We start from the raw sequence: 57,175 nt of genomic DNA on the forward strand, positions 1-57,175 counted from the left end.
GTGGTGAGCGGCCTGCTCGGCGGAGCCGGTGGCGGCGCGGGTGCAGGAACGGTCCTCGCGCCGGTCACCGGCGCGGTCGGAGGCCTGCTGACGGGTGCTGGCGGAAGTAACGCGGCAGGGACCGTCCTGGCTCCGGTGACGGGTATCGTCGGCGGGCTGCTGGGCGGAACAACTGGTGGTTCGTCCGGCACTGGTTCGCTGCTCTCGCCCCTGACCGGCCTGTTGGGGGGCAGAGCGGGCAACTGATCGAGGTCGGCGTGTCCGCCGCCCTGTTGCCCTCCCCCAGGTCGGACACGCTGTAGCCCGACCTCGGAAGACGAGGCGGGAGGAGGGGGTGGCCCTGCCGTGGGCCACTCCCTCTACGCCTCTCGAAATGCGGGGATGGCATTTCCCGAGGGAATGAAAAAGGAGAATACCATGTCGACTGAAGCCTCACGCCAAGCCCGCGACCTTCTGCGCATGTCGCTCGATCTGCTCGACGACGAAGAATCGCTGACCGCAGTAGCCATGATCTCCGGCGCGCTCGACCTGCTGGAGCGCCGCGCCGAACCTGCGGCCCTGCGGCCGGCCATGGGTTGGCAGCATCTGGCGCAGCGTCTGCCAGCAGGCGGCGGCTGCCGCAGCTGTGCCTGATCTGCAACGTTTTTTGCAATACGCAAAAGCTTTGTGGAAATAACGGTAGATCGTTATGGATTTGGAAACAAAAAAGAACCTAAGTGATGTTAACTAGCACCGCACAGAATGAAGGCGGTGCGGTGGGAGATATTAGAGAAGGCGGGCGCATGCAGAGCAAACAGGCTCTCATATTGCTGATCGACGATGTCAGGGAAATCGTCGAAGAGCTGCTGACGTTCATGGACATGCACGGCATTCCCGCAGTCGGAGTGTCCGATCTCGACGAGGCGATGGTTGCGCTCGAGGCGAACCCCGCTATTCGCGTGCTTGCGTGCGATGTTCGGTTGGGCCGGGAATCCGGGCTTACAATCGTATCGCGCATTCGCGATCATGCCGTGCTTTGCCAGCGCCCTTTCAACTATCTTTTCATCACCGGTGACCCGTTACTTCAGGATTCGACGCAGCAAATGCCCGATCACATGGTTCTGACCAAACCCGTCCAGCCGCAGGTCCTGATCGGCGTCTTGCGCGATATGCTGGGCGAGCTTGAAAATTCGCCGCAGCAGGGAGTCGGTTGCTGATGAAACCGAACGAGATCACCCAGCGCGACATCGAGAACTGGACGCGGTGCACACCCATGAAACAGAAGTGCCGTCCGGTGGAGGACGCTGCGGCACAGGCTGTATGTGGCGGCATAGACATCAGCGACGCGCGCCAGATGTTCGAAACGATCGCTGCAAAGTCCCGCCTTGCCGACCTTGGGGAACAGTCTTCCGCATTGGCGCATGAACTGCGCCAGCCATTGTTCTCGATCTCGGTCGCGAACGAGAACCTGCGCATGATGCTGGGCCGCTGCGACATCACGAAATCGCAGTTGGACAAGGCGATCGCGCGCATAGCGCAGCAGGTTGAACGGGCACAGACCATAATCGACCGCACCTTGGCCTATGCCTCAGGCAACAGCCGGGGCGCGGTGAGTGCCGACATCGGCCTCGCCGTCAGCAACGCCGTGGAATTCCTGCGGCCCCTGTTCGAAACTGCCGACATCGAGATCGACGACCGCGGTGCGCATGCTCACGCAATCGTGGGCCTTTGCCAGGTCGAGGCCGAGCAGGTCTTTGTAAACATCCTGCGCAACGCCGCCGAGAGCATCGAAGGACGGCGAGAGGAAGGCTGGCAGGGCAGCGGGCACATTGCGATCCGCATCGCACTGCAAGGTGGGGCGGTGCGCTGCGTCGTTTCCGATAACGGGGCGGGCCTTTCGGGCGATACGGCGCAGGCGGTGTTTCAACCGTTCTTCACTACCAAGCCGCGCGTCGGCACCGGCCTCGGTCTGCACATCTGCCGGCAGGTGTTGGAGAAGGCCGGCGGCTCCGTCAGTCTGATGCCTGGCGAAATCGAAGGCGCCCGCGTCGAGATCGAACTGCCGCTGGGCGGCTGAACATATCTCTGGGCCGACGAGGACGAGGCGGCAGGTTACCGCCAGTACCCCGCTTCAGCTTCAGATATCGTCGCGTCCCAACCGGATGATGAATTGCACCGGCTGACGATTGCGCACCAGACAGCGGAAATCGCTCGCTGCGTCGCGCGCGACCTGCTCCACCAGCCAAAGCGTGGCTTCATCGATCCGATGGCTGGGTAAGGGCTTGCCGTCGCTGTCCGTGCCTTCCACTGTCACCACGACATGAGCCGGGGACATCGACGCGTGTAGCAGTACGTCGCCGCGAAGCTTCTTGCCATTGCAATCCACGAAGCTCGCGAAGGCGCTGAGCAGCGCCGCTACCGCCATCATCTCCAGCGCGCCATGCTGCGCGGGCACCAGGTGGTCCAGCGCGTTGCCGCGCAGGTGGATCGACACACCATGATGGCGCATGCTGGACTTCGTGGCGGCAACGGCTCGTTCCAGTGCGCTGCGCACCGTAAGCTCGCCGTCGCCGTCATGCCCGTCGCGGCCGAACCAGCGGAACAGGCTGAGGATGGCGGCCGCCCCTTCGGTATGCGCGGCGATCCGCTTGACCCGCTCCTGCAACTGCTGGCGATTCTCGTCGTCGATATCGAGGCGGCCGATGATGTAATCCATGTTGGCATTGGCCATCGAGATGACGTTCAGCGGCTGGGCAAGGTCGTGCAGCATGCCGCTGGTGATGCGGCCCAGCAACAGGTCGCGGGTTACTTCCACGAGGCCGCCGTCGCCCCACGCCAGCAGGCGCGCGTCCACCACGGCAAGATGGCGGGCGATCCCTGCGCCTACCAAGGCCGCGCATAGCGAGGCGAAGACCACCGCGATGTCAGCGGCGATGCCGGACAGGATGAAATGCAGGGACAGTCCAATGCAGCCGAACGCCATGGCGAGCAGCCAGGCCCAGCGTGAAGCCTGCAGGAACGCGGGGGCCAGCCGGCGGGGAAAGACTGCCGCCGTGGCTGCCAGCAGGACGTCAGCCCAATAGGAGGCCGAATGCATCGCGCCGGGTACGAAGAACAGGCCGGCGGTAAGCATTGCTGTCACCCCCAGAGCCAGCGCGGTCCGGTGCAGTACGAAAAGGCCGCCCGCAGCAGCCGCGCTCAATACGCCGGCACCAGGGCCTTGGGCTGCGGTAAGGCCAAGGATCAGCGCACAGAGCGCAATCGCGGCTGGGTACATCCGCGTGCCGTCCTCCCAGACGCGAACCGGCCGGGTGCGTTGCGAGTAAGGAATTATGAGCTTGCACTCCTGCGTGCAGCAATCGGTGTGGGGTAGTCAGGCCTATATTGGTCCGCTGATTTGATCATTCCCGCGCTTCCTCTTTCTCGGCACACCAATTGCGCCAGTCGTGCGACAAGCCACGAACGGTCGATTGGCTCCCGATGACGATGCGCAAAACTGGGTCGAGTCGAGGAAAAGACGCTGCGAATCCACGGAAAACGAGGTCCGATCCCACGAGCCCTGTTTTCAGACGACGGCATTGCACAGGCCGTACTTCTTATTGCCTTGGTACTTGAGGCAAGTCACGAAAAGAACCGAAACGAAGGTGACTGGCAAGCCGCTCAAGTGCCTGTGGGCCTGAGTTCGCGCGGGGGTTGCATGGGGGGCATGCAACCGGCGGGTGTGGCCGAATACTGCGTATAAACCCGTTGTCCCACGGATGCCTTCGCATCGGCTTCTTCTCAATGACCACGAGAATCCGAGGCGCGCTATCATTCATACATCAAGACGAACCTGTCCCGGCAAGGAACGGTTCGGCGAAATTTCGGGGCGCAGGGGCAGCGTTTCCGGTTTGCGTAAGCGCAATGGCAAAGGGGAATTGCATGCGCCTGGGTTCGAGAGCGAAACTCACGATGGGAGTCGGACTTGTGGCAGCCGCCACGTTCGGTTTCCTCGGTGTTCGCGAACTTGGCAGATCATCGGCTACGAAGGCCAGCCCGGTGAGCGTGCTCGCCGGCAAGCCCGTTGAAGCTACCGGTATCGTTCTGGCGACGACTACCCGCGCCGTGAAGATCGGCGAGACGATCACGGCCGACATGATCCGCAACACTGCTTTCGATCCGGTGAAGTTCCCGGCGGCGGCGACGCCCGCCGAGGTTATCGGCCGGGTCGCGACGCGCGACATCGCAGCCAACACCCTGATCCCGCGCGAGGCGCTGCAGCAGGAAAGCAAGCTGGCGATCCGCGTGCCGGTGGGAATGCGGGCGATCAGCATCGACACGACGGCGGAAATCGCCGTCGCCGGCATGGTCCGCCCTGGCGACAAGGTGGACGTGCAGGTGGTCTATCCCGGCGAGGATGCGATCAGCGGCGCGCGGGGCAATGGCCGCAGCCGTGCCAGGACCCTGCTTCAGCTGGTGTCGGTCCTGGCGGTGGGCGACCTGGTGCTGGGCACTCCGGTGAAGGAAGGGGTGGTCGACACGGTTTCCGCGACGACGCCCGCGCCGGCACGTACGGTCACGCTGGCGCTGTCTCCCCAGCAGGTTTCCGAGCTGTCGCTCGCGAAGAGCACCGGCGCACTCTACCTTTCTCTGCGCAATCCCGAGGATGCGCAGGAGGTAGACTCCGCACAGATCGCAAGTTCGCCTGAACCCACGCCGCGCGCCGCGGTTGCCGCGCCTGCGCCCGCCATGATGGCAGCGCAACGTCTGGCAGCGCCTCCCGCCGCGCCGGCCCCGCGCCGTGCTCGTGGCCCGCATGCGATCGAACTGGTCGTGGGCGGCAATCGCGAAGTCATCTATTCCGGGAGTGGTTCGCAATGAAGGTCTTGATGGCAAAAGGCCCTATCGTTGCGGGGCTCCTCGCGCTGACAGTGCCTGCCGTGCTGGCGCCAAGCGTCGCGGCCGCGCAGGAACAGCGCGCGCTGCAAGTTGATGAAGCCCGCACGCTGTCCTTCTCTCGCTCGATCGGGCGCGTCGAGGTTAGCCGTGAGAATGTGATCTCGGTTTCCGCGCCGTCAACCCGTTCGCTTCGTATCACCGGCCTCGGCGCCGGGCAGGCGACGCTCAGCGTCTATGCGCCGGATGGGTCGTTGATCGAGGAAGGCCAGATCCAGGTCGACCCGGCGCCTCCCTCCTTCTCCAATGGCTCGGGCCCACTGCGGGCGGGCGAGAAGGTGGTCGCGGTGGACCTCCAGTTCGCTGCGGTGTCGTCCTCCACGCTCAAGGCGCTTGGTTTCAGCTTTTCCAAGCTGTCCGGCGATTTGCAGGGCGCGGTGGTTTCGCCCAGCAGCCTGAAATCGTACAGCTTCGGCGGCGGCGGATCGGGCCTGTCCGTAGACGCCTCGGCGCCGATCCAGAGCGCCTTCAACCTGTTCCTCTCGGCCCCGAACCGGGGCATCGGCGCCGTTCTGAGCGCGCTGTCGACCAACGGGCTATCGCAGCTTCTTGCCCAGCCCACGCTGCTGGTACGGTCTGGAGCGCAGGCTGAGTTTCTGGCTGGCGGCGAGGTTCCGGTTCCGATTCCGCAGTCCAATGGCGGCACGGGCAATTCGATTTCGATCGAGTACAAGAAGTTCGGCGTAAGCCTGAAGGTCAGGCCCTTCGTTCTCTCCGAGAACAATATCGTCCTTGAGATCGAGCCCGAGGTCAGCGAGCTGGATTACAACAATGGTGTACAGCTTCAGGGTTACGTGGTGCCGGGCTTCCGCAATCGCTCGGCCAAGACGACGGTCGAACTGGGTAGCGGGCAGAGCTTCGTGATCGCCGGGCTCAACTACGCCAATTCCTCGGTCACCAAGGACAAGGTGCCGTTCCTGGGCGACATTCCGGTGCTGGGGGCCTTCTTCAAGCGCCAGCAGAACCAGAAGGAACGGCAGGAGCTGATCATAGTCGCCACGCCGCGTCTGGTGGAGCCGGAAGCCGTGCGCCCGATACTGGCGGATACCATGAAGACGCTCGATCCGGGCGTTGGGCAGATGATCGTGGGCAACGACGGCGTGGAACAGGCCGTGAAGTCCTTTGGCGTGGTGAGGCGCTGACATGGTTCGTATCCATCTTCTCTCGATCGACCGCGCGCTGGCCCAGCGCATCACCGACGCGATGGGCGCGCATGTCACGGTCGACATGGCGCAGTCGCTCGACGATGCGACGTTCGACGGCCCCGGCATTGTCGTCATCGACCATGCCTCGATCCCCGCCGAACGCTCGATGGCGTCGGTTATCGGCGAGGTCGCACAGGCCGCTCCCGGCCGCGCCGTGGTGCTCGCCACCGAGGACATGTACGCGGTGCACGTCCTTCAGGCGATCCGTTCCGGCGCAACGGACGTGATGCCGCGCGGGGCTGTCGCCGCCGAAGTGAGCGAAATCCTTTCGCGCGTGCTCAACTCCGCGCTCGCCAGCCAGGGCCGCCTTGGCCGGTTGACGCTGGTGCTCGGCACCGACCGCGACGCGACCGCCATGCTCGCCACCGACATGGCGCTGGCGCACAGCCTCGACGGTCCGCCGACCCTGCTGATCGACTGCACCCTGCCGTCCAGCACGGCGGAAGCCTATCTCGACCTCAAGGTGGACTACGGCCTCGCCTCCGCCATCACCGATATCGATCGCATGGACGCCAGCCTGCTGGGTGACGCTCTGGCGCGTCATGAACGCAGCGGGTTGACCGTGCTGACGCTCGACGGCGGCACCGGCGCAGAGCCGGTGGGCATCGGCCCGTCCGACATCGTCGGGCTGGTGCAATTGCTGCGGGCCAGCTGCGCGCATGTCGTGCTCTGCGGCGGGTCGCTGCGCAACGGCGGCCTGTTGCGCGAACTCGCCTCGCAGGCACAGAGCATCGAGGTGGTTTGCAGCCAGTCGATCCGCGAGCTGGACTCCTGCCGCCGCCTGCTGGACCGCGTCGCGATCGACACCGCCAGCGCGCAGCGCCTGCGGCTGCTGGTATGGGATTACGATCCGCGCATCCTGCTTGACGGCCGGCGCATGGCCGATGCGCTGGATATCGACACGATGCTGGGCGTGCCCACTGACCGGGTCCGCATGCGCAATGCCCTTAACGCCGGGCGACCGATGATGATCGAGCGCGACGGCGGTCCTTATGCGCAGGCTATCCGCCGCGCCTGCGGCATCTCCGCGCCGACGAAGAGCAACAACTTCGGCATCGACAAGATGCGCAAGGCTATCCTGCGGTCGGTGGAGCGCACCGCATGAGTCTGCTGACCAACGAATTCGAGCCCGAGGGTCGCAACCCGGGAGACGCCGACGCCAAGCGCAAGGGGCCTATCGCTCAGCCGTCAGCTCAAAGAATGAGCGACAGCTACCAGGCGGTGAAGGCGCAGACCTGCCGTCAGGTGATCGAGCAGCTCGAAGCGCAGGGCGCTACTGCCGAGGCGCTCGACAAGCGCACCCTGCGCGCCGAGATCGAACAGGTCATCAACAGCCGCAGCCGGCGCGGCCAGCTTGCGCTCAACAGCGCCGAGCGGTTGCTGCTGGTCGAGGATGTCGAGGACGAGGTGGTCGGCCTCGGCCCGCTGGCACCGCTGCTGCGCGATGCCAGCGTCGACGACATCATCGTCAACGGTGCCAATACGATCTACGCCGAACGCGCCGGGGTCCTGCAGCGCGTCGAAACACGTTTTCGCGACGATGCGCACCTGATGAACATCATCCAGCGTATCGTTGGGCCGATCGGCCGCCGCGTGGATGAGGCGACGCCTTATGTCGACGCGCGCCTGCCGGATGGTTCCCGGGTCAACATCGTCATCCCCCCGATCGCGCTCGACGGGCCGCTGGTGTCGATCCGCAAGTTTCGTCTCCAGGCGCTGAGCGTCGAGGACTGCGTGAATAGCGGGTCGATGAGTCAGGCGATGGCGGCGTTCCTCACGGCTGCCGTGCGATCGCGCCTGAACATCCTGATCTGCGGCGGCACCGGCGCCGGCAAGTCCACCCTGCTCAACGTCCTGTCGAGCTGCATCAGCAACTCCGAACGCCTCGTCACCATCGAGGATGCGGCGGAACTCCAGCTGCGGCAGGACCATGTTGTGCGGCTTGAAACACGCCCGCCCAATGTCGACGGCAGCCGCGAAGTCAGTGCCCGCGACCTCGTGCGTAACGCCCTGCGTATGCGCCCCGACCGGATCATTCTGGGCGAAGTCCGCGGCGTCGAGGCGGTGGAAATGCTGCAGGCGATGTCGACCGGCCATGATGGTTCGATGGCCACGCTGCACGCTAATACCCCCCGCGATGCGCTTTCGCGCATCGAGATGCTGCTGGGCTTTGCCGGTGCGCAGAACGACGTGCGCGCGGTGCGCCGCTTCGTCGCCAATTCCATCCACGTCATCGTCAACATCCAGCGCCTGTCGAACGGTTCGCGCCGCATCACCTCGATCGCGGAGGTTACCGGCGTCGAGGGCGAGGCCTATACCCTCAACGAACTGTTCCACTTCGAAGAGCATCCGCCGCTGTCCGGCGAGGGTCTGTTCCGCACGCTGTCGCCCCGCCCCTATCACGCCGGCCGTCTGCGCGATTACGCCCCGCCTGCAGCGAGCGCTGCCGGCAATGGGAAGGACGGCGCTGCATGGTGAAGGGCGTCGCCTATCTGTTGCTGGCGTTCCTGCTGCTGGGCGTTATGGCCTATAGCTGGTTCTCCGAGCGCGCGCGGGGCCGCGTGACGCTCGACCGGCGGCTGGAGGCCATCTCTTCGCCGGGGACTGCGCCGGTGCGCCAGATCATGGCCGTCACCGTGCCCGAACGGATCGCACCGCTGCTGGCGCAGGCGCAGATCGAGCTGACCGTTCCCGCCCTGCAGATGATTATCGGGGTAGGGCTGTTTCTGGCGCTGATCCTGCTGCTGGTCGCCGGCCCGGCGCTTGCCCTGGCGGCTCTGGTGGGGCTCCCGATGATGGCGCTGTCCTGGCTGCAGGGCCGCGCGCGCAAGCGGGTCGAAGCGCTGACGGATGCGATGCCGCTTTACCTCGACGGCGTGCGCCAGCTGCAGTCGGTGGGCAATTCGCTGTCGCAGGCGCTGGAACGCGCGCTTGCGGATTCGCCCGATGCAATCAGAAGCTATTTCGCGCAGACGACGCGAAAGCTGGCGATGGGCGCACCGGTCGCCGAGAGCCTGCAGCAGTTGGCCGATCGCCTGCAAGTGCCTGAAGTTTCGATGCTCGCGGCCGCGATCCGCACAAACTTGCGGTATGGCGGCTCGATCGCGACGGTTTTCAACAACCTCGCGAATATCCTGCGCGAGCGTATCCGCATTCGCCGCGAACTTTCCGCTGCCACGTCGGAAGCCAGGGTCAGCGCAAAAGTGCTGATCGGCATGCCGCTGCTTTGCATAGTGATGCTGGTGGCGATGAACCGCAACTACATCCAGTTCTTCATCCACGATCCGCGCGGTCACACGATGTCGATGGTGGCGATCGTTCTGGAAGTGTCGGGCATCCTCATCATTCGCCGCATGCTGAGGCTCTCCTTCTGATGCAGGGGTTACTCGCCTTTTTCCTGTTCGCAGTGGCCGTGGGCGGCCTCGTGCTCGCGGTGGCGGGTTTGCGCTGGCTGCAGGTCGATGCCCGCCTGGGTGCCCGGATCGATGGACAAGCGGAGCGCGCGGGAAGCGCTGTCGGACGGAGCCGTTCGGCGCCGCGCCTGCCGCAGATTTTCAGCGCACGAGGCCGCGATCGGAGCGAGATCGAACAGAAGCTGCGCAGCGCCGGATACTTCGAACCGAGTGCGCTCGATGCTTTCGTGTGGCTGCGTCTCGCTGCTGCGGTGGCCGTTGCTGTAACAACCATGCTGACGTGCTGGGCGATCACCGGCAGCTTTGCGAAAGGCATGTTTCCGACGTTCGCACTGACGGGTCTTACCTATATCGGTGCGAAATACGTGCTCTACATGCGCGCCAATGGCCGCGAACAGGTCTTGACCTCCGAGTTCCCCTTCCTCCTCGACCTCATGATGATGATGCTGGAAAGCGGCGTATCGCTTGACCAGTGCTTTCGAGGGATCGCCCGCGACGAGCGGGTGGCAGTTCCCAATCATTCGCGGCTGGTGGCGATGCTGGTCGAGGATCTGGATCGCGGGCAGGACTATCAGGTCGCTTTCGACCGCTGGGCCACGCGCGTGGGAGTGCAGGGGTCGCGCGAACTGGCGGCGCTGTTCCGGCAGTCGCTGTTCCAGGGCATGGAACTGGTTCCGGCCTTGCGCGAATTCATCCGCGAATTCTCGCAGCGACGGGTCGCCCGTGCGCGCGAGCAGATCGGCAAGATCACCGTGCGCATGGTGGTGCTGATGCTAGTCTTCTTCATGCCGGCGCTGTTCATCGTCCTGGCCGGACCGCCGGTTGCCGCCATTCTCGACACCTTGCGGAGTACCGGGCGATGAAGCGCTTTGCCTTGCTTACAATGGCCATGTCCCTGCCGATGGCGGGCGCTGCTCCTGCGATGGCGGCGGAGGCATCGGCGCAGGGGACCCAGGAAGGATCGACGCGGAGCCTCTACATCTCGCTCATCCGGCAGGCCCGGACCGATGGCCGCCCCCGCGCCGCGATTGCTTACCTCGACGATTTCGACCGCCAGCATCCCGACGACCGCGAGGCGCAATTGCTGCGCGTCAACTGCCTGCTCGATCTGGGCCAGGTTGCGGCGGCGCGCACTGCCTTGTCGCGTATTCCGTCCAGCGACCGTAGCGGTTCGGCGCAGGCGATGCGGGGTCACGTCTTTGCCGCTGAGGGCAACTGGAAGCAGGCGGCGTTGCAATATGCTGCAGCCTTGCAGGTCAGTCCTACGGATGCCTTCATCGCCAATGCGCTAGGCTATGCCTGGCTTCGCGCCGGCCAGTCGGCGCAGGCGGTGGAGACCCTGCGGGGCGCTCACGACCTTGCGCCCGACGATGCCGTTGTGCGCAACAATCTGATGCTGGCCCTGACCGTCACCGGCAGGCTGGCCGAGGCCGATGGTCTGCTTTCGCAGGTTGCTGACACCCGGGAAAAGGCGCGGCTGCGCCAGCAGATCGCGGGTGAGGCGGCACGCCTTGCGGTGGCAGGCAGCGGCAGCCTGTCGCTGGGGTCATGACCGAGGGGTTCCCCCGGAAGCGGCGCCTGCGCCCACTGCGCGAACTCGGGCGCGACGACAGCGGTGTTGTCGGACCGATGATCGCGGTGCTGGGCGTTTCGCTGCTGGCGGCAGCGGGCCTGGCGCTCGATGTTGCGCTTTACTATTCGGGCAACCGCGACTTGCGTTCCGCCACCGAGGCGGCCGCGCTTGCCGCCGCCATGGACCCTACGCAGGCTCAGTCCCGTGCGGTCGATTACCTGACGCGCAATGGCTACGACGCTTCCGTTCTGAAGAAGGTCGAGGTCGGCTATTATTGCGCCAATATCAGCCGCGCCTCAGGCTCGCGCTTCGTCGCTGCGGGGTCGGCGGACGTCGCCAACTGCCCCGGCAGCTCGGTCAACAATGCGGTACGCCTGACCACCGGCAAAGCGAGCCGGCAGTTTCTTTCAGGTACATTGGGCGGGGCCAGCCCGATCCCCCAACTTGGTGCGACGGCTAGTGCCGCACGCGTCGACGAGGCCGGGATTGCCGTTACCTCGGGCCTGCTGACCGTCACCAATACGCTGGTCAATTCGGTCAACGACCTGCTGGGTGCTCTGCTGGGTATCAAGCTGCGGCTGTCCACCGCCGATATCGAGGCGCTGATGGGCGGCAATGTCGACGCCGGCCGTTTCTTCGACGCGCTCGCGAAGCGCGCAGGCCAGAGCGGGACGTACCAGCAGCTTACCCAGGGCACCTACGGCATTCAGGACATCGCCTATGCCGCGGCCGATGCGACTTATGCCGGCAATACCGTCACCGCTGCGGCCACTGCCACTGCCCTGCGCACGTTCGGCGCAGCGGCGGGCAATGGATACCGTGTGCCTCTTGCCGGACTGTTCGGGTTGGGCGTGTGGAAGAACATGCCGGTCGGCGGGACCGAAGTGCGGCCGGGCCTGCGCGCCGGGCTCAATGCCTATCAGCTGATCTCCTATGCCGTGCAGGGCGGCCCCGGCGCGATCGATGCATCGGACCTTGTCAGCCTCGTCGTGCCCAACAGCACGGTGGCGATCAGGGCGGTCGGCACCGGACTGGCGGACCGCCCGCGCTTTGCCTTCGGACCTGCCGGAGAAACGACGGTCGGTACTTCCATGCTGCGACTCCAGGTGGATGTGCAGGTGGTGAACCTGAATTTGCTGAATGTCGTGGGTGCGAAAGCGGAGGTGCCGCTGGTCATTGACGTGGATGCGGCGCAGGCAACCATCTCCAAAATTGATTGTGCGGGTAAAACTGAACAGAACAAGCAAACTACAGTCACTTTGGCTGCAAATTCCGGCCTTGTGAATGTTTATCTTGGCAGGCTCGTTAACGCAAATGCAATGACTAAACCTGTACCAATACTCAAGAGTTCAGACTTCGCGTATACGGATATACTTGGAACGAGTCTTCTGGGAATTGGACTGGTTTCGGTCCAAGGCAAAGCCATAGTGCAGCCTGTAATTGGTGCGAGCAATAACAACGTTTCATTCGTGCCTGCGCCGAACCAGACCTTCGATCCTGCCAAGCCGATCTCTTTCGGGGGCGGAGTGGTTGTAGGCAACAAGTTGCAGGTCGGAGCGACCGTGCAGGGTTTGACGAGAGATTTGCAGCTCAGGACCTGCGTCACGCCGCTGATCTGTCTCGGCACGGATACGCAGGCCGTTTCGAATGTCCTGAGCGTGGTGAACACGGTCGGCGGCGTGCTTGGCGGCACCGTCGACCCCTTGCTGGACAACATCCTGGCCGCGCTTGGTGTCGAACTGGGCCACGCCACGGTCTGGGTAAGCGGCGCGCGGTGCGGTGTGCCGGTGCTGATCTAAAGTTTCAATGGCACCATCGGGCTTCCCTCCTGCCTGGTGATGGCCTCTCTCGAAATGGAGGACGTGGGGAGTGAATACTATGATGACTTCGATTCAGAAGCTTATGACCCGTCTCCGCAGCGACGAGCGCGGTCTGACGGCAGTCGAATACGCGGTTCTTGGTGCGATCATCGTCGGAGCTATTGGAGCAGTGGGCATATCATTCCGCGCATCGCTCGTCACAGCCTTCGCCGGTATTTTTACAGCCACTTGAAAGGGAGGGCTGATGATGCGCAAGTCAGCAAGGAATATGTTCCGACTGCTGAAATGCGAGCAGGGTATCGCAGCGCTGGAGTTCGCCGTTCTGGCTCCGGCGCTGCTAGCCCTGGTGTTCGGCATCATCGTCTATTCGATCTACTTCACCGCCGTGATCGGCGTGCGTCAGGCTGCCGCCGAAGGGGCGCGGGCTGCCGTCGCGGGGCTTTCCAGCACCGAGCGCGCCTCGCTTGCTCAGGCGCGCGCGCTCGAGGTGATAACCAGTTACGGCGCAATGCTGGGCGGCGGGCGCCAGCCTGTGATTACCGCCGGGGCGGGTTCGACCACCGGCACGTTCCGGGTACAGGTGAGCTATGACATGAGCGGCAGTCCGATCATGCGCTATGGAAACTTCATCCCGCTGCCATCAAGCAACGTACAGGCCAGTGTCGTGGTCACTAACGGAGGCTACTGACATGGATGCCGCAGGATATTTTTATTTGGCCCTGCTGGTCCTGGTCCTGATACCTGTCGTGATACTGCCATGGGAAGGGCATACCGCCCCGGACTGGCTTTACATCGTGCTGGCGGCCTGCGGGCTGGCCGGTGCGACGCTGCTGGGCGGGCTTCCCGCGCTGGTGCTCTCGTGTACTGCGGGACTGGGATGCCTTGTCGTGGCGAGCGGCGCGGTTACCTTGTTGCGGGCGCGGACCCGGCTGCGGATATTGACCGGCGGGCAAATAAAGCTGCTCTCTGCGGGTTCTACGTGGCTGGGGGTTAATGGGGCCTTGGCAATGGTCGTAGTAGCGCTATTCACGCTGTTCCTGATCGCCGCATTTCAGCGGGCAGGCGCCGTCAGGCGCCGTCCCGATGCTTCGGCGATTGTGGCCGTGGCAATTGTTTCGGTTGCCATGCAACAACATCTGCCTGGAATGTGATATAGGTATTCGCAAACATAATATGGCGGGATTATGCGATGCCTAAGAACTGGCGAACCCGGCTGGGGTCGATTCTTGGACCCAATGCCTCGGAAGATAATGATTTCAGGTCGGAATACCCGGCCGAGCGTTCAGGCTTGGCGGAATTACCCAAGGCGATGGAAGCAGGGGCATTCCAGTCCATTGAGCCCGTACTCATCGTCGACGACGATGCCGACTGGGGCAAGGAATGCGCTTTCAGCCTGCGCCAGATGGGCTACGAGCCTTTTGTGGCGACCAGCGCCGACGAGGCGCTGGCCCTGTTTGTCGACCACGACATCTCGATCGCCATCGTCGACTATAACCTGCCCGGGCTCGACGGCATCACCCTGATTCAGGAAATGGCGCAGCAGGCCGAGGTCGAAGGGCGCCAACTGCGCTTCATCATGGCCACCGGTTATGCCACCAAGGACGTCGCGATCGACGCGATGCGGGCCTCCGCGATCGACTTCCTCGAAAAGCCGATCAGCCAGTCGGACCTGCGCCGCGCGTTGCAGCGCATCCGCGGGCTGACGCCGGCACCCGGTGCGCGCAAGGTCCTGATGGACAAGATTTCCAATCTCAGCACCGAACTGCAACGCCTTGCCCACTTGATGGACGAGCCGGGCCGCCCCGCAGCGGCGGCCCCTGCGCCGGCGGCGGCACTGCCGGCAGCCGCTTCCCCGCCGTTGCCCGGCGATCCCGTGTCGCCCGAGCGGCTGACCGTCTTCATCCGCGACCAGCTCCGCCGAGAGGCCAAGCGGCGTGAGATCGGCGGCGGCGAACTGTTTGGCGATCCGGCCTGGGCGATGCTGCTGGACCTGCTGCTGGCAAAGATCGAAAAACGCCAGGTGTCTGTATCCAGCGCCTGCATTGCCTCGGGGGCTCCGATGAGCACTGCGCTGCGGCTGGTGCGCCGGCTCGTCGACGAGGACGTGCTGTGCCGTCTGCCCGACGAGCACGATCGGCGCCGCCACTTCCTGGCGATCAACGCCAAGTTCGAGCAGCCGCTGGTGGACTATCTCACGGAGCAGGTGCGCCACAGGGGCTGACGCCTGCGCCCCGCCCGGCTTCTTAGGCGGTGAGGGCTTCCGCGCGGGCGTCGAGCGTCACGCGGTTGCGGCCGTCGCGCTTGGAGCGGTAGAGCGCTGCATCGGCCGCCTTGATGAGCGTGGAGCCGTCGCGCTCCATGGATTCTTCCCAGGTGGCGATGCCGAACGACATCGTCGTCGATCCCAAGGTGCGGCCGCCCTGCTGCACCAGCAGTTCGCTGATCCCCTGGCGTACATGCTCGACGCGGTTGGCAAGGGTTGCCGCCGAAGTACCGGGCGCGATAATCGTGAACTCCTCGCCGCCGAAGCGGCAGACGACGTCGCCGTCGCGGAAGCGGCTGCGCATTTCCGTTGCCACCGCCTGAAGCACCGCATCACCGGCATCGTGGCCGAATTCGTCGTTGAAGCGCTTGAAGTGGTCGACGTCGCACATGACGAGGCTCAGCGGGCTGCCGGAACGCGATGAGCGCGCGATTTCCAGCGCCAGCGTTTCTTCCATGTAGCGGCGATTGAACAGGCTGGTCAGCGGATCGCGGATCGTCTGTTCGCGCAGACCGCGCTGGAGACGGTGGTTGACCAGGGCCGAGGCGATGTTCTCGGTCAGCACGGTCAGGCGGAAGCGGTTCTCGGTGCCGACTACGCCCTTGAGGTAGAGCACGCCGATCACTTCGCCGCCGGCCAGCAGTGGCTCGCAGTGGTAGTGGTGCATGTCGTGGCCGACATGGGCGCACACGATGTCCGAATCCGGCTCGATCACGAAATGGCTCTGGCCCCGGCGCAGGGCCCAGCACTGGTCGGGCGCGAATCCTGCGGAGGAAACGTCCAGCCCGCCCCAGGCGGCAATCGGCACCAGCAGGTTGCGCGAATTGTTGTGCGCGTAAAGCGCGCCCGGGATCTCGGGCAGGACGCGGGGCACGAAGACGCGGATGATCGAGGCCAGTTCCTCGTCGGTGCGGGCCGACTGCATGCGGTGGGCCATGCCGCCCAGCAGTTCGATAACTTCGCCGCGTTCGCGCAGGACTTCGGTGTTCTGGCTGAGTTCGAGATTGGCCACGCGCAGGCGCTCCTGGCTGTCGACCTGATCGGCGACGGCGCCCTGTAATTCGTCCGCCATGGCGTTGTAGCCCTTGGCGAGGCGTTCGAATTCGCTGGAGTCCATGTTCGCGAGGACGCGCGCGCCGCGGTCGCCGGCGCCGAGCTGGCCCATCACCGTCATCATCTCGTCGACGGGCTTCTGGATGCGCCGGATCAGCGCTGCCGCCACGAAGGCGATGGCAATGACGGTGGCGGGAATACCCAGCATCACCAGCCAGCGGATGTAGTTCAGGCGGCGCTCTACCACGGCCATGCGGGTGGCGGAAAGGGCGCGCTCCTCGTTCAGCAGGTCGCCGACGCGGGCATCGACAAGCTGCATGAGGTAGCGGCCATGACCCTTCGCGACCGAAGTCTGCGCTGCGGTGAAATCCCCGGCTCGCGCCAACTTCATGATCCCCGCGATGACATCGGCGCGCTGGGCGATGATGGTGCGGATCTGTTTCGCGCGGGCGTTTTGCGCCGGGTTGTCGCTGGTCAGGCTCACGAGATCGGAGGCGGCGCGGCGCGTCGCCGCGATTTCGGCGTCCACCGCTTCGGCGAATTCCGGGTTATGCGTAAGCGTGAAGCCGCGCTGCCCGGATTCCGCCTGTTGCAGGTGGCTGAGCGAGCGGTTTGCGGTCTTGAGGACCTCAGATGAATGGGTAACCCATTCAAGGCTGCTGCGCATCTGCGACGCGCCTTCAAGCAATAGTCCTGCAAGCAGGGCCATCAGAAGACACAGGATGCTGCACAGCACCAGGATTCGGTTGGACAACGACCCGACCAAGGGAATCTCCGTAGAGCGGCAATGGACCGCCCTCGGATAAATACCCATGCCTTGCAATCGAAATCAGCGGTTGTCCGGGTGATTTCATCGCCTTGGCCGCGCCGTGAAGCATGACGGACACAGGTTCCGCCATGCTTCTGCGGGCAGTCGACGCGGGATCACGCCGATCATGCGATGGTCGGAATGATCCCGCCTTCGACGCGAACCGACGCGCCGTTGGTGGCCGCGCCGAGCGGGCTGGCAAGCAGGGTCACCTGCGCGGCGATCTCGTCGGCCTCGATCAGGCGGCGGATCAGCGAAAGCGGGCGCAGCTTGGTGAAAAACTCCGTCTCGCGCTCGGCTTCGGGGGCATCCTTGTTCTCGACGACCGACCGGATGAACTCGACGATCCCTTCCGAGCGGGTAGGGCCCGGCAGGACCGAGTTGACCGTTACTCCAGTGCCGCGCGTCTGCTCGGCGAGGCCGCGTGCGATGGCCAGTTGGGCGGTCTTGGTCATGCCGTAGTGGATCATCTCGCCGGGGATCACGAGCCCGCTCTCGCTGGCGATGAAGATCACCCGGCCCCAGTCCTTCGCGAGCATCCGGGGGAAGTAGTGACGGGCCAGACGCGCGCCGCTGACGACATTGACCTCGAAGAAGCGGTGCCAGTCCTCGTCGGAAATCTCGGCGAAGGGCTTGGCCTCGTAGATGCCCAGATTGTTGACGAGAATGTCGACGTCGGGGACCGCCGCGACCAGCTCCGCTGCGCCTTCGGCCGTGGCCGGATCGGCGAGGACGGCGCGCACCTTGCCGCCGAGCGCAGCCTTGGCGGCGACCTTTGCGGCGGCTTCGTCGAGCTTGTGCTGGTTACGGCCGGAGATGACGACGTCGACGCCTTCGCCAACCAGGCGCTCGGCGATGGCGAGGCCGATGCCAGCGGTCGATCCGGTAACGAGAGCGGTCTTGCCGGTGAGTTTCAGGTCCATGGGGTAGAGTCCTTCACGATGTTGGCCGTGATGTAGAGCGCGCCGGTATTGATGAACAGTCCGCGTGAAGGCATCTTAGAAGTGATTCAAAATCACGGATGCGAAGACATGGACAACCGCTTCGGCGAAATGCAGATATTCCTTGCCGTGGCGCAGAGCGGCAGCTTTGCCGGGGCCGCCCGGGCACTGCGGCTTACTCCGTCGGCAGTGAGCCGCGCCATCGCCCGGCTCGAGGCGCGGCTGGGGGCGCAGCTCGTGTCGCGCACCACGCGGGCACTGGCGCTGACGGCGGAAGGCGAACTCTACCGCGAGCGTGTGGCGGGCCTCGTCGCCGAGATCGACGAGGTGGAGCGCGGCTTCGCGCGCGCCGACGAAGCGCCTCGTGGTCCTTTGCGGATCAACGCATCGGTGCCGTTCGGAACCCAGTGCCTGTTGCCGATCCTGCCGCGGTTCCAGGCGTTGCATCCCGGCGTGACACTGGATCTGGCGCTGTCGGACACGTTGGTCGATCTGGTGGAGGAGCGGGCGGACATCGCCATCCGCATCGGCCCGCTGCGCGATACAGGGCTGAAAGCGAAGAAGCTGGGGCGCAGCGCGATGGCGGTGGTGGCCAGCCCGGCTTATCTGCAGGAACGGGGCGAGCCGGTCCATCCGCGCCAGTTGGGGGAGCACGCTTGTCTGCGTTTCAGCTTCCGCCGCTCGGTCGACACATGGCCGTTCCTTGTCGACGGGATGCTGGTCAACCGGCCGATTGACGGCGTGTTTCTGGGCAATTCGGGCGAAGTGGTACGGATGATGGCGGCGGCCGGGGGCGGCATCGCGCGGCTGGGCCGGTTCCACGTGGCCGCGGACCTCGCTTCGGGCAGGTTGGTCGAAATCCTGCGCGACTGCAACCCGGGCGACCACGAGGATATCCATGCGCTTTATGCGGGCCATCAGCGACTGGCATCGCGGATCAGGGCGTTCCTGGACTTTCTGGATGGCCACCTGCGGCTGCCCGGGGCGCCGCCGAGGATCAGCGGGTAGGTCGGCCCGAGCGCCAGTTGATGAAGGCGATGGCCAGCCATGCACCCATGCTGAGCTCGCCGATCCAGACGATCGTGCCCAGCGCCGGGCCGAGCACCACAGCTTCCAGCGACCAGCAGACCGCGATGAACACCCAGCCTGCAATCCGCGCGAGCCTGGCGCGGGGCTCGGGCACCGCGCGTCCGACAAGGTCCCGCTGATGCCGTTTCATCGACGCGGCGAGCATCAGGAAAGCCGCGCAGGCCAGCGCTATGGCAAGCGCGTGGATCACTGGCTCACCGCCTTGCGAGCGGCCCGGCGGGGCGGGGCGGATGCGTTCTTCGCACGGTGCTGCGCCACTTTGCCAGCGGCCTGAAGGAAGCAGGCGGCCAGCGCGATCATCATGAGATCGAAAGCCACGAAAAGCCAGTCGCCGCTCATGATGCTGGCGGCGAACCCGCGCGACGTGGTCAGCGCGTTGACCACCGGCACTGCCGCGAAGCAGGCCCCTGCGAGAGCCAGCGTTTCGGTCCATGCCCGTCCGGCGGGGCGCACCATGCCCCACAGGCCTACGGCAAGCCAGGCGAGGAACAGGCTGTCGATCTCGCGGTCTGCCCGCTGGGCAAGGTCTGCCGGGAGCAGGCGGTTAGCAAGAAAATAGACGGCGATGCCGGTGGCAAGGCCGGCAATTGCGGCGATGTTCAACCGTTCGACAAGCCGGAAGCCGAAGTGCGGGCGCGCCGGATCGGGCAGGCGGGTGCGGCGCTTGACGGTCCACAGGACCAGTCCGCTGCCGACCATGATGGTGCCGCCGATGCCGCTGAGGAAGTAGAGCCAGCGCAGGCCCCACTGCGCGAAGCGGCCGGTGTGCAGGCCGATCATCACGCTTTCGGTCGCCACTGCGGCGCCGGTTGCGGTGTGGCCGCCTAGCGCCTTGCCGGTGGCGCCTGCGAAGGCGGCGGTCTCTCCGCGCGCGGCAATAGCCGCGCCGGGCGAACGGGTGATTAAAACGCGGGCCGTCGCATCGCCGGGGTTCGTCACGCTGATATAGCCGACTTGCTTGCCGCCCCATTCCGCAGAGGCCGTGCGCATCAGCGGCGCAAGGTCGACGAGCGGCTGGGCCCTGCCGCTGCGTTCAGCCGCCGGTTCGCGGCCGAACACCTGCTCCTGGAATACGGCAGGCGAGGCGTAGTTGGCGGCGATGCCCCAGGGCATGTACATCGAGGCCAACGTGACCAGCCCGGTGAAGGTGATCATCAGGTGGAAGGGCAGAGCGATCACGGCGGTCACGTTATGGGCGTCCAGCCAGCTTCTCTGGCCCTTGCCGAATCGCAGCATGAAGAAATCGGCAAAGATCTTCTTGTGGGTGACGATGCCCGAAAGGATCGCCGTCAGCATGAACATCGCCGCGATGCCCACAAGGTAGCGCGCCCAGAGCACCGGCATGTAGTGCAGGTCGAAATGGAAGCGGTAGAGGAAGAAGCCGCCGCTGGTTTCGCGCACGGTGATCGCGCGGCCGGTCTGGTCGAGTACGGCGGACGTTTCGCCGCGCTTGCCGCGCGTGCCGTCGCCGGGCTGCCAGTAGACCTGGGTCGTGGCGCTGCGGCCATTGGGCAGGGTGATGTACCAGCTGATCGCATCGGGGGCGACTGTGTTCAGGTAGCGCACGGCGCCCTGTGCGGACGTTTCCGGGTCGGCGCTGCCGGTCACTTCCGGCTGCATCCAGCGGGTGATCTCGTCCTGGAAATAGGCGGCCGTGCCGGTGGCGAACATCGCGAAGAGCAGCCAGCCGAGCAGCAATCCGCTCCACGTGTGGAACAGCGCCATCGATTGACGGAGGCTGTCCTTCACAGCCGCCCTCCCGATGCCAGCGAAAGCCACAGGCCCGCGCCCAGTACCGCGCCTGCTCCGATCATCCAGAGCCATAGGCGAAGGGCCGATCTGACCCCGAAGGCGACCAGCGCGAGCACTGAGAACATCACGAAGGAGGTCAGCATCGCTGCAACGCTGGCATTGGCCGGATCGACGCCGAGCCCGCGCCACAGCAGGCGGGCCAGGGCTGCCGTTGCCAGTGACGTCAGCAAGTAGTTCGCCGGGATCGCCGCGAGCAGGCGCGCTGCAACGTTGGCGCGCCCGACTGTGCTTCGTTCCCCGCTCTGCGCTTTTATCGCCATGACCGTTACGCCGACGCCGACTGACGGTGCGGTGTAAATGCCCATGCGCGGAATTGGCGGTGCTGTAGCAGGCTCAACGGAATCTCGTTTCTGACGGGTATTGTGCGCTATTGCGAGGCACTCTCAATTATTTTCGCTAAGGTGCGCGCCGACGGTTGTCAATGACGCCCGTGGCTTCAAGGAGGGCGGCGTCTACGCGGTGCCGTAGCGGCAAGGGCTTTTCGGATGCGAACCGGGTAGCCGCTCGCCTGTTTCGTCAAGCCAAAGCCAGCGGCTGTGTGTCGAATAAATGATAACGATTACAGCAAATTCGTGTGGCGCGTTCTGACCGTGCTGTCATCGCAAAACACACATATCTCCCATATTACCGAGGGCCTTAGTGACAATCGACGCGGCCAGAAATCTTATACCGCATGGAGATTTGGGCGAGATGTCAGGATTTCTTTTGACCGATCGCGGGCGAATCAGGACTTGCGCTGACATACGAGGTGAGCGACGCTAGCGAGGTTAGAAGGCCAGAATTTCTCGCGGTATGGCTCATGCGGCATTGCCAGACTTGGGCCCGTCCTTGCACCTTGGATTGCTGCGGAATGAAAACGTAATTCATTTCTGACATATAAAAAATCATCTAAAATCATAATATTGGAAGCTTTTTGCAATCCGCTGGACGATGATCCGCTTGCAATCGCTTGCGAATCAAGCATTGTAATGAAAACGACACTCATTCAGAGCCGTTCTTAGGGGTTCTCATGTTTTCCAAGCGTCTTGCCTCCAATGCTGGTGAACCCGCTTTCGCGGCCGATCCTGCCCGAATGGATGCTGCGCTACGGCTGTCCTGCGAGTTTTGAAGAATGGGCGGCGTGGCAACGATCTCCTCCCGGACGCCGCGCCGTCTTCACTCCCGCCCTTCGCGAGCGCAAGCGCGAGGGGCGGGAGCATGACCCATCCACAACGTGAGACCGCCATGCCCGACGCCGCCCACCCCACCGACCTGGTCGACCTGGCCGAAGCCATCGCGGCAGGCGAGGTGAGCGCCGAGGCAGCCGTAATGGCGGCCATCGCCCAGGCGCAGGCGTGGAGGCATCTCAACGCCTTCGTCGCGATCGAGGCCGAAGCGGCGCTTGAACAGGCGCGTGCCTGCGACCGTGAACGCGCCCGCGGCCGGCTTCGCGGCCCTCTCCACGGGGTGCCGCTGGCGCACAAGGACATGTTCTTCCGCGCCGGAATGCCGACCGAGGCGGGCTCGCTGATCTGGCGCGGCCACTTGCCCCGCGAAACCTCGCCGCTCGTCGCGCGGCTGGAGGCGGCGGGCGCGATCACCATCGGGCGGCTGCACATGGCCGAATTCGCGATGGGCCCCACTGGGCACAACGCGCACCTGGGGCGCTGCGCCAATCCGTGGAATGCCGAGGCTATTTCGGGCGGGTCGTCGTCCGGCTCGGGCGCTGCGGTCGGCGCGCGGATCGTTACCGGCGCGCTGGGCTCGGATACCGGCGGATCGGTGCGCCTGCCCGCCGCGTTCTGCGGCGTGGCGGGGCTCAAGCCCACCAACGGCCTGTTGCCCGATACGGCGATGATGCCGCTGTCGCACACGCTCGACACCGCCGGGCCGCTGGCGACATCGAGCCGTTCGCTCGCGCGGCTCATGTCGGTCCTTGCCGCGTCGGGCCACGATTACGAGGCTGAACTCTCCGCCGGCTGCGCCGGGCTGACCATTGGCGTACCGACCAGCTACTTCACCGAAGACCTGCACCCCGAAGTCGCTGCCGCGTTCGCCGCCGCGCGCGCCGTGTTCGAGGGCCTGGGCGTAAAAGTGGTCGATGTCGCCGTCCCCGACCATTCGGGCTACCCGGACATCGCGGCGCAGATATGGGCGCCCGAAGCCGCCGCCTTCCACGCCGACCGCCTTGCGGAACGCCCGCACGACTTCGGCGAACAGGTGCGCAACCGCTTGACGGCGGGCGCCGCTGTTCCGCCGAAGGACTATCTGGCGGCGCTGGGCCGGCGCAAGTCCGCGCAGTCGGACATGCTGACCGGGCCTTTCGCCAAGGTCGATCTGCTGCTTACCCCCGCAGCCCGGATGCCAGTGCCGTTGGCCGATGAAGTCGGTGCAACGGGCGGCGCGGCGATGCAGGCGATGGTTGGCGAACTGTCCGCGCTGACCCGCACGATCTCGATGCTGGGCTTCCCCGCGCTGGTCACGCCGATGGGCTTCGACACGCGGGGCCTGCCCCTGGCGCTGCAACTGATCGGGCCTCCCAACGCAGAGCAGTTTTTGCTCTGCGGAGGTTTCGCCTACGAGCAGGCGACGGGCTGGCTCGGCTGTGTACCTTCCGCGTTTCCTTCTCTCCCTTAACCTCTCTTCCCAGGAGTAAGCCCATGGATATCGGTCTGTTCATTCCCATCGGCAACAACGGTTGGCTGATCTCGGCCAATGCGCCGCAGTACAAGCCCAGCTTCGAAATGAACAAGAAGCTCGTCCAGACCGCGGAAGGCTACGGCTTCGATTTCGCGCTCTCGATGATCAAGCTACGCGGTTTCGGCGGCAAGACGGAATTCTGGGACTACAACCTGGAAAGCTTCACCCTGATGAGCGCGCTGGCGGCCGTTACCAGCAAGATCAAGCTCTTCGCTTCCACCGCGATCCTGACGCTGCCCCCGGCGATGGTGGCGCGCATGGCCGTCACCATCGATTCGGTCGCACCGGGCCGCTTTGGCATCAACATCGTCACCGGCTGGGCCAAGGGCGAGTACGAGCAGATGAACCTGTGGCCGGGCGACGCCTATTTCGGCCACCGCTACGACTACGCGAGCGAATACGTGCAGGTCATGAAGGACCTGTGGGCCGACGGTAAGTCCGACTTCAAGGGCGAGCACTTCCAGATGGAAGACTGCCACCTCCTGCCCAAGCCCAGCACCGGCAAGATCGAGATCGTCGGCGCTGGCCAGTCGGCGCGCGGCATGGAATTCGTGTCCAACTACGGCGATTACAACTTCGTCACCGCCGGCGGCGTCAACAAGCCGACCAAGCACGCCCCCACCGTGGAGGCACTGGTCGAAGCAGCCGCCAAGACCGGCCGCGACGTGGGCGCCTACATCCTCTGCATGGTGATCGCCGACGAGAGCGACGAGGCCGCGATGGCCAAGTGGCAGAGCTACCGCGAGGGCGCCGACGTCGATGCGCTGGCATGGATGAGCGACCAGGGTGCTGCCGACAAGAACGCCGGCGCGGATTCGACTGCCCGCCACATCAACCTGCCGGAAGGCGCGGTGAACCTGGGTATCGGCACTTTCGTCGGCTCCTACGAGACCGTCGCCAAGCTGCTCGACGAAGCCGCTGCGGTTCCCGGCACCAAGGGCATCATGCTAACTTTCGACGACTTCGAGAAGGGCCTTGTCGACTTCGGCGAGAAGATCCAGCCGCTCATGGCCTGCCGTGCGGAACGGCTAGTGGCGGCCTGAGCTATCGTCTGATTACCCCTACCCTGACGGCCCAGTCTCTCCCTCCTTTTGGGGCCGTTATGACGAACTGGCCGTCGGCATGCCGCTTTTGCGGACATGTCGGCGGCTTTCTTTTTGACGAGGCGCCCCGAAAGCGCGCTGCCCCGTGTGCCGCAATGCAACAAAATCCGGTGAGATCGCTTAGAAGCGGATGGGTGCACATCCTTCCAGAGTGATTTTCCGCCTCCATGAACATAGACCGCCGCAGTGTCCTTTCCGGTATCATCGGAAGCACGTTCGCGCTCGGGGTGACCCGGGGCGCGCTAGCCGCCACCGATGTCGAGCGTGTCGACGATTTGATCGCGCGCATGACGATCGAGGAAAAAGCGGGGCAGATGACCTGCCTTGCCGATGCCTTCCGCCCCTTCAACCCGCCCAACCCGGATGCCGGCATCCAGGACGTGAAACGCCTGGCGCAGGAGATCCGCAAGGGCCGCGTAGGCTGCCTGTTCAACGGTATCGGCGTGGCGGGGGCGCGCAAGGCTCAGGAAATGGCGGTCAAGGGCAGCCGCCTCGGTATTCCGCTGATCTTTGCCGGGGACGTGATTCACGGCCTGAAAACGATCTTCCCGGTGCCGCTGGGCGAGGCGTCCTGCTTCGATCCCGCGATGGTCCAGCGCACCGCGCGGGCCATGGCGGTCGAGGCGACGGCGGCGGGCCTCCACCTGACTTTCGCGCCGATGGCCGATGTCGCGCGCGACCAGCGCTGGGGCCGCGTGGTCGAAGGCGCGGGCGAGGACGTAACCCTCACCGCGCTGCTGACTGCCGCGCGGGTCCGGGGGTTTCAGGGCCGCGATCTGCGGCGCGATGATTCGCTGCTGGCCTGCCCCAAGCACTTCGCGGCTTACGGCGCGGTGGCGGCGGGGCTGGAATACGGCAACGTCGACATCAGCGACGAGACCTTGCGCGAAACCCACCTGCCGCCCTTCGGCTCGGCCTTTGCGGCGGGGGCGCTGACTACGATGGCGGCCTTCAACGAGATCAACGGCGTGCCCGCCACCGCCGACCGCGAACTGATGACCGACATCCTGCGTGGCGAGATGGGCTTTCGCGGCTTCGTCTTCTCGGACTACACCGCAGATGAGGAACTGGTGGCGCATGGCTTCGCTGAGGACGACCGCGATGCCGCGCGTCTGGCGGTGCTGGCCGGTGTCGACATGTCGATGCAGAGCGGGCTCTACATCCGTTATCTGCCCGAACTGGTGAAAAGTGGCGCAGTGCCGATGGGCACCGTCGACGTTGCCGTGCGGCGTATCCTTTACGTGAAGGCCGCCATGGGCCTGTTCGAGAACCCGTGGCGTTCGCTGGACGAAAAGGCGGAAAGCAGCCGGATCGGCGCGCCTGCCCATATCGCCCTCGCGCGGGAGGCGGGGGCGCGTTCGGCGGTGCTGCTCAAGAACGATGGCGTACTGCCGCTGGACCCGGACAAGCAGCAGAAGATCGCCCTGATTGGCCCCTTCGGCGAGGACAAGGACAACATCTACGGCCCCTGGGCCTTCTACGGTGATCCCGCCAAGGGCGTCGATATCGCCAGCGGCCTGCGCGCCGCGCTGCCAGATCCCAGTAAGCTGACGGTTGTGGCGGGCTGCGGCATCCATGAACCGGTCGACGGCGGCATCGACGCGGCCGTGAAGGCGGCCAAGGCGGCCGATGTCGTCCTGCTGGCGGTCGGCGAATCGCAGGATATGTCCGGCGAGGCGCAGTCGCGCACCGTGATCGAGATTCCGGCGGCCCAACAGGCGCTGGCCGATGCCATCGCCGCGACCGGCAAGCCCACCGTCGTCTTGCTGCGCCACGGCCGCGCTTTGGCGCTGCATGAGGGCGTCGCCAATGCCAATGCGGTACTGGCGACCTGGTTCCTCGGCTCGGAGGCGGGCAATGCCATCGCCGATCTGGTGACCGGCAAGACCGACCCCTCGGGCAAGCTGCCGGTCAGCTTTCCGTGGGAATCGGGCCAGGAGCCGTTCTACTACGACCGAAAGTCCACCGGCCGCCCCGTGCTGGGCAATGCCAGCACCGAGTACAAGGCACGCTATTCGACCACTGACAACAGCGCACGCTATCCCTTCGGCCACGGCCTGAGCTACACCGAGTTCGCGCTGGACCGGCTGCAGGTTCCCGACCCGGCCTTGCGCTGGGACGGGACCATCGAGATCACCGCGCGGCTCACCAACAAGGGTGACCGCAAGGGCAGCGAAGTGGTGCAGCTCTATATCCGCGACCGTGTGGCCAGCCGTACCCGGCCGATCCGGGAATTGAAGCGGATGGAGCGGGTGACGCTTGATCCCGGGGGCAGCCGGACGGTGAAGTTCACCCTCTCGCGCACGGATCTGGAGTTCGTCGGTTCGGGTAACAAGCGTATCGCCGAGCCGGGGCTGTTCGATATCTGGGTGGGCCAGTCTTCGGAAGGCGGGCTGCATTCGCAGATCACGCTCTACGCGGCAGTGCCGGAGTAGCTGCTTGGTCGTCCCCGTGTAGGGAGGACCAAAAGCTATCTTTCCTGCGCAGCACCCTTGCGCAGGGCGGTCAGGTCGATTCCCAGCTTGTTGACCTTGTAGTAGAAGGTCTTGCGCGGAATTCCCAGGCGCTGGATCGCTACGCCGATCTCGCCGCCCGCAGCCACCACGGCTGCCACGATCGTCTCGCGCTCGAAGGCATCCAGCCGTTGCGGCAGGGTTTCACCGACGGCCTCGGCCAGCGGCAGGGGCGCAGCCTCGATCAGTCCCAGCACGAAGCGTTCGGCATAATGCGCCAGTTCGCGCACGTTGCCCGGCCAGTCGTACACGGCAAGGTGATCGCGCACGGTTCCGGTCATCTCGGGCAAGGGCCGCCGCAGACGGGCCGCCGCCGCCCCGGCAAGGTTGGCGAACAGGGCGGGCACATCCTCGCGCCGTTCGCGTAAGGGAGGCATCCGCAGGCGCAGCGCCGCCAGCCGGTAGAACAGCGCGGGCGCGATCCGGTCGGACAGGTCGCCCTCGTCCGCCGCGCCCGTGGCGATCACCCGCAGGTCCAGCGGCAGCGGCTCGCGCGCGCCGGGGCTGCGCAGGGCGCGTTCCTCGACCAGCGGCACCAGCCGCGACTGCAGGCGGCGCGCGGCCTGATCGATATCGTCAAGGAACAGCGTGCCGCGATTGGCGGCGGCGATGCTGGCCTCGCCGCTGGGGGCGAAAAGTTCATCCTCCAGCGGATCGGGCAGGGCGGCGCAGGCGACCGCCAGGAAACGGTGCCGCGCGCGCTTGCCGGCACGGTGGATCAGGCGGGCGAGCAGTTCCTTGCCGGTGCCGGTCTCGCCCTCGATGAACAGGTCGATATCGGCATTGGCAAGGGTGGGTATCATCTCGCGAAGGCGCCGGATGGCGGGCGACTGGCCGACCAGCCCGGACGATTCCTCCCCTTGCGCCTCGGCCCGCAGCCGCCGGTTGTCGAGGGCAAGGGCGCGTGCCGTAGCCGCGCGGTCGGCGGCGGCGACCAGCGCCTGCGGGTCGAACGGCTTGGTCAGGAAGTCCCATGCCCCGGCCTTCAGCGCATCGACCGCCATGGTCACGTCGCCGTGGCCGGTCACCAGGATCACCGGCAGTTCGCGGTCGCGTTCGTGCAGGGCGCGCTGCAACTCGATGCCGGACATGTACGGCATGCGTACGTCGGTCACCACCAGGCCCGGCCAGTCGGCATCGATGGCCGCCAGCGCTGGGGCCGCGGCGGGAAAGGCCTCCACGGCGAACCCGGCGAGGGTCAGCACCTGTGCGGTGGAGACGCGAAGGTCCTCGTCGTCCTCCACAAGAGCCACGCGGCGCGCGTCCTCCATCATGGCGCGCGCTTCAGGGTGATGGCGAAGCAGGCGCCCGTTTCGGAGGGCACGAGGTGCAGGTTGCCGCCGAAGTCCTCCATGATGTCCTTGGCGATCACCAGCCCAAGGCCAAGGCCGGTCTGGCGGCTGGTGGCAAAGGGAGTGAACAGGCGGTCCGCCACTTCGGGCGCGATGCCGGGGCCGTTGTCGGTGACGAGTACGCGCACGGCGCCTTCATGGTACGCCCAGGTCAGGGCAAGGTGCGGTTCGCGGCACGCCTCCAGCGCTTCCAGCGCGTTTTGCAGGACGTTGACCAGCACCTGCTCCAGCCGCACCCGTCCGCCGAAGACCACGACCTCAGGTCCGATCTGTGGCCGCGAGAAGTCGACGCGGGAGAGGCGCTCCTTGAGCAGAAGGCAGGCGCCTTCCACCACTTCCTCCAGCGGGATCGGCCCGCCGGCCCGGCTGCCCTTGCGCGCGAAACCGCGCAATTCTGCGGTGACGGTGCCGATACGCTCGGCCAGACGGTCTATCGCCTGAAGGTTGGCGCGCACTTCGCCATCCGCCCCCATGTCCAGGAGCTGGCGAGAGGTTGCCGCGTAGTTGCGGATCGCGGCAACCGGCTGCGCGGTTTCGTGCGCGACGCTGGCAGTGACTTGTCCCAGCGTAGCGAGGCGGTTGGCTTGCCGCAGCCCTTCGCGTAGCTGCGCGGCATGTTCCTCGGCGGCGGCGCGCTCTTCGATTTCGCGGCGCAGGTCCACCGTCCGCTCGGCGACGGCGGCTTCCAGTTGCGCGGTGCGTTCGGAGCGGCGGCGCCCGCGCTCGCGCAGAAACAGCGCCAGGCCCAGCAGCGCAAGGGTGGCCAGGGCGCCGCCGATCTGGGCCGCGCGCACCGTCGTATCGATCGATCGCAGGGGCAGGGCCAGGTTCACGCGCCATCCGGCCGGACTGGGCGGGGTGGAGGCGAGCATGAAGTCGCCCCTGGTGCCTGGGATCGTGACGCGTCCGTCCCCGCGCACCGTGAAGGGCGCCGGGCGCAGGTCGCCCACGCCGATCGTCTCGCGCTCGATGCGGCTGCGCTGGGGATCAAGCCCGCGAGTTGCGGCATAGCGCCAGTCGCGGCGGCTGGTGACGAGGATCACGCCGTCGCGGTCGGTCACGAAAGTCATGCCGCCGCCCTCGCGCCACTGCGCCTCGACCCGGTCGAACTCCATCTTCATGACTACCACGCTGCCCCCGGCGGCGCGGCGGGCGAAGAACAGGCCGGGGCGGTGGCTGACCGTGCCCAGCGCGAACTGCTCACCGCTGCCGGTCCGCATGGCGGCGCGGAAATAGGGCCGAAAGCTGTAGTCCTTGCCAAGGAAACTGCGCGGATCGCGCCAGTTGCTGGCCGCCAATGTCAGCCCGTCGCTGCGGATGACGTAAATGATTGGTGAGCCTAGGTCGCGCGAAAGCCGCTCCAGCTTGGCGTTCATCACGCCCGCCGCGCCGGGTTTGCCGGAGACGAGCGCCACGAGGTCCTCGTCATCGCCCAGCGCGAGGGGGAGCAGGCGGAAGCGCTCCACCTCGCTGGCGAGCAGGGCCTGACGCAGGCGCGCGTCGGCGGCCGCGGCTTGCGCAAAGCGCGCGGTAGCCGCGCTGCGCACCGCCAGCCCGGCAGCGAAGGCCACCAGCGCGGCGCAGGCCAGCGCGGCGGCCAGCAGACCGAGGTTTCTCGTTCGGATCACCCGAATCCGATACGCCAAGGCCTAGCGATGTGCAAATTTCTGCACTTTTGAGCTTAAGCGTGTGCAGGAAGCTGGACAAGGTAATGTCGCGCAAGCAGCTAAAACATTGAAAAGCAACAAATCATCAATTTTCGCAATTCCCTTTGCACGCAGCGCATCGAAGCGCAAAATCGCCCGGCACGAGCACCGCCCCAGGCGTTGCCTTGCCCGAGAGGATGACAGGCGACCGATATGCACTACACACCCACCGACGTTCAGCCCCATGACGGCGCGCATCCCGCGCCGCGCCGCTGGTATTCCCATCTCTACCTGCAGGTGCTGGTGGCGATCACGGCGGGCGTGCTGCTCGGGCACTTTTATCCGGCCGTGGGCGAATCGCTGAAGCCGGTTGGCGACATGTTCATCAAGCTGGTGAAGATGGTGATCGCCCCCGTCATCTTCCTCACCATCGTGACCGGCATCGCCGGGATGCGCGATCTCGGCTCGGTCGGGCGCGTGGCTGCCAAGGCTTTTGGCTACTTCTTCTTCTTCTCCACCCTGGCGTTGATCGTCGGCATGATCGTTGCCAACGTGGTGCAGCCGGGTTCGGGCCTCAACATCGATCCTGCCTCGCTCGATGCCGGCAAAGTGGCCGAATATTCCGAGAAGGCGCACGAAACTTCGCTGGTGGGCTTCCTCAATGCGATGATCCCGGACACGCTGGTGTCCTCGCTCACGCAGGGCAACATCCTTCAGGTCCTTGTCGTCGCGATCCTGTTTGGCATTTCGCTGGCCTCGATCGGGACGCGCGGCGAGCGTATCCTCTCGATCCTCGAAGACGTGTCGGTCGTCGTCTTCAAGCTGGTGTCGATCGTCATGCGCGTGGCGCCGATCGGTGCCTTCGGCGCCATGGCCTTCACCATCGGCAAATACGGAGTTGGCAGCCTGGCCAACCTCGCGGCGCTGGTGGCGACCTTCTATGCGACCTCACTGATCTTCGTACTGGTAGTGCTGGGCGCCGTGGCCCGCCTGTGCGGCTTCTCGATTTTCCGCCTGATCGGTTATCTCAAGGGCGAACTGCTGCTGGTGCTGGGCACGTCTTCCTCGGAAAGCGCGCTGCCTGCGCTGATCGAGAAGATGGAGCGCGCCGGTTGCCCCAAGGCGATCGTCGGACTCGTCGTCCCCACGGGCTACAGCTTCAACCTCGATGGCACCAATATCTACATGACGCTGGCGGCGCTGTTCATCGCGCAGGCCTGCAATGTGGACCTGACCATCGGCCAGCAGCTGCTCCTCCTTGGTGTGGCGATGCTTTCGTCAAAGGGCGCGGCGGGCGTCACCGGCGCGGGCTTCATCACCCTGGCGGCCACCCTTTCGATCGTACCTTCGGTGCCGGTCGCGGGCATGGCGCTGATCCTGGGTGTGGACCGCTTCATGTCCGAATGCCGCAGCCTCACCAACTTCATCGGCAATGCGGTGGCGACGGTGGTGGTCTCGCGCTGGGAAGGCAAGCTCGACCACGACCAGCTGGATGCCGCGCTCAGCGGCACCGCGCAGGCCCTGCCCGCCCACGCCGTCCCCGCCGAATAAGCGCGGCACGGGGACTACAAGCGCGCCCGATAGAGGCGCGCGCACCGGGAGACTCTCGATGACTACCGTTTCTGCGCGGCTGCTTGCCGCCACCCTTTCGCTCGCCCCCGTCATGGCGCCTTCGCTGGCACAGGCCGAGGAGAAAAAGGCCGAATATCCCACCTCCTACAACGGCGACGGCGTCGTGACGGGCGGCTACAGCCTTTCACGCTGGGCCGAAGACTGGACCTCGATGCGCGATGCCGACAAGCGTGATGATCCACTCGACCGGCTGAAGTACCTGCCGCTGGACGGGGACGGCGACGTCTACCTCACCCTCTCGGGCGAACTGCGCCTGCGGGTGAACGAGACGACCAATCCGAACCTGCGTGAAGCCGAGGCCCAGCGGCAGGATATTACCCGCGTGGTCGCCGGGGCGGACCTGCACATCGGCAAGCACTTGCGCGCTTATGGCGAGATTGCCCACGGCGGCATCGGCGGGCGCAACCTTGGCGTGCCTTCCACGTCGCTGCGTAACGATCTGGTGATCCAGCAGTCCTTCGTCGAGGCCAGCGGCGAGATCGGCGGCATCGATGTCGGGGTGCGTTATGGGCGGCAAGAGTTCACCGACGGTCCCAATCTGCTGACCTCTCAGCGCGACAACAACACGATCCGCTACACCCTGAACGGCGTGCGGGCATGGGCGCGCGGGCGGACGATGCGTGCAGGCGTGTTCGATTTCCGCCCCACGGCCTATGGCGACCTTGGCACGGCGGACGACGTTAACGATCCGGCGCGGCGGTTTTCGGGCGGGAATCTGGGCTTCGTGCTGCCCAAGACGTTCCTTGGCGGCTCGCAGCTATACCTGGATACTTTCCTGTGGCGGCGGCACAACGATGTCGGGGCCTGGGGCGGGCGGATCGGTCCGGCTACGCGCTATTACCTTGGCGCGCAGCTGCGCGGGGACGTGGGGCCGGTCAACGTCGACTGGTCGGTGAACCACCAGTGGGGGACTTATATCAACCAGGATATCGACGCCTGGCAGGCCTTCATCGCCACCACTTACCGGCTGGGCAAAGCCAAGACCGCGCCGCGCGTGGGCGTCCACGTCGACTACGCCAGCGGCGGGGGCGGCTACGGCGACGGCAAGCTGCGCAATGCCTACTCGCCTTTCGGCAACAACGTCTACTTCAGCTACCAGCTGTACCTCACGCCCTCGAACCTGGTTGCGGTGACGCCGAACGTCAGCTTCACGCCATTCAAGAATGCCCGCGTCACGGCGGAATACGAGATGGCCTGGCGCGATAACGTCTATGATGCGGTCTACCGCGCCAACGGTCAGCCCTTCGCGGGAACGCAGAACGGGCGGGCGCGCAAGATCGCCGATCTCGCGCGGTTGCAGCTCGTGTGGTCGATTACGCCGCGCGTCTCGTTTACCGGGCGGTATGAGCATCTGGCGGCAGGGCCGGCACTGACCGATGCGGGCTATCGCAGCTCGGACTTCCTTGCCGGCTGGGTAAGCTTTCGCTTCTGAAAACCCAAATTCCCGCCCCCTCGTCCTGAGCCTGTCGAAGGACGAGCGGGCGGGGAAATATCAGCCCTTGATGGCGGCGCGCGCGGCGATCACGGCGCCCAGGGCGGCAACCCAGCTGACCAGCAGGAAGCTGGTGCCGTAATCGCCGCACCAGGTATAGATCGTTGCCATCGCGGAAGGGCCGATCATGACCCCCAGGAACGTGTAGACAAGGGCGCCGCCGATCACACGGCCTGCGTCTTCAGGCGCGCAGTGGTGGGTGCATTCGGCCATGACCACGCCGTTCCATCCGCTCATGCAGAAGCCGAACAGGCACAGCACCGCGATCTGGACCCAGACCGGCAATGCGTCGAGCTGCCACAGCGCGATCATGCAGCCCATCGACACCGCGCCGATCAGCGCCAGCACCGCAAAGCCCCCGAAGCGGTCGCCAAGGCCGCCCCAAGAGACGCGGCCCAGCGCACCGCAGGCCTGCAGCGCTCCGGCGACAAGACCCGCCTGCACCAGCGGCCAGCCGTGATCGACCAGCATGATGACCGCGAACGCGGAGAGCGAAAGCTGGAGCGAGGAGTAGAGCATCCCCAGCAACGCCAGTGCCCGCAGCGGCGCACTGCCCCAGATGATGCGCTGCTCGTAAAGGAAGTTGGGCCAAAGTGCGACGCTCGCGGGGCGCGCTGGCCGGGGCGGGCCGCCCTTCAGCGCCAGCACGCCAATCATCGCGAAACAGGGAATGGCAAGCAGGGTCAGGGCCAGTTGCCAGCCCAGCAGCGGTGCCATCGCCGGCAGCAGCAGGCTGGCCAGCACCCCGCCGATGGGGACGCCCGCCTGCTTGATCGAGAAGATCAGCGAACGGCGATGCGGCGGCGTCACCGCGCCCAGGATCTGCGCGCTGGCGGGGTTCTGCACCCCGTATCCGATGCCGATCACGATCGAGGCAAGCACCGCGACCCATGGGTTCGCGCTTGCCAGCATCAATAGCGCGGCGCCGAAGCAGCCCAGCGCCAGCTGCTCCACCTGCACCGGCCCGCGGTGCTGGATCAGGGTGCCCGCCACGGCCGACGCCAGCATCCCGGCGGCATAGATCACGCTGATCTGATAGCCAACGTAGTGCGGGGCCAGCCCGAAGTCAGGCGCGACCAGCGGCGCGATGCCGGTAAGTGCGAGCGCAGTCACGGTCGAGAGAATTTGGATCGTCGTCGTCGTCGCGAGCGCGGCGGCGATCGACGGTCCGGCAGCAGGCATACGCGAACGCATGGCCGCTTGGGTGCTGGCAGGCTGGGTCATTGCTGCACTGCATAATGTAATGCTTTACACAAGCCAAGCGCGAAGTCAGAGTGCAAGCACGGTCGTCCTTGAAGGATTCGTTGATTCATGGCCCAGAGTGCCTACTCCTCCGCTGCCGCGAATGTCCATGCTGCATTGCAGCGCATCGCCGCGCGCGATGCGCAAGTGCGCGCGTGGCTTCATGTGGACGACGTCGGGGCGCTGGGTGCTGCGAAAGCTTTCGATGCCGCAGGTCACGCTAATGCACCGTTAGGCGGGGTTTGTGTCGGGGTTAAGGACGTCATTGCCGTCGCCGGAATGCCGCTGACGCACAATTCGCCGCTGTTTTCCGGCTTCATGCCGTCCGAGGACGCGGCCTGTGTAGCCACCTTGCGCGCGGCGGGCGCGGTGATCCTGGGCAAGACCGACACTACCGAATTCGCCGCAGCGGGGCGCAACGCCGCCAGCGCCAATCCCCATGACTTCAGGCGCACGCCGGGCGGTTCCTCGGCCGGGTCGGCGGCGGCGGTGGCGGACGGGCACGTGCCGCTGGCGCTGGCGACCCAGACCGGCGGATCGACCATCCGACCCGCCAGTTTCTGCGGTATTCACGGGTTCAAGCCGACCTGGGGCCTCGTCAGCCGCGAAGGGGTGAAGACATACGCCAACAGCCTCGACACTGTGGGCTGGTACACCCGCGACCTTGATCTGTGCGACCGGGTCTGCGCGGTTGTCGGGCTGGCCGAAGCGGCGCCGATCGGCCCGGAACCCTTGCGTATCGGCGTTTTCCGCACGCCGTGGTGGAAGGAGATGACCCCCGGCGGCAAGGCCGCGTTCGACGGCGTCGCCGCCGCGATGGCGCGCGCCGGGGTGGTGATGATCGACATCGCCGCGCTGCCTGAATTCGAGCATCTCAATGACGATCACCGCGCGATCCTGTTCCGGGAAGGGGCAGCGGCGTTCCTCAGCCTCGCCCGTTCGCGGCCGGACCTGCTCCATGCCGATTTCCACCTGCGCGTCGACGCGCTCGCCCTCTATCCCGATGCGCGCCTGCGCGAGGCGCATGACCGGGCCGCTACGGCGCGGATCGGGTTCGAGAGGGCGATTGCAGGGCTGGATGCGGTGCTGGCGCCCAGCGCGCCGGGCATCGCGCCGCTGGGCCGCTCGCCGGGGGAGCCGAAGTTCAATCAGCCCTGGACGTTGCTCCATGCGCCTGTCGTCAACCTGCCGCTGGCGCAGGGAGAAGGCGGGATGCCCATCGGCGTGTCGCTGGTCGCGCCGCGTTATGCCGATCGGCGGCTGATAGCGGTGGCGCGCGAGATCGAAGAGCGGCTGGGCACGTCTTCCCCGGTGCGGGGAAGCGCCGCCTGATATAGCAGGCGGCGCCCTACCCCTTGCGGCGCTTTTTCGGAGCGGCGGTGGACTGGCGCACGATCAGGCGGTGCGGCAGGATCACTTCGCGCGAGGGGGTGGTCCGGTCCGGCTGGAGCAGCGAATCCAGCATCAGCCGCATCGCCGCCTCGCCGATTTCGACCGTCGGAATGTGGACAGTGGTGAGCGGCGGACTTGAGAACGCGCCGAAACGCAGGTCGTCGAAACCCGCGACAGACATCTCGTCCGGCACGCTGATGCCGCGCTGCTGTAGCGCGCTGAGCGCACCCAGCGCCATTTCGTCGTTCGCGCAGGTGACGGCGGTGAACTGCGGGTCGGCGTCCAGGAGCCGCAGCATCGCATCGTAGCCCGACTGGAGCGAGAAATCGCCGGTTGCGATCAGTGCCTCGTCTACCTCGATGCGCGCGCGCAGCAGGCCCAGCTTGTAGCCGGAAAGCCGGTCCTTGGACATGAACTGGTCGAGCGGGCCGGTGATGGCAGCGATGCGGGTATGACCCAGTTCCGCAAGGTGCCCCACGACCAGCGCGCTGGCTTCGTGGTCGTCGGTGCGCACGCGTGGCAGGGTGATGTCAGGCGGATACTCGCAGGCTGCGACCAGCGGGGGCATCTTGCTCTTGGTGGGGGGCTTGCGGACGATATCGGGCAGGGTCTTTTCGAGCAGGATCATGCCATCGGCCTGCTTGCCTGCGATCATCGAGACGTATTTGTTGAGGGTGTCGATATCGCCCTCGGTGATGCCCAGAAGAACGCGCATCTTGTTCGCGCGGGCGACGTTTTCGATCCCTTCGACGAAGGCGGAGGTGAACGGGTTGAAGATGCTGGGCACGGCGACGATGACGTTGTCGCTACGCTGGCGGCGCAGGCCGGCGGCAAGGTGGTTGGGTTCGTAATTGAGGTCGGCGATGGCCGCCTCGATCCGCTCGATGGTGGCAGGGCGCACCAGCGAAGGCGTACTGAGCGCGCGCGAGACCGTTGCTACCGAAACACCCGCGACGCGGGCAATGTCCTTGATGTTCGCCATATGATGTAAACGTTACATTTGCGATCGGCTCGCGGCAAGCGCGGGTGTTGCGCGGGGTGCAATTCGTTTGATGGAGTACCGTGGCGGCGTCAGAACGCCGCGCTCGCGATCATTTCCGCCGCGCGCCAGGCGAAGGCCATGGCCGGGCCGTTGGTATTGCCCGAAATCGCGGTCGGCATCGCCGAACAGTCCGCCACGTAAAGTCCGCTCACGCCGTGGACGCGCAGCCCGCCATCTACGACGTTTTGCGCAGCGTCCGGCCCCATGCGGCAGGTACCGGTGCCGTGCAGGCCCGTGGAGATCATCCAGTTGGCGGCCTGCTGGATTTCCTTGTCGCTTTGCACTGCGGCGCCGGGCGCGGTTTCCTCGCCGACATAGGGAGCAAGGGCGGGCTGGGCCATGACTTCGCGCACCTTGCGAATGGCGCGCTGGATGGTCACGCGGTCTTCGGGGACGGAGAACCACTGGGGCACCAGGCGCGGCGATACCGCCGGGTCGGTAGAGGCGATCTCGACATAGCCGTGGCTGCCGGGGCGCAGGCAGAAGGCGGTGGCGGTGATGCCCGGCACGCTTTCCGTCATGCCGCGCCCGGCCTCGGGCTTGTCGTTTTCGGACTGGGCCATGGAATAGGGAGAGATGCCGATCTGGAGGTCCGGCCAGTCCTTGTCGGCTTCGATAGAAGCCATGACCGAGACTTCCGGCAGCAGCGATGCCATCAGGCCCTTGCCGCCCAGCATGTAGCGCAGTCCGTGCATATAGGCGCGCCAGCCCCGGAATTCATGGTTGAGGCCGCGCGCTTTCCTGAGGCGCCACGACAGCGCGACCATCATGTGCTCGTTCATGTGGCGGCCGACGTGCGGATTCTCGTGGACCACCTCGATGCCGTGACGGCGCAGGACTTCGCCCGGACCGATGCCGGAAAGCTGGAGCAGCTTGGGGCTTTGCAACACGCCCGCCGAAAGGATGGTGCGCGGCGCGGTGAACGTCACGTCGCGGCCGCCCATATCGACGAGGACGCCGGTGGCCTGTTTGCCGTCAAAGGTCACACGGCGGACCAGCGCGCCGGTCAGGATCGTCAGGTTTGCCCGCTTTTCAGCCTGCTTGAGGAAGGCGGTATAGGCGGTGACGCGGTTGCCGCGCGCATCGACGGTCTGCTGGGTCCGCCCGGCGACCTGGGTGCCAGGCGTGTTGACGTCGGGGTGGACGGGAATGCCCGCCTCGCGCGCGGCTTCCAGAATGGCGCCGGTCAGCACGGCATCGCCTTGGGGCACTTCGGTGACCTGCATGGGGCCGCCCTTGCCGCGCTGGCCGTAGCCGGTTCCCCGGAAGTCTTCGAGTTCGCGGTAGCAGCGTTCGATCTCGGACCAGTTCCAGCCCTTGTTGCCTGCGGCTTCCCAGGCGTCGAAATCGCGCGGCTGGCCGCGGAAATACCAGGTGCCGTTGACCGCGCTGGATCCGCCCAGACCCTTGCCGTAGTACCAGGTCTCGCCGGCAGGGCGCTCTCCCTGCTGCTCGGCGGGGAAGGGCCAGTACCACTTGGGCCTGGTCCAGATCTTGACCATGCCGCGCGGCATACGGACCATGAATTCGTCGTTGCGGCCGCCCGCTTCGAGCAGCAGTACCTGCTTGCTGCCGTCTGCACTGAGGCGCTCGGCCAGGACGCATCCGGCCGAACCGGCGCCAACGATGATGTAGTCGAACTGGGGGCGCATTTCAGGTCTCGATCAGGCGGAAGTCGTTTCGCCGCGCGTATAGGCGGGGGCGAAGCGGAACAGCAGCAGCGACAGGCCCATCGCCACATAGCTGGCAGCGGGTAGCCAGACGTGGCCGGCCATTACGGCGGTGACCACTTCGGGGGTGGCGGGGGCCTTGGCGTCGTAGGCGGCAAGGCTGAGGAACCACGCGCCGGCAGCGCCGCCCACGCTCATGCCCAGCTTTACGCCGAAGCTGGAAGCGGCGAAAAGGAAGCCCTGCGCCCGGAAGCCGGAACGCCATGCGCCGTAGTCCACCGCATCGGCCATCAGCGAGAACAGCAGGCCGCCGATCAGGCCCTGTCCCATATAGGCGACGACATTGGCGGTAATCAGCCATGCATGGTTATCGGACAGCGGCATCAGTGCGGTGAACACCGTGGCCACGGCGGCGCCGATGGCGCCGGTCATCCGCTTGCCGATGGCATTGGCGCACACGCCCGCCAGCGCGGTGCCGATCAGCACGGCCAGCATCGTCAGCATCAGGGTGGAGGTGAACTCGGCATCGCCCAGCACGTTGTTGGCGAAATAGACGAAGGACTGGATGTGGCCGGTAAAGCCGATCCAGAAGAAGAAGTTGACCAGCATCGTCGCGATCCACGGCCAGTTGCCCTTGGTGGCCTTGAGCGACTGCGCGGTGGTGAGTTTGGCGACGCTGGCGTCCACCTCCACCCGTTCGCGGGTGTTGGCGAAGGCGTTGAGCATGCAGACCAGCGTGATGACGCCGGTGATCGCGGCCAGGACGAGGAAGCCATGCGCCTCGTCGCCGTTGCTGAAGGCCTTGATGAGCGGCAGCGCAGCATAGCCGATGCCGACGGTGGCGGATGATCCGATAACCTCGCGCAGGGCGTTGATGGTGTTGCGCTGGCGCGGGTCGCGGGTCAGCGTGGGCAGCATCGAGTTCAACGGCAGGCTGACGGCGGAATAAAGGATACCCATCAGCGTGTAGCTGACGAAGATGAAGGCGATCTTTTCCCAGCCCTGCAGCGGCGGCGCCCAGAACACGATCGCGCCGCATATCGCGAAAGGCACCGCCAGCCACAGCAGGAACGGGCGGTGCTTGCCCCAGCGGGTTTCGGTGCGGTCGATCAGCAGGCCCATCATCGGGTCGAAAATCGCATCGACGCAGCGCGCGATCAGGAAAAGCGAGGCGACGGTGCCTGCGCTGACGCCGTAGATGTCGGTGTAGAAGTAGAGCAGGTAGGCATTGGTCATGCCGAACGGCAGGTTGATGCCGAAATTACCCAGCGCGTAGCTGAGCTTTTCGCGCCAGGTCAGGGCGCTGCCGCTCTGGGCCTTGTTCATGCGGGGCAGCCAGCGGGCGAGGAGGGGAGGCTTTCGAGCACCGCGCGGGCGAATTCCAGCGACTTGCGGGTCTCGGTAAGCGGGTCCGGCACGGCGTCGATCTCCAGAATGGCCCAGAATGAATCGGGGCCTTGGTCGGTACGGGTCGCCATCAGGCCCGCCCAGGCGTCGAAGTCCACCTTGCCATCGCCGATCGCGCAGAAATAGGCGCGGTGGGCGTGGTGGATGCCGTGATCGATGGGAATGCGGATCGGCATTGGGCCGGTCGCATCCTTCCAGTGGGCGATGATGACACGCTCGGCGTGGCGCAAGGCGATTGCCGCCGGATCACCGCCGGAAAGCAGGATATGCGCGCTGTCGGGGCAGAAGCCGACATAGACGGGGTCGGTGAGCAGCAGCAGCAGGTCGATGTCGCGCGGCTGGCAGAACATCGAGTGCGCCTCGGTGTGGAGCGCCAGGCGGACACCGCAGCGCAGCGTCAGCGCGCCGAGGCGATTGGCGAAGTCCGCCGCCTTCCGCGCGAGATCTAGGTCGACGAAGACCGGCGACTCGGCATCCCAGCTGGTACGCATCGGGAGGCCGATGACCATGACTTCGGCGCCCCATCCGGCCAGCGCCTTGGCCAGTTCCTCACCTTTGGCGAGCCAGCGGGTCTCGGTCTGTGCATCGGCCCAACCGCCGTCAGGCCCACCTTCGATGGCGATGTCGGCGAAGAAGCCGCTGGCAATGGTCAGGCCCCGCCGGCGCAGTTCGGCCTTGGCCGCTTCGTGCGATCCGTAGGCGGCGATCAGGCCGTCCGCACCGAAGGGCGCAAAGGTCAACTCGATACCGGTGACGCCGCTCTGTTCCAATGTATCCAGCATCCGGTCCCAGAAGGCGCGCGGCTCGGCATTGCCGAAGGCCACAACCTCATCCTCATTCCCCATCCCCCAGAATCCGGGATGGAAGAACGTGATGAGATCGACACCGAACGAAAGCATTTAACCTATACCTTGGGTTGCGGCGAGGGCACGGATCCCTCCGTGCGCTGCCAATGTAAACCTTTTCTTTTTGAGAAAGCCCAAATCCCCGGGCCTTGTCAAGCCATGCCGGAGCTAGGGTTGCAGGAATCCCCGTTTTCTGGGTAAACATCATTTGTTATCGTTTTCATTCGGCCGGGTAGAAGCCGCCGGGCCGGCGCTAAAGAGAGAGAGAAAGCAATGCCTGATCGCATCCGCATGGGTCTCGTCGGCGGAGGCCCCGGCTCGTTCATCGGCCCTGTCCACCGAATCGCCGCCGAGTTGGACGGCGAGATCGCGCTCGTCGCTGGCGCCTTCAGCCGCGATGCGCAGCGAAGTGCCGAGGCCGGGCGCGGCTACGGCATCGCCCCGGATCGCGCCTATCCCTCAATCGAGGCGATGCTGGAGGCCGAAGCCGCGCGCGCTGACGGCATCCAGTTCGTCACCATCGCCACGCCCAACTTTCACCACCTGCCCGCCGCCTGCGCCGCGATGCGCGCCGGGATCGCGGTGATGAGCGACAAGCCAATGACCGCAACGTTGGCGCAGGCGCGCGAACTGGCGGCTGCCCTCGCTGCGAACCCGGTGCCTTACGGGCTGACGTATACCTATTCCGGCTACCCGCTGGTGCGCGAAATGCGCGAACGCATTGCTGCAGGCGCGATCGGCGCGGTGCGCAAGGTCGTGGTTGAGTACAACCAGGGCTGGCTGGCCGGAGCGGCCGAAGGCAAGCAGGCGGAATGGCGGCTCGACCCGGCGCGCTCCGGTGAGGGCGGCTGCATCGCCGACATCGGCGTCCATGCTTTCCACCTCGCCGAATTCGTCACAGGCCTGCGGGTCAGCCGCATCAATGCCGATCTTGGCACCGTGGTGCCGGGCCGTGCGCTTGACGATGATTGCCAGATATTCCTGCGCTTCGACAGCGGCGCGCGGGGCCTTTTGATGGCCTCGCAGGTGATGACGGGTGAGGGCAATGACCTTGCCATCCGCATCTACGGTGAGACCGGTGCCCTGCGCTGGAGCCAGGAAAACCCGAGCCGCTTCGAATGGCTGAAGGGCGAAGGCGGCATGGAAGTGGTGCGCGCCGGCGATCCGGGGATGTCCGCAGTCGCCATGCGCGGCACGCGCCTGCCCGGTGGTCACCCGGAAGGGCTGCTGGAAGCGCTTGCCAATCTCTACCGCGATTTCGTGCGGGATTTGCGCGGAGAGGGCGGCTCGCTGGTTCCCGGCATTGAAGACGGTTTGCGCGGCATGGCGCTTGTCGCCGCGGCCGTGGCTGCCAGCCGCGATGAAAGCGGCTGGGTCGATCTCAAGGTTTGAAGGAAAGGTTGCGCAAATGAAGACGACCAAGGGTCCGGGTATCTTCCTTGCCCAGTTCGTGAGCGGTGACGCACCGTTCAATTCGCTCGATTCGATCGCGGCCTGGGCGGCTGGGCACGGCTACAAGGGCGTGCAGGTGCCCAGCAACGACAGTCGGTTGATCGACCTTGAAAAAGCGGCAGATAGCCAGGATTACTGCGACGAAGTGCTGGGTACGCTGGCGGCTCACGGGCTGGAACTGACCGAGCTTTCCACCCACATTCAGGGCCAGCTCGTCGCCGTCCACCCTGCCTATGACGCCGCGTTCGACGCTTTCGCGCCGGAGCAGGTGCGCGGCAATCCCGGCGCCCGCCAGCAGTGGGCGGTGGGCCAGCTGGAAATGGCGGCCCGGGCCAGCCAGCGCCTGGGCCTGACCACTCACGCCAGTTTCTCGGGCGCGCTGGCATGGCCCTATTTCTACGCCTGGCCGCAGCGCCCGGCCCAGCTGGTGGAGGAGGCTTTCGCCGAACTGGCACGGCGCTGGCGCCCGATTCTGGACCGCTTCGACGAAGCCGGTGTGGATGTCGGCTTCGAACTGCACCCCGGCGAAGACTTGCATGACGGCGTCACGTTTGAGCGCTTCCTGGAAGCTACCGGCAACCACCCGCGCGCCAATATCCTCTATGATCCCAGTCACTTCGTGCTGCAACAGCTCGATTATCTGGGCTTCATCGACATCTACCACGAGCGGATCAAGTGCTTCCACGTCAAGGACGCCGAGTTCCGCATGTCGCCCAGGTCGGGCGTCTATGGCGGCTATCAGGGCTGGGTCGACCGTCCGGGGCGGTTCCGTTCGCTTGGCGACGGGCAGGTGGATTTCACGCAGATCTTCTCGAAGATGGCGCAGTACGATTTCGCTGGCTGGGCCGTGCTCGAATGGGAATGCGCGCTCAAGCACCCCGAAGTCGGCGCGGCGGAAGGCGCGCCCTTCATCGACCGGCACATCATCCGCGTGACCGAACATGCCTTCGACGACTTCGTCAGCGGCAATGATGACATGATACCCGATTTCAGTCGGATGGGTATCACCTGACCGAAAACGTCGGTTTTAGCGATTAAACCCCGGGGGTTGCGGATAGCCCCCGGGGTTTCGCTTTGTCTTCTGCGGTGCGACCCGAGAAGGCTCGGCGCCACGGCGTCGGCAGGTGCAGAGGGAGGAGAGTGCACCCGCTTCGCCTTCCTGCCCCGCAGCGGGGGCTTCAGCGCCTGTACGAATCAATACATGTAAACGATATCACCTTCAAGTTGTACTAAAGCACAGCGCGTCCCGGAGAGGGACGCGGCAAGGGTGGTCGCGGCGGCGGCGTTGCCTGACCAGCGCCCAGGAATCATGATGCTCTGTAATTCGCGGAGCTAACAATCTTTGTTTCCAAGTATCGACCAGAAAAGTTCGCCAGATCTGACCGACCGACACCGTTTCACACCCTTCGCATCCTCTCAATGCCGCGCGTCCAAGGTACCGAAGACAGTGCGCCGGGTGTCAAGTTTGTCGCAAAATGATCGCAGAGCGAGGGTGTTTACCGACGTCCCGGCTGAAGGTGCGTCCGATTTCGGGTGCTTGTAGGGCCGGGTTTTCCGGGTCTTCAAGTGGGGCCTGGCCGGTGCGGCCAACGATACAAGCCGCCGGATGACGTAAGAAGTACCGCAAAATGCAGTGGTATTTGATTGAAGAAAATTTCCGGCATGCGCTACGCCTTGCCTGAAATCAGGTTGATGCAGTGCAAGGAGTCCGCGGTGACAGAGATCGTATCGAGCTTCGCCGACGACCTGTCTTTGTTGCCCGCATCGCGGCAGGCGCAGCTGATCCGGGACAGGCAGGTCTCCCCGGTCGAGGTGATGGACGCGGTGCTGTTCCGCATCGAGGCGCAGGAGCCCGTACTCCACGCCTTCTGCATAGTCGCGGGTGAGCAGGCGCGCGGGGCCGCGCGCGAGGCGGAAGCCGCCGTCATGCGCGGCGATCCGCTGGGAGCGCTGCACGGCGTTCCGATCTCGATCAAGGATCTCATCTGCACGGCCGACATGCCCACCGTCAGCGGCTCGCGCGCCTACGAGGGCTTCGTGCCCGAGGACGACGACGTCTGTGTGGAGCGGGTGCGCCGGGCAGGTGCGATCGTCATCGGCAAGACCAACACGCCCGAATTCGGCTATGCCGGGGCGGGCAAGAATGCGGTCTTTCCCACCACCGCCAATCCCTGGAATCCGGCGATGACGTCCGGCGGGTCGAGTGCGGGAAGCGCGGCGGCGGTCGCCAGCGGGATGGGGTCGCTGACGATCGGCAGCGACGGGGGCGGCTCGATCCGCGGCCCTGCCAGTTTCTGCGGGCTATTCGGGCTCAAGCCCTCGTTCGGCCGGGTGCCGGCCTGGCCTGGTTGCCGCGATCCGCGACATCCCGGTGTCAGCAGTTGGGAAAGCGTGGAGCATCTCGGCCCGCTGACGCGCACCGTCGAGGATGCGGCGCTGCTCATGTCGGTGATCGCGGGGCCGGATGCGCGCGACTGGCATTCGCTGCCGGCCGGTGATGTCGACTGGCTTGCCGCCCCCGCCGCGCCGTTGGGCCCTCTGCGGATTGCCTATACGCCCGACTTTGGTTTCTCTGTCGTCGATCCCGAGGTTCGCGCGATAACGGCGGCGGCGGCACAGGTTTTCGCCAGCGATCTGGGCTGCGTAGTGGTGGAGGACACGCCGCCGCTGCAAAAGGATATGTTCGACCTTTTTCTGACGGTGATCATGCGCGATTCGGACTTGCGCGGGCTGCGCGCTCTGGCGGATCGCGGGCTGATCCATCTGCCGGACCTGCTGATGATGCTGGAGCGGGACTGGTCGGCGCAGGATTTCACCGATGCCGCGATGCGCCGGCAGGCGGTGTGCAACAGGCTGGCCCGCTTCATGCAGGGCTACGACCTGCTGCTGACGCCCACGGTTTCCTCTGCGGCGTTTCCCGTCGAGCATTTCAATCCCGTCTCGGTCGCGGGCATGCCGGCGGAGCAGGCGAATCCTTCACCGTTTACCTATCCGTTTAACTGGACCGGGCAGCCGGCAGCCAGTGTGCCGGCGGGGTTCACGGCGGCGGGGTTACCGGTGGGCTTGCAGATCGTAGGCCGCCACGTTGCCGATGCGACCGTGCTGGCCGCTGCCGCCGCGTTCGAGCAGGCCCGGCCCTGGGCGCATCTGTGGCCGCAGCTGGTGCGGGCCGCCGGGGCAGTCCGAGTATGACGGTTTCTTTGCGCAAGGTGCCCCGCCATTTGATCGCGAGCGCACGCGGGCACTTGATACTTGCGCCGCGCCGGAAATCGCTGAAGCTGGTCGTACAAGGTGTGGCGAGGCTGATCTAACAGCCTTGCCCGACCCGAAGTATCCGTACACGAGCAGTTCAAAGCGCATGGAAAATAACCATGCCAGTTAAACAAGAAAAATCAGGGAAGTAGTGCAGGCTGGCTGCGGTGGTGCACAGGACCATCGCAGCGTGGGATTGCAGGTGCCGCCGGGCTTTGCCGGTGCCCTGCATGAAGGCCGGGCATCAATCCGGGCGATCCAGCCGGGATGAGGATCTCCAGAATCTGAAGGGCGGTGGAAACGCGCGCATCCATTGCGGTGCGCCTCCAACGAGGGGGGTTATTGTGATCACGAGAACTCGATTGATGAAATCCACGGGTGTCTCCGTCCTGGCGCTGCTTGCCGCGACGTGCCCTGTCCATGCCTGGGCCGAGGAGGTCGCCGCGGCGGCCGAAACAGAAGCGGCAGACGCAGCCGCCGACGATTCCGGCGGCGGTGGTTCAGGGGGCGGCCTTCAGGAGATCGTCGTTTCCGCCGAACGCACCAATGTCACCCTCCAGAAGGCGTCGCTATCGGTTTCCGCCGTCACCGACGACACGCTGCAGAAATCGAACATCACCGAGATAACCGGGCTCAACGGCAGCGTACCGGGTCTGGTCATCGCCAAGAGCGGCGGCGGCGAGCGCAACATCTCCATCCGCGGCATCGGTACGGCAACGCCCGAGAACCCGAGCACCCAGCCCGGCGTCTCGTTCCACATCGACGGCGTTTACATCTTCAACTCGATCGCCGCCAACGCCGCCTTCATCGACGTGTCCCAGGTTGAAGTCCTGCGCGGTCCCCAGGGTACGATGTACGGGCAGGGTTCGACCGGCGGCACCATCAACGTCGTCTCCAAGCAGCCTGAACCGGGCGTGCTGTCGGGCTCCGCCAATGTCGGTTACGGCAACTACAACCTGCTCAAGGCCGATGCCGCGCTGAACGTCCCGATCGGCGAGACGATCGCGGTGCGCGGCGCCGTCCAGCGCTACCGCCACGATGGCTATGCCAAGGCGACATCGGTGGCGGGAGATCCCGGCTACGAACTGGACGATACCAACGACTGGGGCGGCAAGCTGGCGGTCAAGTGGCAGCCAAGCGACCGCGTCTCGGTTCTGCTCAGCACCATCCAGTACAAGGGCGACGCGAATGCCACCGCGCAGAAGAACATTCTCGACCCCGATCCCGACGCGCGCAGGTTGACGCAGGATTATCCGGGCAAGACCTATATCCGCACCCAGCTGTACTACGGCGTCATCAAGTTCGACATGGGCGCGGCGACGTTCAGCTCGATCACCAGCTATCAGAAGCTGCACAGCAAGCTGTCGTGGGACAGCGACGGGCTGAATACCGACTTGTTCTATGCCCTTACCGAAGGCATCCAGGCCGGTACTGGCGTGCGGTACGACCATACCGCGCTGTGGGAACAGAATACCACGTCGTGGACCCAGGAATACAACCTCGCGTCGAGCAACGACGGGCCGTTCCGCTGGATCGTCGGCGGTGTCTATCTGCATTCGAAGAACGAGAACTACATCAACGAATACCGTTCCAAGATCGGTGACGGGCTCGACGCGCCCCTGCCGGACAACGCCGCGTACAACGATCCGCTGGTCTCTCGCCTGACTTATGCCGAACTCTCGTCGATCACTCGCGAGGCTTACGCGGGATATGCTCAGGGCAGCTACGAACTGACCGACAAGCTGACCGTCACTGCCGGCATCCGCTACAACCACGACAAGTATTCGGGCGTGAGCGACAGCCTCTCGGGCGGTTCGACCAGCAGCACTTCCGGCGCCTTTCTTCAGCCCAAGCCGGGCGTCGGCACCACTACCCAGCGCATGACCGGCAAGTTCGCGCTGGACTATGACCTGACACCGGAAAACATGGTCTACGCCAGCTTCACCCGCGGCTTCAAGCCGGGCGGCATCAACAGCTCGGCAGCGCAGGGCAACAGCTCGTTCACGGTCTTCGGCTTCGAAAACGGCACCAAGCCGACCTTCAAGCCGGAAACCCTGGACTCGATCGAGGTCGGCTCGAAGAACCGCTTCTTCAATAACACGCTGCAGATAAACGCCTCGGCATTCTACTATTTCTACAAGAACCTGCAGTTCCTCGAAGACGATGCGATTCTCTATTCCGAGGGTATCAGTAACGGGCCCAAGGCCGAAGTCTACGGCGCCGAACTTGAGATGGACTGGAAGGCGACGTCGCACCTTCGCTTCGAAGGTTCTCTATCGCTGCTCCACAGCAAGTTTACCGAAGATTACTTGGCGCTCGATCCGACAGCAGCCGATGCGGCGCAGGCCGCAGCCGGTTATGCGGGCAACCTGTTCTACACCAATTTCTACGGAGCTTCGCTGGCGCGCGAAAGCGCACGGGTGAACATCAAGGGGAACAAGCTGCCGCAGATGCCGACCGTACAGGGTTCGGCGGCGGTTTCATGGACCGGGCAGGTCGGCCCCGGCGAATTCACCGCCCGCGCGCAGTACATTTACCGCGGCAAGTTCAATTCGCGCGCCTTCGCGGTCCCGGTGCAGGACGATACGCCGGACTACTCGCAAGTGAACCTCTTCGCGAGCTACGCGCTCGGCGACACCGGCCTCAGCCTCTCGGCGACGGTGACCAACCTGTTCAACAAGGACGGCGTCAATTCGCGCTTCACCGATCCTTACGGCAGCGGGCAGGTGTCCGACACCTACATCCCGCCGCGTCAGGCGATCTTCTCGGTCGGCTACGCCTTCTGACCTGAACGCCAATACTGCACGTGAGAGGGCCGTTGCCGAAAGGTGGCGGCCCGATCGCGTTTGGGAACGCCCTATATCGAGCCGAGCGCTTCGTCGGCGACGCCGTTCATCCTCGCCGCATCGCGCGATGGCGGGGCGCCGAACTGCCGGGCATACTCGCGGCTGAACTGCGAGGCGCTCTCATAGCCCACGGCGAAGGCAGTGCGGGCGGCATCGTGGCTCGTCGCCAGCAGCCGGCGCGCGGCCTGAAGGCGCAGCGTCTTCTGGTATTGCAGCGGGCTCATGCCGGTGACAGCCTTGAAGTGGCGATGGAACGAGGGGACGCTCATGCCCGCGATACCGGCAAGGTCCCCGGTGGGAAGCGGCTGGTCGAACTGGCGCCGGATGCACTCGATCGTCCTACGGATGCGAGACAGGCGGCTGTCCTCCCGGCCCACCTGCCGCAGCATCGGCCCGTGGTTGCCCTGAAGCAGGCGGTACAGCACCTCGCGTTCGCGTGCGGGGCCAAGGATGGGAATGTCCGCCGGGGTATCGAGCAGGGCGAGCAGCTGGTCCCAGGCATCCAGCAGTTCGCTGGTCACAGGCGCCACGCCGAAGCCCGCAGCCGGCGGCGTTGGCGGCGCCGATGGCAGCTGCGCCAGCAGGTCGGAAAGCATCGTGCGCTCAAGCGCGAGGCTGGTGACGACATAGGGCTGTGCGTCGGAGGCTTCCATCACGCAGCCGGTGGCGGGCAATTCCAGCGAAGTGACGAAACAGCTGGCAGCGTCATAGCGCAGGACGCGGTCCCCGATCATCACCTGCTTGGCGCCTTGCAGCACAAGGCAGATCATCGGTTCGTAAACCGTGCTGACGGGCGTGCTGCTCTGGCTGGAAACGCACAGGCCCAGGCGGGGGACCGGCGTTTCCAGGCGCAGGCCATTTGTGTGGCGGCGGACCCGGCTGGCCATGCGTTCGAGCAATTCCTGCATGGCGGGAAGATCGCACCGGGCCGCCTTCGTTTCAAGCGGGCTGATAGGATTGGGCAAGGCGTTGATACGATCGGGCACCGGGATCACCCGCAGGCCGGCCATATGCGGGGCAGGGCCGCGAAGCCGGGCCCGGACATATTGCCTATCAGGAGATGGACATGACCAGTACTTTTGGCGCTACCTCGACGACGGATGACGTGCTTGCCGGCATCGACCTTCGCGGCAAGCGGATACTTGTGACCGGCGCTTCCGCCGGGCTTGGCGTGGAAACCTGCCGCGTGCTTGCAGCCCATGGCGCAAACGTGGTGGGCGCCGCGCGCGATCTGGGCAAGGCCGCACAGGCAACGGCGGGCGTGCGCGAGGCGGCCGAGCAGGGCGGCGGCAGCTTCGATCTTGTCGAACTGGACCTCGCCTCGCTCGCCAGCGTGCGGGCCTGCGCGGACGCACTCGTGGCCGACGGCACGCCTTTCGATATCGTGATCGCCAATGCCGGCGTGATGGCGCCGCCTTTGGGCCGCACCGCCGACGGGTTCGAAACCCAGTTCGGCACCAATCACCTTGGCCACTTCGTGCTGGTGAACCGCATTGCCGGGCTGATCCGCGAGAACGGGCGGCTGGTGAACCTTTCGTCCGCCGGGCACCGTTTTGCCGACGTCGACCTCACCGATCCCGGTTTCGAGCAGACCGCCTACGATCCCTGGGTCGGCTATGGCCGTTCCAAGACTGCGAACGCGCTGTTCGCCGTGGAGTTCGACCGGCGCCACCGGGCGCGGGGCGTGCGCGCGGCGGCAGTCCATCCGGGCGGCATCCGCACCGAACTGAGCCGGCACATGTCCGACGCCGACGAGGAAGCGCTGATCGCCTCGCTCAACGCGACCCAGGCCGCTGCCGGGCTGCCGCCCTTCGCCTACAAGTCCATTCCGCAGGGCGCGGCGACGTCGGTATGGGCGGCGGTGGTTGCCGATGCCGATGCTATCGGCGGACGCTACTGCGAGGATTGCCACGTCGCCGAATTCCAGGACAGCGAAGGCATTCGTGCCGGCGTGCGCCCCTATGCGCTGGACGCGGACCGTGCGCAGGCGCTCTGGGCCAAGAGTGAGGAACTGGTTTCCGAACGCTTCTGATGCGGCGAAGGGCGGGATTTGCATCCCGCCCTTCGTTCCATTCCGCCCCGCTGCGCGGCGCGATCAGCTGACGTGGAGCTTGTGCCGGCGCCAGGCGTGGTTGGCGACAAGGCCCATGGCCGCCATCGCGCCGCCGGTCAGACCCGCCGTACCCAGCGCGACGATCACTGGCTGCGCAAACCCTGCAAGAGCGCGGGCACGTTCGTTGAAGGGTTCGATAAGGCGGCTCATGTCGTTGCTCCTGCGCGTTGGTCCGGTGCCCCGGCCCTCAAGCTGCGCCGTGAGCCTTGGGTAGGCGCATTCTTCAGTTCAAATAACTGGGATAAAGTTGCAGGATTTGTTCAAGTAACTGGAACAAGGGTTTCGGCTCAAGGTGCGGCTTCGGCCAGCTTTGCGCGGGCGAGATAGGCGGCGTCCATCATGTCGAAGGCCTCTTTCCTGAACTGCGCGCGCACTGCCGGGCCTTGATCGGCGAACTCCATCAGCCGGTCGCTTTTCGCGTCGTAGCGGGGCCATGCGAGGGCACCCTTGCCGTTTGGATTGCCTGTTCTAGCGAAACGCAGCCAGTAGCCGCTCATGTCCTGCGCCATGGGGGTGTCGGCGGCGCCTTCCTCGAACTGCGCGCCGGTCACCTGGTTGCGCATCGCCAGGCTGATCTCGGCAGAGTGGCGCGCACCGGGAATCTTGCCGCGAGCGGCGACGGGCACATAGCTGAAGCGATAGAGGTAGGTCGGCTGCCCGGTCGCGGCAGAGCGGCGGGCGAGGTAGCGCGCCGGCGCGGTCATGAAGGCGTCGCCCCACAAGTGCTGCATCGCCTCTTTCCGGGGCACCGCACCGCCCTTTTCATACATTGCCAGCAGGCGCTGGGCGCTGCCGCCCATTGCCGGCATCACCGCCGCCTCTGCACCGGGTATGTATTTGAGCAGGCTGTCCTCCCACGAATTCGCGCCGACCATGTAGGGGATGCGGGCGATATCGCCCTTCATGAAGGCTTCGTCGACCGGCTGCGGTACGATCCGGCCGTCGATTATGATGCCGCCCAGCACCAGCGGGTTCTTGGGGCCCAGGACGGTGGCGGCGGGCAGCGCGCGCATGGCGGCAAGGTCTGTATCGGCGATGCCGAGCGAGCGGGTCCAGTCCAGCCCGGACTGCTCCGCCTCGGGCATGTAGGTGTCCAGTCGCCGCCCGAACCCTTTCTGGCCCCCGCCAGACTGCGAGATGGCGCGGGCGAACAGGCCGCCTGCCTTGGGCGATGCCATCAGGGCGTTGACCGAAAAGGCCCCGGCAGATTCGCCGAAGACGGTGACGTTGTCCGGATCGCCGCCGAACGCGGCGATGTTGTCCTGCACCCAGCGCAGCCCTGCCATCTGGTCCATCAGCCCGTAATTGCCGAGCACGCCGTCCTTGTCCTCGGCGCTGAGAGCGGGATGGGCGAACCACCCGAAGCGGGCGAGCCGGTAGTTTACCGCAACCACGATCACGCCTTCGCGCGCCAGGTTCGCACCTTCGTAGACCGGCCAGCTGGCTGAGCCCATCGAGAACGCACCGCCATAGATCCAAACCATCACCGGCAGCTTGCCCGTGCGCTTCGTGCCGTTGGGCCGCCAGAGGTTGAGGGTCAGGCAGTCCTCGCTGGTGGGGCGCAGATAGGCAGGGGTGGGCGGCTCGTCGAGGCCCCACTGCATACAGTCCGGCCCGTATTCGTCCGCTTTGCGCAGGCCCTGCCAAGGGGCCACCGGCTGCGGCGCGCGCCAGCGTAGCGCGCCGATCGGAGGCGCTGCGAAAGGCACGCCAAGGAAGCTTTCGATCCCGCCGCCGCGCTTTCCCTCCAGTTTGCCAGGCTGTGTGGTGACTATCGGATAAGCATCACCGGGTACCCCTTGCGAAGCGGACGCCGGCAGCGCCGCAGCTGCCAGTGCCAGCAGGGAGAGAAGATGGGCGGGGGTGAGGGGAAAGCTGCGTCGGGTCCTCAATTCAAGCGGCTCCTTTTGAACGCGGGCGATGCCTTTTGTGGTCGGCCCGCAGAACGACCGGCATCGGAAACGGATACAGCATCATGTTTTGCCGCGTAGATCGCGGTGCGCACTAACCTGTTTGATGCATGCCCTATGTTCGACAGGCTTTGCGGGGAGCGCGGAATGTCTTGTGCGCAGGCTACCTGAGCGCTCCGCTCAAAGCGGGATTTGGCACCGAGATCATCGGTGCGAACCTTGCTTCCATACGCAGCAAGAGGCGCAAGGTCAGTCCGGTGGCGGTCCCGCGACCAACCTTGTTATCCGCCCGCTGCCCCTTGCGCACCGGCCCCTTGTTCGACGACACTCGCCGTATCCGCGAGATGCATCGAATGTGGGTCAAGGGCGACCGTCCTCATTAAAAGCGGGTCTATTCAGGGGTATGTTATGAGCGTCAGTGTCTTCGGTTCCCTCAATCTCGACATCGCCCTGCGCCTGCCGGTCCGCGCCGCCTGGGGTCAGACCCTGCTGGTGGACGAGGGCGAGCAGGCGGTCGGCGGCAAGGGCCTCAACCAGGCGGTAGCGGCCGCACGCTTCGGGTCGAACACGCGCATGGCGGGCGCTGTCGGCGGCGACGCGGCAGGCGTAATGCTGCGCGAGGCGCTGGAGGCCGAGGGCGTCGATACCGCCCATGTCGAGGTGCTCGAAGGCCGGGGCAGCGGCCGTGCGACGATCCTGATCGAGCCGGGCGGCGACAACATGATCGCGGTGGAGGCCGCCGCCAATCTTTCCGCGCGCGCTTCGGTCGCGCTGGGGACGCTCGATGCCGAAACGCGGGTGCTGCTGGTCCAGCTCGAAACCGATATCGACGAGATCGCCGGGTTGCTTGCCGGCGAGCCGGCGGCGGCCGTGCGCAAGATTCTCAACGCCGCGCCGGCCGTCCCGGCGGGCTCGCGGCTGTTCGAGCTGTGCGACACGCTGATCTTCAACCAGACCGAATTTGCCGATTACCTCGGCCTCGACCGTGAGCCTGAGGGGCTGGACGACCTTCTCGTCTCGCGCCGGTTGCTGACCCGGCCCGATCAGGCTGTCGTGGTGACGCTGGGCGCGATCGGCTCGGCAGCGGTCTGGGCAGACCGGGCGATCTTCGCCCCGGCCATCCGTGCGGAGACGGTGGTGGACACCAGCGGAGCGGGGGACTGCTTCTGCGGCGTGATCGCGGCCTGCGTCGATCAGGGCATCGGGGCAGAGGAAGCCTTGCGACTGGCCAATGCTGCCGCGTCGATCTCGGTTGGGCGGCGGGGGGCGGCGCCTTCCATGCCGCGCCGGGCCGAAGTGGATGCTCTGGTCGCCGCGCTGGCCTGAGCGCGAAGGAATAAGGCGCTCACCGGCAAGAGCGTGCAATGCGGTGCGATAGAATGCGGAGACATCGGTCAGGCAACAGGAGGCAGTGATGGACATCGAGGCTAAGGACAGGGTTCACGCAGGCGGAAAATACCGACTGTTGACGGTCGAGAAGGTCAATCCAACCATCGGCGCCTATGTAAGCGGCGTCGACCTGACGCAGCCTTACGGTGAAGACGTGGCGGACGAACTGCGTCTGGCGCTGGCCGAAAATCTGGTGATCTTCCTGCGCGGTCAGCCGATCGACTTCGAAGCGCACCGCCGCCTCGCCGCCGTTTTCGGAGAGGCGCATGTCGCCCCCAGCACCAAGCCCTGGCGGGTGCCCGGCTTCGATGAAATCACGAAAATGCACGCGGACGAGAATTCCAAGTACGTCGCGGGCGAAGACTGGCACTCGGATATGAGCGCCGATCCCGAGCCGCCGATGGGCTCGATCCTCTATCTGCACACGATCCCTCCGCTGGGCGGCGATACCGTGTTTTCCAGCATGTATGCGGCGTGGGATGCGCTGTCGGACCGGATGAAGGCCCAGCTCGAAGGGCTGACGGCGATCCACGATGCGGTAAAAGCATTCGGCGCTTTGGTGCCCAAGGGGCAGGAACTGCCGTGCTCATCGCACCCGGTGGTGCGCATCCATCCGGTCACGGGGCGCAAGGCACTTTACGTCAACCGCGGCTACACCACCCGGATCGAAGGCATTTCCGAGCGCGAGAGCGAGGCGCTGCTGCGCTTTCTGTTCGATCACGTGCAAAGTCCGATGTTCCAGTGCCGCTTCACCTGGAGCCCGCACGCCATCGCCATCTGGGACAACCGCTGCGGCCAGCACATGGCGATCTGGGACTATTTCCCGCAAGTACGCTCCGGCTACCGCATCCAGGTCAAGGGCGAGCGGCCGGTCTGATCTGACGGCGAGTGCCGAAAATTGAAGGCCGGGGGCGTGCCCGCCCCCGGCCTTTTTTGTAGCCTTCGGTTAAGGCCGGGCCGTATCTCAGCCCTCGGCTTCGACTGCGACCAATGTGCCCTGGAACCGGGGCCTTGCGGCGGGCTTGCGCAGCACCGCCACCACGCAGAACAGCACTGCACTGACCGCTGCCAGCCCGAAGAAGATACCAGAGAAGCTGCCCGTCTGGTCCTTGATCGCTCCGCCGAGCGCCGGGCCCAGCGCCGCGGAAGTCGAAACCGCCATCATGATCGAGTACAGTTCCAGGGAGGCCTTCTGGCCGAAGTATTCCTGCAGCAGCATCACCGTGCTGACATAGCTGAAACCCAGTCCGCCGCCGAAGGCGATCATCCACAGGATCAGCACCAGCGGCCCATCGGCTACCGCCAGCAGCGCCGCTGAGAGGCCCAGGCATCCCAGCGAGAACATCGTCAACGCGCGCGCCGAGGTCTTCTCGCCAACGATCCCCGCCAACGCCGAGCCTACTGCGCAAACCAGCGCTGAAAGGCTGATGAGCTGTGAGGCGCGGTCCTGCGCGATGCCGTGTTCGAGGAGGTTCTGATAGGCGAAGCCGTGCGTGGTCGTGTTGATCGCCAGGCAGGCCGTATAGGCGCCGACCACGATCCAGAACTGCACTGTCCCCAGCGCCGCGCGCACGGTCCACTCGGCTGGCGCATTGGCGGAACGGGTGCCCGGTTCCTCGGGGCCGGCAAGGCGCAGGCGGCTGGCGACGATAGTGCTGAAACCGCCGATCACCACGGCGGCAAGGGCCAGCATCATCCAGTAGGCGCGCCAGTCCATTCCCGCCGACTGCGAGCTGTAAAAGAGCATCGGCCCGGCAACGGCGCCGAGATTGCCGATGGTGAAGTACAGGCCCAGCACCGTGGAGCGGCGCTTGAACGTGCTGGACAGAACGTGCACCGCAGGCACCGTGCCGCAGAAGCAGTAGCCCACGCCCAGCAGCGTCGTGCCCAGGTAATAAGTCATCACCCCGGTAGAGGCGTAGAGCAGCCCGAACCCGGCGAAGAGGATCACCGTGCCCGTCAGCAGCGTGCGCCCCACACCCAGCTTGCGGATGGTCCAGGCCGGGGCGAGGCTGATGATCCCGCAGGCGGTGCCAAGCAGGGTGAAGCCGAAGCCTGCCTGCGCCCACGACATGCCGAATTCCTGCACCATCGAAGGGATGACCATCCCCAGCGAATTGAAGGTGCCCGCCGAGAGCAGAAAGTACATCAGGCACAGCGCCTGCAGCACGATATAGACGAGCAGCCGCGTGTTCGTCGGTGCTTTCAAGGGCATGTTCATAGCGTGATCCCCAGCGGGCTTGAAGAGGAAGCGGCGGACGGGCTCATAGCACCGGCCACCGGCAGGGAACGGTCTTTCCGGCGCGCGCGAGGAGCGCCGGGGCGGTGGCTTCCACTTCGGCGAGGATCTGCTCCTCGTCGATGGTGGTCGCACGGTAATTGTCTACCAGACGCCGCCCGTCGACCCAGACCGAATGCACGCCGCGACCGTCAGCCGACCAGACCAGCTGGTTGACCACGTTGAGCAGCGGCGTCCATTCCGGGCGCTGGCGGTCGTGGGCCACGAAGTCGGCCTTTTTGCCCGGCTCAAGGCTGCCTATCAGGTGGCTCATCTGCGCGCCGGCTGCGCCGTTCAAGGTGGCGCATTCCAGAACGTCGTAGGCAGAGAACAGAATGGAATCGCGCCGCGCGTCCTTGAACAGTCCGGCAGTGATGTACATCGCGCGCATCATGTCGGCGGCGTTGCCGTTGTTGTTGCCGTCGGTGCCCAGCTGGATCGGAACCCCTGCCGCCGCCATTTCGGGGAACAGGCCTGAGTGGCTGGCCCCGTAAGCGCCCTTCATCGCCGTCATCGGGCAATGGGTGACGTGGGTGCCGGTGCCGGCCAGCAGGGCGACTTCCTCGGTATCGAGGAAGATCGCATGGGTCAGCGACAGATGATCTCCGAGCGCTCCGATCTCCGCAAGGTGGGCGATGGGGCGTTTGCCGGTCATGGCGAGGTAGAAATCGGGGTCCTGCGGGTCCGGGCTCATGTGCGCGGTGACGCCGGCGCCGTGGTCCCTGGCGAGGCTGGTCGCCGCGCGCCACAGGTCGTCGGTCGCGGTGGAATGGCCGACCAGCGCGGGCCATGCCGCCAGCAGTGGATCGCCGGCGCAGGAATAGCGCTCCACCTCGCGTTGCAGGGTGTCGATGGCCTTGGCGGTGAGCGCGGCCTGGTTCTCGCCCGGATCGAAGGCGCGGTCCTGCGCCCACTGGCCGATGCGCCCGCGAATGCCGGTTTCGGCAAGGCCGTCATGAACCGCGTGAAGGTCGAGGATGGTGCCGGCCTCGACGAAGCAGGTGGTGCCGGTGCGCAGCATCTCCAGCG

The 57,175-nt window shown here is 65.5% G+C and carries 49 protein-coding genes (2 of these 49 only partly in view); 30 read left to right on the top strand and 19 right to left on the bottom strand.

From position 1 onward, the window contains the following. From GVL61_RS24770 to GVL61_RS10200, 4 genes are all read left to right on the top strand, one after another. Nucleotides 1–246, top strand: partial view of a hypothetical protein gene (locus GVL61_RS24770; RefSeq protein WP_200844737.1) — the final stretch only. Its footprint begins 1,095 nt before the window's first position; 246 of the gene's 1,341 nt are visible here — the last part of the coding sequence; its start codon lies off the left edge, out of view; the stop codon is at nt 244–246. Nucleotides 247–417: 171 nt separating this feature from the next. Continuing rightward, nucleotides 418–633, top strand: a complete 216-nt coding sequence (locus GVL61_RS10190) for a hypothetical protein (protein ID WP_159979581.1) — start codon at nt 418–420, stop codon at nt 631–633. A 149-nt stretch (nt 634–782) separates the two neighbouring features. Further along, nucleotides 783–1,196, top strand: coding sequence for a response regulator (locus tag GVL61_RS10195; protein ID WP_159979583.1), 414 nt, complete (start codon nt 783–785; stop codon nt 1,194–1,196). After that, a complete protein-coding gene (locus GVL61_RS10200) occupies nt 1,196–2,056 on the top strand; it encodes a sensor histidine kinase (RefSeq protein ID WP_159979585.1) in 861 nt (286 codons plus the stop codon). Before GVL61_RS10195 ends, GVL61_RS10200 begins: the two co-directional genes overlap by 1 nt. Before the next feature lie 60 nt (nt 2,057–2,116). On the opposite strand, the gene GVL61_RS10205 is transcribed toward GVL61_RS10200, so the two are convergent. Beyond that, the gene (locus tag GVL61_RS10205) at nt 2,117–3,256 is read right to left on the bottom strand and encodes a hypothetical protein (protein ID WP_235037614.1); all 1,140 of its coding nucleotides are present in this window, start codon (nt 3,254–3,256) and stop codon (nt 2,117–2,119) included. A gap of 674 nt (nt 3,257–3,930) precedes the next feature. On the opposite strand from GVL61_RS10205, the gene cpaB reads away from it, so the two are divergent. The 12 genes from cpaB (at nt 3,931) to GVL61_RS10265 (ending at nt 15,146) form a co-directional block, all read left to right on the top strand. Then, nucleotides 3,931–4,839 carry a Flp pilus assembly protein CpaB gene (cpaB, locus tag GVL61_RS10210; protein ID WP_368667120.1) on the top strand — a complete coding sequence of 303 codons (909 nt, stop codon included), beginning with the start codon at nt 3,931–3,933 and terminating at the stop codon, nt 4,837–4,839. An 8-nt stretch (nt 4,840–4,847) separates the two neighbouring features. After that, nucleotides 4,848–6,056: a type II and III secretion system protein family protein gene (locus GVL61_RS10215; RefSeq protein ID WP_235037615.1), complete on the top strand. Its 1,209-nt coding sequence runs from the start codon at nt 4,848–4,850 to the stop codon at nt 6,054–6,056. A 1-nt stretch (nt 6,057) separates the two neighbouring features. Next, complete coding sequence (locus GVL61_RS10220; RefSeq protein WP_159979591.1) at nt 6,058–7,224, top strand: histidine kinase; 1,167 nt, start codon at nt 6,058–6,060, stop codon at nt 7,222–7,224. Continuing rightward, nucleotides 7,221–8,597 carry a CpaF family protein gene (locus GVL61_RS10225; protein ID WP_159979593.1) on the top strand — a complete coding sequence of 459 codons (1,377 nt, stop codon included), beginning with the start codon at nt 7,221–7,223 and terminating at the stop codon, nt 8,595–8,597. Before GVL61_RS10220 ends, GVL61_RS10225 begins: the two co-directional genes overlap by 4 nt. Beyond that, the gene (locus GVL61_RS10230) at nt 8,591–9,493 is read left to right on the top strand and encodes a type II secretion system F family protein (protein ID WP_159979595.1); all 903 of its coding nucleotides are present in this window, start codon (nt 8,591–8,593) and stop codon (nt 9,491–9,493) included. Before GVL61_RS10225 ends, GVL61_RS10230 begins: the two co-directional genes overlap by 7 nt. Continuing rightward, nucleotides 9,493–10,395, top strand: coding sequence for a type II secretion system F family protein (locus GVL61_RS10235; protein WP_159979597.1), 903 nt, complete (start codon nt 9,493–9,495; stop codon nt 10,393–10,395). Before GVL61_RS10230 ends, GVL61_RS10235 begins: the two co-directional genes overlap by 1 nt. Beyond that, nucleotides 10,392–11,084, top strand: coding sequence for a tetratricopeptide repeat protein (locus tag GVL61_RS10240; protein WP_200844738.1), 693 nt, complete (start codon nt 10,392–10,394; stop codon nt 11,082–11,084). The genes GVL61_RS10235 and GVL61_RS10240 overlap by 4 nt, the downstream gene beginning before the upstream one ends. After that, a complete protein-coding gene (locus tag GVL61_RS10245; protein ID WP_235037616.1) occupies nt 11,081–12,904 on the top strand; it encodes a pilus assembly protein TadG-related protein in 1,824 nt (607 codons plus the stop codon). The genes GVL61_RS10240 and GVL61_RS10245 overlap by 4 nt, the downstream gene beginning before the upstream one ends. Nucleotides 12,905–12,983: 79 nt before the next feature. Then, nucleotides 12,984–13,157 (top strand): Flp family type IVb pilin, encoded by a 174-nt coding sequence (locus tag GVL61_RS10250; protein WP_159979599.1) that lies wholly within the window; start codon nt 12,984–12,986, stop codon nt 13,155–13,157. Between the two features lie 15 nt (nt 13,158–13,172). After that, nucleotides 13,173–13,613 carry a TadE/TadG family type IV pilus assembly protein gene (locus GVL61_RS10255; RefSeq protein WP_159979741.1) on the top strand — a complete coding sequence of 147 codons (441 nt, stop codon included), beginning with the start codon at nt 13,173–13,175 and terminating at the stop codon, nt 13,611–13,613. Nucleotide 13,614: 1 nt separating this feature from the next. Next, nucleotides 13,615–14,076: a hypothetical protein gene (locus GVL61_RS10260; protein WP_159979601.1), complete on the top strand. Its 462-nt coding sequence runs from the start codon at nt 13,615–13,617 to the stop codon at nt 14,074–14,076. A gap of 38 nt (nt 14,077–14,114) precedes the next feature. Then, nucleotides 14,115–15,146: a response regulator gene (locus GVL61_RS10265; protein WP_159979603.1), complete on the top strand. Its 1,032-nt coding sequence runs from the start codon at nt 14,115–14,117 to the stop codon at nt 15,144–15,146. Nucleotides 15,147–15,168: 22 nt separating this feature from the next. Here GVL61_RS10265 and GVL61_RS10270 read toward each other — a convergent pair whose 3' ends face one another. Next, nucleotides 15,169–16,950, bottom strand: a complete 1,782-nt coding sequence (locus GVL61_RS10270; protein ID WP_159979743.1) for a diguanylate cyclase — start codon at nt 16,948–16,950, stop codon at nt 15,169–15,171. 224 nt (nt 16,951–17,174) lie between these two features. Beyond that, nucleotides 17,175–17,972, bottom strand: coding sequence for an SDR family NAD(P)-dependent oxidoreductase (locus GVL61_RS10275; RefSeq protein WP_159979605.1), 798 nt, complete (start codon nt 17,970–17,972; stop codon nt 17,175–17,177). A 108-nt stretch (nt 17,973–18,080) separates the two neighbouring features. On the opposite strand from GVL61_RS10275, the gene GVL61_RS10280 reads away from it, so the two are divergent. Continuing rightward, entirely contained in the window at nt 18,081–18,998 is a 918-nt protein-coding gene (locus GVL61_RS10280; protein ID WP_159979607.1) for a LysR family transcriptional regulator, read from the top strand. Here the strand turns inward: GVL61_RS10280 and GVL61_RS10285 are convergent. From GVL61_RS10285 to GVL61_RS10300, 4 genes are all read right to left on the bottom strand, one after another. After that, on the bottom strand, nt 18,988–19,269 hold the full coding sequence (locus GVL61_RS10285; protein ID WP_159979609.1) for a DUF3325 domain-containing protein: 282 nt from the start codon (nt 19,267–19,269) through the stop codon (nt 18,988–18,990). The genes GVL61_RS10280 and GVL61_RS10285 overlap by 11 nt on opposite strands. After that, nucleotides 19,266–20,828 carry a PepSY domain-containing protein gene (locus GVL61_RS10290; RefSeq protein WP_159979611.1) on the bottom strand — a complete coding sequence of 521 codons (1,563 nt, stop codon included), beginning with the start codon at nt 20,826–20,828 and terminating at the stop codon, nt 19,266–19,268. The genes GVL61_RS10285 and GVL61_RS10290 overlap by 4 nt, the downstream gene beginning before the upstream one ends. Next, a complete protein-coding gene (locus GVL61_RS10295) occupies nt 20,825–21,196 on the bottom strand; it encodes a hypothetical protein (protein WP_235037617.1) in 372 nt (123 codons plus the stop codon). The genes GVL61_RS10290 and GVL61_RS10295 overlap by 4 nt, the downstream gene beginning before the upstream one ends. Before the next feature lie 419 nt (nt 21,197–21,615). Then, nucleotides 21,616–21,876 carry a hypothetical protein gene (locus tag GVL61_RS10300; RefSeq protein WP_159979613.1) on the bottom strand — a complete coding sequence of 87 codons (261 nt, stop codon included), beginning with the start codon at nt 21,874–21,876 and terminating at the stop codon, nt 21,616–21,618. A 212-nt stretch (nt 21,877–22,088) separates the two neighbouring features. Between GVL61_RS10300 and GVL61_RS10305 the strand changes: the two genes are divergently transcribed. The 3 genes from GVL61_RS10305 (at nt 22,089) to bglX (ending at nt 27,108) form a co-directional block, all read left to right on the top strand. Beyond that, on the top strand, nt 22,089–23,507 hold the full coding sequence (locus GVL61_RS10305) for an amidase (RefSeq protein WP_235037618.1): 1,419 nt from the start codon (nt 22,089–22,091) through the stop codon (nt 23,505–23,507). 23 nt (nt 23,508–23,530) lie between these two features. Then, nucleotides 23,531–24,613 carry a pyrimidine utilization protein A gene (gene rutA / locus GVL61_RS10310; RefSeq protein WP_159979615.1) on the top strand — a complete coding sequence of 361 codons (1,083 nt, stop codon included), beginning with the start codon at nt 23,531–23,533 and terminating at the stop codon, nt 24,611–24,613. Nucleotides 24,614–24,840: 227 nt separating this feature from the next. Then, entirely contained in the window at nt 24,841–27,108 is a 2,268-nt protein-coding gene (gene bglX / locus GVL61_RS10315; protein ID WP_159979617.1) for a beta-glucosidase BglX, read from the top strand. 35 nt (nt 27,109–27,143) lie between these two features. Here bglX and GVL61_RS10320 read toward each other — a convergent pair whose 3' ends face one another. Then, nucleotides 27,144–28,457, bottom strand: a complete 1,314-nt coding sequence (locus GVL61_RS10320; RefSeq protein ID WP_159979749.1) for a sigma-54 dependent transcriptional regulator — start codon at nt 28,455–28,457, stop codon at nt 27,144–27,146. Continuing rightward, complete coding sequence (locus GVL61_RS10325; RefSeq protein WP_235037619.1) at nt 28,457–30,166, bottom strand: ATP-binding protein; 1,710 nt, start codon at nt 30,164–30,166, stop codon at nt 28,457–28,459. Before GVL61_RS10325 ends, GVL61_RS10320 begins: the two co-directional genes overlap by 1 nt. A 231-nt stretch (nt 30,167–30,397) precedes the next feature. Between GVL61_RS10325 and GVL61_RS10330 the strand changes: the two genes are divergently transcribed. Next, nucleotides 30,398–31,735: a dicarboxylate/amino acid:cation symporter gene (locus tag GVL61_RS10330; RefSeq protein ID WP_159979619.1), complete on the top strand. Its 1,338-nt coding sequence runs from the start codon at nt 30,398–30,400 to the stop codon at nt 31,733–31,735. Between the two features lie 58 nt (nt 31,736–31,793). Beyond that, nucleotides 31,794–33,248, top strand: a complete 1,455-nt coding sequence (locus GVL61_RS10335) for an alginate export family protein (RefSeq protein WP_159979621.1) — start codon at nt 31,794–31,796, stop codon at nt 33,246–33,248. A 60-nt stretch (nt 33,249–33,308) separates the two neighbouring features. Here GVL61_RS10335 and GVL61_RS10340 read toward each other — a convergent pair whose 3' ends face one another. Continuing rightward, on the bottom strand, nt 33,309–34,532 hold the full coding sequence (locus GVL61_RS10340) for an MFS transporter (protein WP_159979623.1): 1,224 nt from the start codon (nt 34,530–34,532) through the stop codon (nt 33,309–33,311). Between the two features lie 87 nt (nt 34,533–34,619). Here GVL61_RS10340 and GVL61_RS10345 point away from each other — a divergent pair, with 87 nt between their 5' ends. Continuing rightward, complete coding sequence (locus GVL61_RS10345) at nt 34,620–35,882, top strand: amidase (RefSeq protein WP_159979625.1); 1,263 nt, start codon at nt 34,620–34,622, stop codon at nt 35,880–35,882. A gap of 16 nt (nt 35,883–35,898) precedes the next feature. Here the strand turns inward: GVL61_RS10345 and GVL61_RS10350 are convergent, their stop codons facing one another. The 4 genes from GVL61_RS10350 to GVL61_RS10365 all read right to left on the bottom strand — a co-directional run bounded on the left by GVL61_RS10350 (nt 35,899) and on the right by GVL61_RS10365 (nt 40,960). Further along, complete coding sequence (locus tag GVL61_RS10350) at nt 35,899–36,924, bottom strand: LacI family DNA-binding transcriptional regulator (RefSeq protein WP_159979627.1); 1,026 nt, start codon at nt 36,922–36,924, stop codon at nt 35,899–35,901. 89 nt (nt 36,925–37,013) lie between these two features. After that, the gene (locus GVL61_RS10355) at nt 37,014–38,636 is read right to left on the bottom strand and encodes a GMC family oxidoreductase (RefSeq protein WP_159979629.1); all 1,623 of its coding nucleotides are present in this window, start codon (nt 38,634–38,636) and stop codon (nt 37,014–37,016) included. A gap of 12 nt (nt 38,637–38,648) precedes the next feature. Beyond that, complete coding sequence (locus tag GVL61_RS10360) at nt 38,649–39,980, bottom strand: MFS transporter (RefSeq protein ID WP_159979631.1); 1,332 nt, start codon at nt 39,978–39,980, stop codon at nt 38,649–38,651. Further along, a complete protein-coding gene (locus GVL61_RS10365) occupies nt 39,977–40,960 on the bottom strand; it encodes a sugar phosphate isomerase/epimerase (RefSeq protein WP_159979633.1) in 984 nt (327 codons plus the stop codon). Before GVL61_RS10365 ends, GVL61_RS10360 begins: the two co-directional genes overlap by 4 nt. 219 nt (nt 40,961–41,179) lie before the next feature. Here GVL61_RS10365 and GVL61_RS10370 point away from each other — a divergent pair, with 219 nt between their 5' ends. From GVL61_RS10370 to GVL61_RS10385, 4 genes are all read left to right on the top strand, one after another. Then, complete coding sequence (locus tag GVL61_RS10370; RefSeq protein ID WP_159979635.1) at nt 41,180–42,298, top strand: Gfo/Idh/MocA family protein; 1,119 nt, start codon at nt 41,180–41,182, stop codon at nt 42,296–42,298. A 16-nt stretch (nt 42,299–42,314) separates the two neighbouring features. Continuing rightward, nucleotides 42,315–43,370 (top strand): sugar phosphate isomerase/epimerase, encoded by a 1,056-nt coding sequence (locus GVL61_RS10375; protein ID WP_159979637.1) that lies wholly within the window; start codon nt 42,315–42,317, stop codon nt 43,368–43,370. A gap of 701 nt (nt 43,371–44,071) precedes the next feature. Continuing rightward, a complete protein-coding gene (locus GVL61_RS10380) occupies nt 44,072–45,550 on the top strand; it encodes an amidase (protein WP_235037620.1) in 1,479 nt (492 codons plus the stop codon). Nucleotides 45,551–45,975: 425 nt separating this feature from the next. Then, nucleotides 45,976–48,396 (top strand): TonB-dependent receptor, encoded by a 2,421-nt coding sequence (locus GVL61_RS10385; protein WP_159979639.1) that lies wholly within the window; start codon nt 45,976–45,978, stop codon nt 48,394–48,396. A gap of 71 nt (nt 48,397–48,467) precedes the next feature. Here the strand turns inward: GVL61_RS10385 and GVL61_RS10390 are convergent, their stop codons facing one another. After that, the gene (locus GVL61_RS10390; RefSeq protein WP_235037621.1) at nt 48,468–49,466 is read right to left on the bottom strand and encodes an AraC family transcriptional regulator; all 999 of its coding nucleotides are present in this window, start codon (nt 49,464–49,466) and stop codon (nt 48,468–48,470) included. A gap of 56 nt (nt 49,467–49,522) precedes the next feature. On the opposite strand from GVL61_RS10390, the gene GVL61_RS10395 reads away from it, so the two are divergent. After that, on the top strand, nt 49,523–50,488 hold the full coding sequence (locus GVL61_RS10395; RefSeq protein WP_159979641.1) for an SDR family NAD(P)-dependent oxidoreductase: 966 nt from the start codon (nt 49,523–49,525) through the stop codon (nt 50,486–50,488). Nucleotides 50,489–50,551: 63 nt separating this feature from the next. On the opposite strand, the gene GVL61_RS10400 is transcribed toward GVL61_RS10395, so the two are convergent. Together GVL61_RS10400 and GVL61_RS10405 are read right to left on the bottom strand one after the other, a co-directional pair. Continuing rightward, on the bottom strand, nt 50,552–50,719 hold the full coding sequence (locus tag GVL61_RS10400) for a hypothetical protein (protein WP_159979643.1): 168 nt from the start codon (nt 50,717–50,719) through the stop codon (nt 50,552–50,554). Between the two features lie 137 nt (nt 50,720–50,856). Continuing rightward, nucleotides 50,857–52,461: a carboxylesterase/lipase family protein gene (locus GVL61_RS10405; RefSeq protein ID WP_159979645.1), complete on the bottom strand. Its 1,605-nt coding sequence runs from the start codon at nt 52,459–52,461 to the stop codon at nt 50,857–50,859. Between the two features lie 426 nt (nt 52,462–52,887). Between GVL61_RS10405 and GVL61_RS10410 the strand changes: the two genes are divergently transcribed. Both GVL61_RS10410 and GVL61_RS10415 read left to right on the top strand, forming a co-directional pair. Beyond that, nucleotides 52,888–53,805 carry a ribokinase gene (locus GVL61_RS10410; protein WP_159979647.1) on the top strand — a complete coding sequence of 306 codons (918 nt, stop codon included), beginning with the start codon at nt 52,888–52,890 and terminating at the stop codon, nt 53,803–53,805. 88 nt (nt 53,806–53,893) lie between these two features. Then, nucleotides 53,894–54,745, top strand: coding sequence for a TauD/TfdA family dioxygenase (locus tag GVL61_RS10415; RefSeq protein ID WP_159979649.1), 852 nt, complete (start codon nt 53,894–53,896; stop codon nt 54,743–54,745). A gap of 87 nt (nt 54,746–54,832) precedes the next feature. On the opposite strand, the gene GVL61_RS10420 is transcribed toward GVL61_RS10415, so the two are convergent. Beyond that, nucleotides 54,833–56,089 carry a CynX/NimT family MFS transporter gene (locus GVL61_RS10420; protein WP_235037622.1) on the bottom strand — a complete coding sequence of 419 codons (1,257 nt, stop codon included), beginning with the start codon at nt 56,087–56,089 and terminating at the stop codon, nt 54,833–54,835. A gap of 43 nt (nt 56,090–56,132) precedes the next feature. Beyond that, nucleotides 56,133–57,175 carry the 3' portion of an amidohydrolase family protein gene (locus GVL61_RS10425; RefSeq protein ID WP_159979651.1) on the bottom strand. Its footprint extends 358 nt past the window's final position, so the window shows 1,043 of its 1,401 coding nt (coding positions 359–1,401); its start codon lies off the right edge, out of view — the gene reads right to left on this strand; the stop codon is at nt 56,133–56,135.

The organism is Novosphingobium sp. 18050, from assembly GCF_902706195.1.
Classification (GTDB): domain Bacteria; phylum Pseudomonadota; class Alphaproteobacteria; order Sphingomonadales; family Sphingomonadaceae; genus Novosphingobium.

Bases quoted from the DNA above. Each gene is read 5' to 3' on its own strand.
- GVL61_RS10300 (WP_159979613.1), bottom strand. From the start codon at position 21,876: ATGAGTGTCGTTTTCATTACAATGCTTGATTCGCAAGCGATTGCAAGC.
- GVL61_RS10215 (WP_235037615.1), top strand. From the start codon at position 4,848: ATGGCAAAAGGCCCTATCGTTGCGGGGCTCCTCGCGCTGACAGTGCCT.
- GVL61_RS10370 (WP_159979635.1), top strand. From the start codon at position 41,180: ATGCCTGATCGCATCCGCATGGGTCTCGTCGGCGGAGGCCCCGGCTCG.
- GVL61_RS10375 (WP_159979637.1), top strand. From the start codon at position 42,315: ATGAAGACGACCAAGGGTCCGGGTATCTTCCTTGCCCAGTTCGTGAGC.
- GVL61_RS10345 (WP_159979625.1), top strand. From the start codon at position 34,620: ATGGCCCAGAGTGCCTACTCCTCCGCTGCCGCGAATGTCCATGCTGCA.
- GVL61_RS10230 (WP_159979595.1), top strand. From the start codon at position 8,591: ATGGTGAAGGGCGTCGCCTATCTGTTGCTGGCGTTCCTGCTGCTGGGC.
- GVL61_RS10340 (WP_159979623.1), bottom strand. From the start codon at position 34,532: ATGACCCAGCCTGCCAGCACCCAAGCGGCCATGCGTTCGCGTATGCCT.
- GVL61_RS10420 (WP_235037622.1), bottom strand. From the start codon at position 56,089: ATGAACATGCCCTTGAAAGCACCGACGAACACGCGGCTGCTCGTCTAT.
- GVL61_RS10350 (WP_159979627.1), bottom strand. From the start codon at position 36,924: ATGGCGAACATCAAGGACATTGCCCGCGTCGCGGGTGTTTCGGTAGCA.
- GVL61_RS10295 (WP_235037617.1), bottom strand. From the start codon at position 21,196: ATGGGCATTTACACCGCACCGTCAGTCGGCGTCGGCGTAACGGTCATG.
- GVL61_RS10190 (WP_159979581.1), top strand. From the start codon at position 418: ATGTCGACTGAAGCCTCACGCCAAGCCCGCGACCTTCTGCGCATGTCG.
- cpaB (WP_368667120.1), top strand. From the start codon at position 3,931: ATGGGAGTCGGACTTGTGGCAGCCGCCACGTTCGGTTTCCTCGGTGTT.
- GVL61_RS10205 (WP_235037614.1), bottom strand. From the start codon at position 3,256: ATGTACCCAGCCGCGATTGCGCTCTGTGCGCTGATCCTTGGCCTTACC.
- GVL61_RS10265 (WP_159979603.1), top strand. From the start codon at position 14,115: ATGCCTAAGAACTGGCGAACCCGGCTGGGGTCGATTCTTGGACCCAAT.
- bglX (WP_159979617.1), top strand. From the start codon at position 24,841: ATGAACATAGACCGCCGCAGTGTCCTTTCCGGTATCATCGGAAGCACG.
- GVL61_RS10225 (WP_159979593.1), top strand. From the start codon at position 7,221: ATGAGTCTGCTGACCAACGAATTCGAGCCCGAGGGTCGCAACCCGGGA.
- GVL61_RS10330 (WP_159979619.1), top strand. From the start codon at position 30,398: ATGCACTACACACCCACCGACGTTCAGCCCCATGACGGCGCGCATCCC.
- GVL61_RS10245 (WP_235037616.1), top strand. From the start codon at position 11,081: ATGACCGAGGGGTTCCCCCGGAAGCGGCGCCTGCGCCCACTGCGCGAA.
- GVL61_RS10240 (WP_200844738.1), top strand. From the start codon at position 10,392: ATGAAGCGCTTTGCCTTGCTTACAATGGCCATGTCCCTGCCGATGGCG.
- GVL61_RS10390 (WP_235037621.1), bottom strand. From the start codon at position 49,466: ATGGCCGGCCTGCGGGTGATCCCGGTGCCCGATCGTATCAACGCCTTG.
- GVL61_RS10305 (WP_235037618.1), top strand. From the start codon at position 22,089: ATGACCCATCCACAACGTGAGACCGCCATGCCCGACGCCGCCCACCCC.
- GVL61_RS10275 (WP_159979605.1), bottom strand. From the start codon at position 17,972: ATGGACCTGAAACTCACCGGCAAGACCGCTCTCGTTACCGGATCGACC.
- GVL61_RS10270 (WP_159979743.1), bottom strand. From the start codon at position 16,950: ATGGCCCTGCTTGCAGGACTATTGCTTGAAGGCGCGTCGCAGATGCGC.
- rutA (WP_159979615.1), top strand. From the start codon at position 23,531: ATGGATATCGGTCTGTTCATTCCCATCGGCAACAACGGTTGGCTGATC.
- GVL61_RS10415 (WP_159979649.1), top strand. From the start codon at position 53,894: ATGGACATCGAGGCTAAGGACAGGGTTCACGCAGGCGGAAAATACCGA.
- GVL61_RS10255 (WP_159979741.1), top strand. From the start codon at position 13,173: ATGCGCAAGTCAGCAAGGAATATGTTCCGACTGCTGAAATGCGAGCAG.
- GVL61_RS10410 (WP_159979647.1), top strand. From the start codon at position 52,888: ATGAGCGTCAGTGTCTTCGGTTCCCTCAATCTCGACATCGCCCTGCGC.
- GVL61_RS10195 (WP_159979583.1), top strand. From the start codon at position 783: ATGCAGAGCAAACAGGCTCTCATATTGCTGATCGACGATGTCAGGGAA.
- GVL61_RS10260 (WP_159979601.1), top strand. From the start codon at position 13,615: ATGGATGCCGCAGGATATTTTTATTTGGCCCTGCTGGTCCTGGTCCTG.
- GVL61_RS10200 (WP_159979585.1), top strand. From the start codon at position 1,196: ATGAAACCGAACGAGATCACCCAGCGCGACATCGAGAACTGGACGCGG.
- GVL61_RS10280 (WP_159979607.1), top strand. From the start codon at position 18,081: ATGGACAACCGCTTCGGCGAAATGCAGATATTCCTTGCCGTGGCGCAG.
- GVL61_RS10360 (WP_159979631.1), bottom strand. From the start codon at position 39,980: ATGAACAAGGCCCAGAGCGGCAGCGCCCTGACCTGGCGCGAAAAGCTC.
- GVL61_RS10250 (WP_159979599.1), top strand. From the start codon at position 12,984: ATGATGACTTCGATTCAGAAGCTTATGACCCGTCTCCGCAGCGACGAG.
- GVL61_RS10395 (WP_159979641.1), top strand. From the start codon at position 49,523: ATGACCAGTACTTTTGGCGCTACCTCGACGACGGATGACGTGCTTGCC.
- GVL61_RS10320 (WP_159979749.1), bottom strand. From the start codon at position 28,457: ATGGAGGACGCGCGCCGCGTGGCTCTTGTGGAGGACGACGAGGACCTT.
- GVL61_RS10335 (WP_159979621.1), top strand. From the start codon at position 31,794: ATGACTACCGTTTCTGCGCGGCTGCTTGCCGCCACCCTTTCGCTCGCC.
- GVL61_RS10235 (WP_159979597.1), top strand. From the start codon at position 9,493: ATGCAGGGGTTACTCGCCTTTTTCCTGTTCGCAGTGGCCGTGGGCGGC.
- GVL61_RS10400 (WP_159979643.1), bottom strand. From the start codon at position 50,719: ATGAGCCGCCTTATCGAACCCTTCAACGAACGTGCCCGCGCTCTTGCA.
- GVL61_RS10385 (WP_159979639.1), top strand. From the start codon at position 45,976: ATGAAATCCACGGGTGTCTCCGTCCTGGCGCTGCTTGCCGCGACGTGC.
- GVL61_RS10365 (WP_159979633.1), bottom strand. From the start codon at position 40,960: ATGCTTTCGTTCGGTGTCGATCTCATCACGTTCTTCCATCCCGGATTC.
- GVL61_RS10355 (WP_159979629.1), bottom strand. From the start codon at position 38,636: ATGCGCCCCCAGTTCGACTACATCATCGTTGGCGCCGGTTCGGCCGGA.
- GVL61_RS10220 (WP_159979591.1), top strand. From the start codon at position 6,058: ATGGTTCGTATCCATCTTCTCTCGATCGACCGCGCGCTGGCCCAGCGC.